Raw genomic sequence first — 55,648 nt, 5'->3', positions numbered from 1 at the left:
TGTCGACCAAGGCGAAGACCGAGATCTGCGAATATCCCGATTCCGGCAAATTCCTCGCCAAGACCAATCGCGACGGCAGCTCCTTCGACCATATCGGCCGGGGAGAAAATGCACTTGATTACTGGGATGGCGAGCCGGGCCTTTGATAAAAAGCACCGTCGTCACCCCTCGCTTGAGAGCATCCTATTCATGATCGATATTCCGACACTGGAAACCGGACGGCTCATTCTGCGCGCGCACCGGCTCGATGATTTCGACGCGCATTTCGAACTCTGGCGCGACGAAGACGTCGTGCGCTTCATCGGCGGCGTGCCTTCTACCCGCGAACAAAGCTGGTCGCGCCTGCTGCGCCTTGCCGGCATGTGGCATCACATGGGCTTCGGTTTTTTCGCGATCGAAGAGAAGGATGGAGGCCGCTTCATCGGTGAAGCGGGTTTCCTCGAAGCAAAACGCGAGATGCAGCCTTCAATCGAAGGCACGATGGAGGTGGGCTGGGCGTTGATCCCTTCAGCCCATGGCAGGGGCTATGCCACGGAGGCGCTGAAGGCGATCATCGGCTGGGGCGAGAAGCAGTTTCCGGGACGGTTGATGACCTGCATCATCAGCCCTGATAATGCGCCGTCGCTCAAGGTCGCGGCCAAGCTCGGTTTCAGGGAAACGGCGCGGACCGACTATAACGGCCCGATCATTCAGTTTTCGCGGTAGGAAACTCGGCAAGACGAGCGGCATAACGCGCCATCGTATCGACCTCGAAATTGACGAAGTCGCCGGCCTTGCGCTCGCCCCAGGTCGTGACCTCCAGCGTGTGGCGGATCAACAGCACGTCGAAATCCGTGCCATCGACAGCATTGACGGTCAGCGACGTGCCATCGAGCGCGATCGAACCCTTGGGCGCCACGAATTTCGCGAGTTGGGTGGGTGCGCGCAGGCGGAAACGCGTGGCGTCGCCCTCTTCCGTCACAGACAAGATCTCGGCCTTGCCGTCGACATGTCCGGAAACGATGTGGCCACCAAGTTCGTCACCGATCTTCAGCGAGCGCTCGAGATTGATATGGCTGCCCGCCTGCCAGGTGGAAATAGTGGTGAGGCGCAGCGCCTCTTCCCATGCTTCAACCTCAAACCAGCGGCCGTTGCTGCCATCCTGCGGCAGGCCGGTCACGGTAAGGCAGATGCCTGAATGAGAGATGGAAGCGCCCATATCGATGGTCGCCGGGTCGTAATTTGTCGCGACGCGAAGCTTGATGCCTTCCTTCAGCGCCGAAACGGATTCGATCGTGCCGACATCAGTGACAATTCCGGTGAACATCAATTCTCTCTTTCGTATTCGTCCAGGCGATCCGCGCCGAATATGTAAGTGCCCCTGTGGGCGAAACCGGATGGTATGTCGGTTGCCTGCAGCGGGGATTCAATACCGCCGTCGCCGATGACGACAGGCGCATGATAAAGCTGGATGCGATCGACGAGTCCGGCTTTGAGGAAAAGCTTCGCAGTCTTCGCGCCGCCTTCGACCAGGAGCGAGGAGATGCCGCGTGTGGCAAGCGCCGGCAGCAGGACTTCGGGGTGATAGGGATTACAGTAGAGGACCTCGACGCCGGCGGCTTCGAGTGCGGCGCGGCGGGAGTCCATCTCGGTGGGGTCGGCGGGTGCGTTACCCCCCTCTGTCCTGCCGGACATCTCCCCCACAAGGGGGGAGATTGGCTGGGGGCTGGCTCCCTGCTCTACATTTTCCGTTGCGGGTGACGAGCTACCATCTTGGGAATTCGGAGCAAGCGCCTTGCCGATCTCCCCCCTTGTGGGGGAGATGTCCGGCAGGACAGAGGGGGGTGTCCCGTCCGCCTCCGATCCCAGCGGTGAAATCTCTTCACTCGCCACCACAATCACCGGCACCTCCCGCGCCGTTTCGACAAGCTTGCTCGTCAGCGGCAGGGCCAGATTGGGGTCGAGCACGATGCGAACGGGTGATTGCGCTTCAAGGCCCGGTGTCCGCACCGTCAGCAACGGATCATCCGATATCGCCGTGCCGATTCCGACAAGAATGGCATCGGTTTCGGCCCGCAGCGCCTGCACCTGGGCACGGGCCTCCGGACCTGTGATCGCCACCTGCCCTACCCCCTCGCGGCCGATCATGCCATCGGCGGAAACCGCAAGCTTGAGAGTCACATAGGGGCGGTTTTTCGTCTGGCGGGTGAGATAGCCTGCCAGCGATTGCCTGCCCTCTTCCTCCAATACGCCCGAGGTCACCTCGATGCCGGCATCGCGCAGCATGGAAATACCGCGGCCGGAAACTCTGACATCGGGATCGGTGACGCTGATGACGACGCGACCGACGCCATAAGCGATCAGGGCCTCGGCGCAGGGTGGCGTCTTGCCATGATGCGAGCAGGGTTCAAGCGTGACATAGGCCGTCGCACCACGGGCAAGTTCACCCGCTTCGGCGAGCGCCTGCGGCTCGGCATGCGGGCGGCCGCCGAGTGCGGTCACGGCACGGCCGACGATCGCGCCATCTCGAACGATGACGCAGCCGACGGATGGGTTCGTGGAAGTCTGGCCCGTATGCCAGCGCGACAGGCGGATCGCGGCTGCCATGAAGCGTTCGTCCTCAGGCCGCGCGATCCCCTCGCTCATGGTCAGACGTCCAGCGGATCGCGGCCGATCTTGGCGTTGATCTCAGCGATCAGTTTTTCGAAATCCTCAGCATGCGAGAAATCGCGATAGACCGAAGCGTAGCGCACGAAGCCGACGTCATCGAGGCTCTTCATGGCTTCCAGAACCTGCAGGCCGATCTGCTCGGAGGAGATTTCCGTTTCGCCCGAGCTTTCCAGCCGGCGCACGATGCCGGAGACAGCGCGCTCGATACGGTCACGATCGACGGGGCGCTTGCGCAGCGCCACATCGAAGGAACGGACAAGCTTGTCGCGATCGAAGGGTACCCTGCGGCCGGTCTTCTTGATGACCATAAGCTCGCGCAACTGCACGCGCTCGAAGGTCGTGAAGCGTCCGCCGCAATCTGGACAGATACGACGCCGGCGGATGGAGGTGTTATCCTCCGCCGGGCGTGAATCCTTGACCTGCGTATCTTCCGAACCGCAATAGGGGCAGCGCATGCCTTCTCCTTCAGCATCGGCCCGAAAATCGTAACCGATTTTCGGAAAGCCTGATGCGTAGATTCAAAGAGTTAGAGCGTCCTTAGTGCGCCCGAACGGGCGCACGGCGCTCTAGCCCATGTATTCATACATGGGGAAGCGATCGGTCAGATTCACCACCTTGCCGCGGACGGCAGCTTCGACGGCGGCATTGCCTTCGTCGGAATTGGCAACCTTCAGGCCATCGAGAACCTCGACGATGAGGTTACCGATCTCGCGGAATTCCGCTTCCTTGAAGCCGCGCGTCGTGCCGGCCGGCGCGCCGAGGCGTACACCAGAGGTGACGAAGGGCTTTTCAGGGTCGAACGGGATGCCGTTCTTGTTGCAGGTGATGTAGGCGCGGCCGAGTGCGGCTTCTGCGCGCTTGCCGGTGGCATTCTTCTTGCGAAGGTCGACCAGCATCAGGTGGTTGTCGGTGCCGCCCGAGACGACGTCGAGTCCACCGGCGACAAGCGTTTCGGCTAGCGCCTTGGCGTTCTTGACGACCTGGGCGGCATATTCCTTGAATTCCGGCTGCAGCGCCTCGCCGAAGGCAACGGCCTTGGCGGCGATGATGTGCATCAGCGGGCCGCCCTGGAGACCAGGGAAGACAGCCGAGTTGAACTTCTTGGCCAGATCCTCGTCATTCGTCAGGATGACGCCGCCGCGCGGGCCTCGGAGCGACTTGTGGGTCGTGGTGGTCGCAACATGGCAGTGCGGGAACGGCGACGGATGCACGCCACCGGCAACGAGACCGGCAATGTGGGCCATGTCGACCATCAGGTAAGCGCCGACACTGTCGGCGATCTCGCGGAAGCGCTTCCAGTCCCAGATGCGGGAATAGGCCGTGCCGCCGGCGATGATCAGCTTCGGCTTGTGTTCTTTAGCCTTGCGCTCGACATCATCCATGTCGAGCAGGTTGTCGCCTTCGCGCACGCCGTAGGACACGACGTTGAACCACTTGCCGGACATGTTGACAGGCGAACCATGCGTCAGGTGACCACCTGAATTCAGGTCGAGACCCATGAAGGTATCGCCCGGCTGCAGCAGCGCCAGGAATACGGCCTGGTTCATCTGCGAACCGGAGTTCGGCTGAACGTTGACGAAGTTGACGCCGAAGAGCTTCTTGGCGCGCTCGATGGCCAGTTCCTCGGCGATATCGACGAACTGGCAGCCACCGTAATAGCGCTTGCCCGGATAACCCTCGGCGTATTTGTTGGTCATGATGGAGCCCTGGGCTTCCAGAACGGCTCGGGAAACGATGTTCTCGGATGCGATCAGTTCGATCTCATGCCGTTGACGACCGAGTTCCTTTTCGATCGCGCCGAAGATTTCCGGATCGACGTCCGCAAGCGAGCGATTGAAGAAGGATTCGGTGGAAGCATTGGTCATGGGCTGGCTCCTTCACTGGAATGCGGCAAGGTATTAGCCTTCCGCCGATGCGAGGGCAATACGAAGAACGACATTTGCTGGGCTAAGCGCGCGGGCCGAACATTTTGCGTCGAATGCTGCCTCGCCGGAATGAAAAAAGCCGCGCACATGGCGCGGCTTTCCGTGAATTCCACAAGCCGGACTTACTGCACCGGCTGTTCCATGCCCGAGGTGGTGTCGAGCGCCAGTTCGGCATTGCCGTCCATCTCGTAAATGTCGTCGCGGAACTGAACGACGCCGTCGGGCATGCCCCAGGCCGAGATATAGACGAAATAGACAGGAACTTCGGTGGCGAGCTTGATCGGCGTATTGGTGCCGCTTGCGATCACCTGCTCCATCTGCTGACGGTTCCAGCCGGGCGTTTCACGCAGCAGCCAGTTCGATAGGTCGCGCACGTTCTGGACGCGCACGCAGCCCGAGGATTCAAAGCGCATGAGCTTGTTGAACAGGCCCTGCTGCGGCGTGTCGTGCATATACTCGCCGTTCTTGTTGTAGAAGTTGATCTTGGTGGACGCCATGGCGTTGATCTTGCCCGGGTCCTGGCGGAACATCAGGTTCGGTGCCTCGCCGTTCCAGTCGACTGTTTCAGGGGCGACTTCGTTGCCCTTGCCGTCGATCAGGCGGATGGCGTTCTTTTCGAGATAGGTCGGATCCTTGCGCATCAGCGGCACGATGTCCTTCTCGACGATCGAGCGGGGTGCCGTCCAGTACGGGTTGAGGATGACTTCGTAAACCTTCGAGTTGACGAGATGCGTCGGGCGGCTCAAGCGGCCGACAACTGCGGTATGACGAGTTGCAACGCTGCCGTCTTCAACGGCTTCCACATAGGCGGCCGGAATGTTGACCATCAGGTGGCGGCGGCCCAGATCTTCCGGGAAGGTCTGCAGGCGGATGAGGTTGGTGTTCAACTGCTGCAGGCGCACATCGGCCGGGATGTTCATCGCCTTCAGCGTGAATTCGCCGAGCACACCATCGGCGGGCAAGCCGTGACGGGCCTGGAAGCGCTTGACGGCGCCGTCGACATAGGAATCGAAAGCGTTGGACAGGCCGGCTTCACGCGGCAGATCGCCGGTGATCGCGAGACGCTGGCGCAGCGCCTGGACGGTGGGGGAGCTAACACCGAGTTGCAGGCGCTGATCTCCCGGATTGACTTCGGGCCAGCCGCCGGCGGAAGCGATCTGCTGATACTGCATGATCGCCTGCTGGGTGCTCGGCACCGACTGCGGGCTGAGGATCGGAGTGTTGGAAAGGACGGCAGTCGCCGTGCGCGAGGCAGCCTTGGCGTCGAACTGGTCGTCCCAGTTGCCGCGTTTCGGGGCATTCAGGAGACCATCGAGCGCCGATTGCGCGAATGCGGGTCCGGCAAGCGCGCCGGCACCAACCGTTGCCGCCGACGCCAGGAAGGCGCGGCGCGAGAGAGCTTCAATTCCGTTCTTCTTAGACATTCGTCCCAACCACTCAATGCCACGGTGGAGGAACCCGCGGCTCTTTGCGATATTCTGCGCTTTAACGCAGATCCCTATCCGTTCGTTCTTCCGGCGCACCTGGAAATTCCGCCAGTCCCATCACAAGATTGCGAGGAGCAACTCAGATGTCCCGATGGCTCATCGAAGCGCCGGCTACCGAATATTCCGCTGTCACATCAATATGGCCAATTCGTGTTGCCGGACCGGAAGACAGACTGCCGGTTGCCGGAGACCGCATGCAACGAACCATATGACGGGTAAACCGTGAGGGTTAATAACGACTAAAAAACGGCTTGAATACCGGGCTTTGCGCTTGGCTGCCCTGCGTTGCAAAGATGCCACGCAGGCGCGAACGGTGAAAGCGAAGGCGTGGAACCGCGACCTTGAGATTTTGACGCCGTATTTAAGTAATCCTTATTCTGCTGCCGGGCGGCTCAAACGAAGGGAGAGGTTTTAATGATCGGCTACACGATGGTGGAACCGCGGATTTGGGTCGAGCGTTGAGATTCTACGACCCCATATTCGACGAGATGGGACTGGATCAATGCTGGCGAGACAGCCAGTCGGCGTCGTGGGGTGTCGTGGCTGATGAAAGCATTCCTCGTTTCTTCACGGGGTATCCGTTTGATGGGGCTCGCTCGACGGTCGGCAATGGGACAATTACAGCGTTTCTTGTCGACAGCGCGGTCAAGATAGATCTGCTCTACGACATTGCCCTACGAAATGGTGGATTCGACGAAGGCCTTCCGGGGTTCCGGCCCCAGTATGGCGATGGGTTTTACGGCGCTTATGTTCGTGATCCAGACGGCAACAAACTGGCGTTTGTCTGCTACAGGGCAGAACGAACCTGACGTCCAGGCCGATGGCCACAAATTCCAGCGTTTTCTGAAAACGGGGATAGAATAGTAGCGGAAACGGGCGCCACCGCGTGCAATCTCGCACACCGTAGCGCCCCGTGGTGCCAGTAAGGAGGTCCCAGAAGCCTGCAGGGAACAGGCTTTCAGGTTACAGGCGATACAGGATCTGATCGTTCCAGAACCGGTCCAGCCGCTGCAGAAGCTTGTTCATCTGCGTAAACTCATCCGTGCCGATGCCGCCGACCTTGTCGATCGAGGCGATGTGGCGTTCGTAGAGCCGGGCCACCGTTTCGGCGATGTCCTGGCCGGTTTCGGTCAAGCTGATGCGGACCGAGCGGCGGTCGATGCGCGAGCGCTGGTGGTTGATGAAGCCGAGGTCGACCAGTTTCTTGACGTTGTAGGAAACGTTCGAGCCGAGATAGTAGCCGCGCGAACGCAGCTCGCCGGCGGTCAGCTCGGAGTTGCCGATATTGAAGAGCAGGAGCGCCTGGATGGCGTTGACATCGCTGCGGCCCTGACGGTCGAACTCGTCCTTGATGACGTCCAGCAGACGACGGTGAAGACGTTCAACAAGATGAAGGGATTCCATGTAAAGATCACGGATGCCCTGTTCGTGTGCATGGAAAGTCGATGCCGCCTGCGGCTTGATTTTCGTGTTCATTTGACTGCCTCACTGTTTTGTTTGGCGGTGTCGTTTTCTTCCCGCCTTGAGTGAGACCCTATCGAATACATATAAAATTCGACTTAAACCGCAGGCTTAACAGAGGCTTACCGGAAACCCCTTGATGTATCAGGGTAAATCAACGCTTACCTGGCGTCGTTGCCGGCGCCGCTCCAGCCACAGGGAAAGCCTGAAAATCCAGTAGATTACGGCCACGATCACGTGGAACAGGATGATCAGCCGATTGGGTCCGAAGATCTGCGGAAGCAGGCCGTACATGAGGATCTGGCCGCCGGCGGCCAGCACCCAGATGACCGGCCCCCAGGAAACGGTGAGCCAGAGGCCGAGCGAGGCGACAGGGAAAAGAACGGCAAGGGAGGTGCTTGCGACCTTCCACGGCAGGCTCAACAGATCGAAGCGGCCGGCGCCGACGAGCGAGTAGCCTACGAGCATCGCCCAATATTGCAGGCCGAACCAGAAGCAGGAAACGGCAACGAGCCGCAGGAAGAAGATAAAGAGGATATCCGTCAGCGTCCGCTTCGGTATCGTCGGAGAATCGGTTTCCATGGCGGGAGATCACACTCGAGTTGCAGCTTCAGTTGTTCGGCTTTCATCCGCCGCGGCCAATCGTCCGGTTTGGATTTTCCGGGGCGCATGATAATGAGCGCTCCGATAAATGGAATGGCCCAGGGACAGATATCATGCAGGACAAGACGCATCTCGTCGATGAAATCACCGGTCACCGCCGTATGCGGCGCAACCGCAAGGCGGACTGGACGCGCCGGCTGGTGCAGGAAAACCGCCTGACGGTTGACGATCTGATCTGGCCGATCTTCGTCGTCCCGGGAACAGGCATTGTCGATCCGATCGCGGCGATGCCGGGCGTGAACCGCATGAGCGTCGACAAGGCGGTCGAAGCGGCGAAGGAAGCTGCCGATCTCGGCATCCCGGCGCTTGCCACTTTCCCCGACATCGAGATGGAATTGCGCGACGAAACGGGCTCCAACAGCCTGGTTGCCAATAACCTCATCAATCAGACGACAGCGGCCATCAAAAAGGCGGTACCCAATATCGGCATTATTACCGATGTGGCGCTCGACCCCTTCACCAGCCACGGGCATGACGGCATCCTGCGCGATGGCGAGATCGTCAATGACGAAACGGTCGATCAGGTCGTTCGGGCGGCGATCCTGCAGGCCGATGCCGGCGCCGATATCATCGCCCCCTCCGAGATGATGGACGGGCGCATCGGCGCGATCCGCCGCGGGCTCGATGCCGCCGGGCACCAGAGCGTCGGCATCATGTCCTATGCGACGAAATTCTCTTCCGGCTTCTACGGTCCCTATCGCGAAGCGATCAACACCAAGGGCCTGCTGAAGGGCGACAAGAATAGCTATTACATCAATCCGGCGAACGGCACCGAAGCGATCCGCGATGCCGCCCTCGATGTCGAGGAAGGCGCAGACATGCTGATGGTCAAGCCGGGGCTTGCCTATCTCGATATCTGCTGGCGCGTTAAGGAGGCTTTCGGCCTGCCGACTTTCGCCTATCAGGTCTCGGGCGAATATTCGCAGATCAAGGCTGCGGCGATGAACGGCTGGATCGATGGCGAGCGGATCATGATGGAGACGCTACTGGCCTTCAAGCGCGCCGGCTGCGACGGCGTCCTCACCTATTTTGCGCCAGAAGTGGCGAAAATCCTCGCAAAAAGGTGATTTTCTGGTGAATTATTGTATTTCCCCCTGACGATACCATATCAGCGGCATCGTCTTTCGAAGGGAGATATGGATGAGCTACAACCCCAATCCGCTTTATGCCGCACCGGAGGACTGGCGCGCCTATAGTGGTGTGCTCAGCCGTCGCGTCTTCGCATTCATTCTCGACTACATCATTATCGCCCTGCTCTGCATTCCGGCAGCGATCGTGGTGTTCTTCCTCGGGATCGTCACGTTCGGGCTCGGCTTTATTCTTTTCCCGGCCCTGTACGTCATCGTCGCGGGCATCTACTTCGGCCTGGGTGTCGGCGGTCCGTTACAGGCCTCGCTCGGCATGCGCGCGATGGGTATCGCGATCGTGCGCGTCGACGGACGTCAGATGGACTTCTTCATGGCGATCGCGCATCTGGCGCTGTTCTGGATCCTGAACTCGGTATTGACGCCGCTGATTCTGCTGGTTGGCCTGTTCACAGAGCGCTCGCGCCTGCTGCACGATTTCCTCGTCGGCACGGCTACGGTCCGCACCAGCTGATTCCTTCCCGGCGGGGGACGAAATAAAGTCTCCGGCCGCCCTTTGCCGGCCACAAAAGGGCGCCATATCCAAGAAATCGAATATTCGATTGCGCGGCACTGAATGCCGCGCTGTTGACGTTTTTTATTCTTGCGTCATGCTGTCTGGAAATGACAGGCGCCCCGAAAGGAAATCTCCGCAAGAGATGAATACGCAGACCACGCCATCCCCTCAGTTTTATCTGACGGCTCCGGCTACCTGTCCGTATCTGCCGCATGAGATGGAGCGTAAGGTCTTCACCCATCTCGTCGGCCCCCGAGCGGCGGAGATGAACGATATACTGACCCAGGGTGGCTTCCGCCGTTCGCAGAACATCGCCTACCGCCCCGCCTGCGAGGCCTGTCGCGCCTGTGTGTCCGTGCGCATCCTGGCGCAGGAGTTCGAACCCACCAAATCGATGAAGCGGGTGCTGGCGAGCAATTCCGATATCATCGCCACGGAATTTCCGGCCCAGCCGTCGAGCGAGCAATATTCCCTCTTCCGCCGTTACCTCGACTATCGCCACCAGCAGGGCGGCATGTCCGATATGACCGTGCTCGATTATGCGATCATGGTGGAAGACACGCATGTGAACACCAAGATCATCGAATACCGCCGGCGCGAGGAAGGCTCCGGGCTGGAAACGCGGCCGAAGGGCGAGTTGCTCGCCGCCGCACTGACCGACACGATGAGCGACGGGCTCTCCATGGTCTATTCCTACTTCAATCCCGATCTCGACCGGCGCTCGCTCGGCACCTTCATGATCCTCGATCATGTGCGCCGCACGAGAGCGCTCGGCCTGCCGCATGTCTATCTCGGCTACTGGGTTCAAGGATCGCGGAAGATGGACTACAAGACACGCTTCCAGCCGCAGGAACATCTGACGCCGCGCGGCTGGGAACGCTTCGATCCCTCTTCCCTCCAGGACGATCCGCAGGACTGATGCCCCTTTCCCACCTTTCCGATCATGGGAAGGGCCTGCTGCTGACGGCAGTCGGCGGGCTGGCGCTTTCCATGGACATTCCGCTCGTTCGCCTCGCCGATGGCGAGATCTGGTCGATCCTCACCGCGCGGAGCGTGGCGACGGTTCTTGCCACGTTCGTCATCCTGATTGCGATGCGCCTTTTCTCCGGCAGATGGCCGCTGCTCGTTCCGGGTCGTCCCGGTCTACTGGCCGGGTTCCTATACGGCCTCTCTTCCGTGACTTTCGTATTGGCAGTCTTCAACACGGCCACCGCCAATGTTGTCTTCATCGTCGCCTTCAACCCGATGTTCGGGGCGTTGCTGTCCTGGCTGTTTCTCAAGGAGAAGCCGCAACCGGTAACTTTGATCACCATGCTGTTCATGATTTTCGGCGTCGGGCTGATCGTGCGCGAGGGACTTTCGAGCGGCCATGTCTTCGGCGACGCGATGGCACTTTTGAGCGCGCTGGTGCTTGCCGCCGCCATCACTGTCGGGCGGGCCTCGCGCCGGGAGATGGGTTTCGTTCCGCTGCTTGCCGCACTCTTGCCAGCTGCACTCGGCCTGGCGCAGATCCTACCTTCGGGACTCTCAATCACGCATCCCGGCTGGATCGTCTTCAACGGCGCCATCATGATGCCGGTCGCCTTCTGGTGCCTGGCGACGGGACCGCGTTTCCTCTCGGCGCCCGAAGTCGGCATGTTCTACCTGCTGGAAACGGTACTCGCGCCGATCTGGGTCTGGCTAATCTTCGCTGAGACACCCGCCACGATGACGCTCGTCGGTGGTGCGATACTCGTTGCGGCGATTGCTGCCCATTCCGTCTGGATGGCGAAAGGCAAGAGCGTTCAGGCCGCTTGATCGGCGAGTGATTATGACCTATTTTCTGTTATAACCTTGTTGCCACAGGAAGCATTTATGAACGTCACCATCCGCAAAATCGGCAATTCGGAAGGGGTCATCATTCCGAAGGAAGTGCTTCAACGTCTTGGGCTCAGCAGTGGCGATAGCCTTGAGCTGCGCGAAACCGACGGCACAATCCATCTGGTTCCGGAATCCGCAGATCTCGCAGAACAGATGCGGGCTGCACGCATCGGCATGGAAAAATATAGGGTTGCCCTTCGCGAACTCGCGAAATGAGCCGTTTGAAGTGGCTCAGCCGTGAGGCGATTGAAAAAATGCATGAAGAGCAGATCGCCGAACATGGCGGTCTGCCAAGGCTTCGCTCTGTCGATGCATTGGAAATGGGCTTGGCACGACCGATTAACAAAGCGGCTTATGGCGAGCCGGATATTTTCGTGTTGGCAGCAGCCTATCTGCATGGGATCGTTCGAAACCATCCCTTTGCGGACGGCAACAAGCGCACCGGCTACCTCGCAGCTTTCACATTTCTCTATATCAACGGCTACCTTATCGACGCTGACAACGCGCAAATCATCACATTCGTGCTGGATGTCGCGGCAGGCGAAATCGACGAGGACGGCGCGACGCGCTTCCTACGCGATCACACGATCCCGCTTAAGCCATAGCGCCGGCGGACTGGCCTGCTTCGGGATTCGATCGTTTCGAACCAGCGGAAAGCTCCAGTTCCCGATCCAGCCCTTCGACGATATGCGTCCAGCCCTGGCGGGTCTTTTCCTCGTATTCCGCCCATTCCGCGCACATTTCATGCGTGACGGTGAGGCGGCTGCCGCTGCCGAGCGGTTCGATATCAATTTCGACGCGATCGCAATTGTGGTCGTGCTCCTCGACCGAAAAGCAGAAGACGATGTGTCTGGGGCGCTTCAACTCCAGGAATACGCCGTGATGAAAGGCGTCACCGGTCGGGCGGCGGTCGACGATGATGAAGCGGCCGCCGACGCGCGGATCGATATCGGCGCGGATGACGTGGCCGTCGTCGGTCGCGAATAAAAAGCGGCGGGCGATTTCGGGATTGAGCCAGGCATCATAAATCGTGGCGGGCGGCGCCCTGTAGCTGTGGGCGATATGCAGTTTGATGGTATTGGCGGCGGGCATCGGCGTTCCTCCGTTGGTGGGCCTCCGTTGTTGGGGCCTCTATTGTTCGCGCGCGCTCCCAAGCGCACGGCTTATGGCCATCCCGCCCGCCCGCGGAACGACACTGCCCTTTTTGTTGGCCCTTCTTTTGGGTGACAGGACAGAGATAGAGGAATTGCTCCGCCCGCCAAGGGCGGAGCCTCAAAATTCCGGGATCAGCCGGCGAATTTACCGCTGCGCGGGAAGCCCTTCGGCACGGTGCGGCCGGCGGTGGCGCGGTCGGCCAGCCATTCGGCAAGCTCGTCCTTGTTCTTCGTGAAGGTGCGGCCGGCGCTGTCTTCCCAGCTCAGGCCATCGGTAATGGCAAAGCAGCGAACGTCGGAAATGCCGCCATCCTTGTAGCGCTGCAGGCGTACGCCCTTGCCACGCGTCATTTCCGGCACTTGGCTCAGCGGGAAGACCAGCATCTTGCGGTTCTCGCCGACGACGGCGACATGATCGCCGGTCACGGGTACGAGAAGCTTTGTCTCGTGCGGCATGGAGACGTTCATGATCTGCTTGCCCTTGCGGGTATTGGCGACCATTTCCGTTTCCGGAACCACGAAAGCATTTCCTTCCGTGGAGACGATCAGCATCTTGCGCGCCGCATCGTGGACGAAAGCGGTCAGCACGTCCTGATCATTTTCCATGTCGATCATGATGCGCAGCGGTTCGCCGTGGCCGCGGCCGCCGGGCAGCTTGTCGCCGCCAAGCGTGAAGACCTTGCCACCGGTCGTGACGATCAGGATCTTGTCCGTCGTCTGCGCAGGGAAGGCCACCTTCAGGCCGTCGCCTTCCTTGAAGGTCAGCGCCGAAGTATCGGAGATGTGGCCCTTCAGAGCGCGGATCCAGCCCTTATCCGAGACGACGACGGTGATCGGTTCCTTCTCGATCATCGCGTGCTGGATGGCTTCCTCGTCGGCGTCAGGAGCTTCGGCAAATTGCGTGCGGCGACGGCCGACCTCGGTGGCCTTGGCGAATTTCTTCTTCACCTCGCCGATTTCCCAGGCAACCGTCTGCCACTGCTTGTCGTCGGACGCGAGCAGCGCTTCGATCTCGCCCTTTTCTTTGGTGAGCTCGTCGTGTTCCTTGCGGATCTCGAATTCTTCGAGCTTGCGCAGAGCGCGCAGCCGCATGTTGAGGATCGCCTCGACCTGATTGTCCGTCAGGTCCCAGCGCGCCATCATGACGGGCTTCGGCTCATCCTCCTCGCGGATGATGCGGATCACCTCATCGATGTTGAGATAGGCAATCAGCAAGCCGCCGAGGATTTCGAGGCGCCTGTCGATGGCGGCAAGACGGAAGCGCGAGCGGCGCTGAAGAACGTCGCGACGGTGCGCCAGCCACTCCTTCAGCACTTCGTTCAGCGCCATGACGCGCGGGATCACGCCCATCGACAGGACGTTCATGTTCAGCGGGAAGCGGCTTTCCAGTTCCGTCAGCTTGAACATGGATTCCATGAGGATGGTCGGATCGACCGTGCGGCTCTTCGGCACTAGGACGACGCGGATATCCTCGGCCGATTCGTCCCTGATGTCTTCCAGCAGCGGCAGCTTGCGGGCGATCAGGAGCTCGGCGATCTTTTCGATCAGCCGCGATTTCTGCACCTGGAAGGGAATTTCGGTGATGATGATCTGGTAGCCGCCGCGGCCGAGATCCTCCGTTTCCCACTTTGCACGCACGCGAAAACCGCCGCGGCCGGTGCGGTAGCTCTCGATGATGCTCTCTTTATTATCGATGATGATGCCGCCCGTCGGAAAATCCGGGCCGGGAATGAATTCGACGAGCTTCTCGATGGTGGCATCGGGATGTTTGATCAGATGCAGCGCGGCGTCGCAGACCTCGTGTACATTGTGCGAGGGAATGGACGTCGCCATGCCGACTGCGATGCCCGAAGAACCGTTCGCCAGGAGGTTCGGGAAGGCGCCGGGAAGAACGATCGGCTCGGAATTGGATTCGTCGTAGGTGTCGCGGAAATCGACGGCATCCTGATCGATGCCTTCGAGCAGCAGCTCGGAGACCGCGGTCATCTTCGATTCGGTGTATCGCATGGCGGCAGGACTGTCGCCGTCGATATTGCCGAAGTTGCCCTGCCCGTTCACCAGCGTGTAACGCTGCGAAAAGTCCTGCGCCAGACGCGCCAGCGCGTCATAGATCGACTGGTCGCCGTGCGGGTGATAGTTACCCATCACTTCGCCGACGATCTTTGCACATTTCCTGAAAGCCGCAGTCGGCCGCAGGCCCATGTCGTGCATCGCATAGACGATGCGGCGATGAACCGGCTTCAGGCCGTCACGCACATCCGGCAGTGCGCGGTGCATGATGGTCGACAGCGCATAGCGAAGGTAGCGCTCTTCGAGCGCCGCCTTCAGGTCGACCGGTTGAATATTGTCGCCGTCTCCGCCAGAAGGCGGTAAAATCTCTTGTCCCATAGAACCCTGACTAACTCAGAAGTACCTGTGGGGCAAGGAATCCAGGCATTCCGGCTGTGGATGACGTCTTCCAGCTGACATGAAAGACGGGAAAAGTATCGCCCGAATTTGGACTTTGTTTGCCGAGCCCTTCAACAGAAATTTAGGGGTCTGCAAAATATAAAGCCGGACCGTTCCGCAGTCGTTTCATTGCAATATTCAACGGCACACACCACCAGGGGACTTTCTCATGACCTTTTACCGCACAACGCAGCTGATGCTGTCGAGCGCAGCCCTTCTTTCGTTCGCCGGTTCTGCGTTCGCGCTGGACGGCCAGGACCTCCTGAAGAAGATCAATGCCGCCTACAGCCAGCAGGGCGGGATGATCGTTGCCTCGGATGGCATCGATATCGACGGCACGACCGTCACCCTCAAGAACCTCAGCATCAAGCCGGCTGGCGGCGAACCGGTCTCCATCGGCGAGGTCACCCTCTCCGGCGTGGAAGAGCAGGATGATGGCAGCTACTATATCGAAGGGGCCGCTTTCCCCGACATCAACTCGTCCAAGGACGGCGTGACCGTGAGCGCCCAGGAGCTGACGCTCGGCGGCATCTCCGTTCCCGCCCAACCCGGCGACACTATTGACTCCATGTTCTTCGCCGAGAGCGCCCATACCGGTGCGATCAAGGTCGTCAAGGATGGTACGGAGGTGTTCTCGGTGCTCCAAAGCGACATGAACGCAACGTTGCGCGAAGATGAATCCGGCTTCGATTTTGACGGCGCGTTCAAGAGCATGAAGGCCGATCTCAGCCAGGCCGGAGACACTCCGGACAGCAAGGAAGCGATCGAGAAGCTGGCGCTTCAGCACCTCCAGGGTGACATCACCATGAAGGGCGCCTGGGATATCGAGCCCGGCACGATCGATCTCTCCGAGATTTCCTTCGACGTCACCAATGTCGGCAAGCTGAACTTCGGCCTCAAGATCTCCGGCTACACGATCGCCTTCATGAAGTCGATGCAGGACGCGATCAAGCAGTCGGAAGCCAATCCGAACAAGGAAGAAGCACAGCAGGCGCTCGGTCTCGCCATGCTCGGCCTTGCCCAGCAGCTGACATTCGATTCCGCCCAGATTCGCTTCGAGGATGCCTCGATTACCAAGCGCGCGCTGGATTATGCCGGTTCGAAGCAGAATGTTTCGGGCCAGCAGATGGCAGATTCGCTGAAGGCCATGACGCCGATCATGCTGGCACAGCTCAATATTCCGGAACTGCAGAATGCGATTTCGGCTGCCGTCAGCACCTTCCTCGACAATCCGAAGAGCCTGACCGTCAAGGCCACGCCGGACAAGCCGGTCGCCTTCCCGATGATTGTCGGCGCTGCCATGGGTGCACCCAACACGGTGCCGCAGATGCTCGGCGTGAAGGTTTCGGCGAACGATTGAGCCTGTTCTGGATCCAACAAAAAAGCCCGGCGATGATCTCGCCGGGCTTTTTTTGTTGAAGAGCTTGCGCCTCAATCCTTCTTCTGCGGCGGAATCGGGCGGATCGCCAGTTCGCGCAGCTGGGTGGGTGTTGCCGGGGTCGGCGCGCCCATCAAGAGGTCCTGAGCCTGCTGGTTCATCGGGAAGAGCGAAATCTCGCGCAGATTCTTGGCGCCGACGAGCAGCATGACGATGCGGTCGATACCGAAGGCAGCGCCACCGTGCGGAGGCGCGCCATACTGGAAGGCACGATAGAGGCCGCCGAAACGATCCTCGACGTCCTGCTGGCTCAAGCCCACCTTTTCGAAGGCGGCTACCATGGTTTCCGGCGACTGGTTACGGATCGAGCCCGAGGCGATTTCGAAGCCGTTGCAGACGGCATCGTATTGGAACGCCTTGATCGTCAACGGATCCTGGTTGGTCAGCGCATCGAGGCCGCCCTGCGGCATCGAGAACGGGTTGTGCGCGAAGTCGACCTTCTTTTCTTCTTCGTTCCATTCGAAGAACGGGAAGTCGACGATCCAGCAGAGTTCGAAACGGTCGCGATCGACAAGGTTCAGTTCCTCACCCGCCTTGGTACGGGCTTCACCGGCGAACTTGTAGAACTTGGCGGGATCGCCGGCAACGAAGAAGCAGGCGTCGCCGTCACCAAGGCCGAGCTGCGTGCGGATCGCGTCGGTGCGCTCCTCGCCAATGTTCTTGGCAAGCGGACCTGCACCCTCGAGCTTTTCGCCTTCCTTGCGCCAGAAGATGTAGCCGAGGCCTGGCTGGCCGGTTGACTGCGCCCAAGCGTTCATGCGGTCGCAGAAGGCTCTGGAGCCGCCGGTCTTGGCCGGGATCGCCCAGACCTGAACCTTCGGATTGGAGGCGATCATGTTGGCGAAGACCTTGAAGCCGGAGCCGGCGAAATGGTCGGTCACGGCTTCCATGACGATCGGGTTGCGCAGGTCCGGCTTGTCGGAGCCATACTTGCGGATTGCTTCGTCATAGGGGATGCGCGGCCATTCCTTGGTGACCGGCTTGCCTTCGGCAAACTCTTCGAAAATGCCGCTCATCAGTGGACCCATCGTGTTCCAGACGTCTTCCTGGGTCACGAAGCTCATTTCGAGGTCGAGCTGGTAGAATTCGCCCGGCAGGCGGTCGGCGCGCGGATCTTCATCCCGGAAGCAGGGCGCGATCTGGAAGTAGCGGTCGAAGCCGGCAACCATCAGCAGCTGCTTGTACTGCTGCGGAGCCTGCGGCAGGGCGTAGAAGGTGCCGGGATGAATGCGGCTCGGCACGAGGAAGTCACGCGCGCCTTCCGGCGAGGAAGCCGTCAGGATCGGCGTCGTATATTCGGTGAAGCCGACATTGCCCATTTCGCGGCGCATGGCGGAGATCACCTGCGTGCGCTTGACAATGTTCTTGTGCAGCGTTTCGCGGCGCAGGTCGAGGAAGCGGTACTTCAGGCGAACGTCTTCCGGATAGTCCGGCTCGCCGAAGACCGGCAGCGGCAGTTCCTTGGCGGCAGAGAGAACTTCGATCTCCTGCGCATAGAGTTCGATCTCGCCGGTCGGCATGTTCTTGTTGACGGTGTCTTCCGTGCGGGCTTTGACGAGACCGTCGACACGGATGACCCATTCGCCGCGAACGGTCTCTGCCTGCTTGAAGGCGGGCGAATCCGGATCGGCAACGATCTGCGTCGTGCCGTAATGGTCGCGAAGGTCGATGAACAGCACGCCGCCGTGATCTCGGACACGATGGACCCAGCCGGAAATACGGACGGTCGAGCCGACGTCCGACTTGCGAAGAGCGGCGCATGTGTGGCTGCGGTAGCGGTGCATGATCTCAAATCCTGGCATTTGGCTTAAGACGGCGGCATGGCCGAAGACCTGCAACGCCGACAAGAAAATCGGGCGGAAAAGCGCATGGACGCTCTGATTTGTCAAGGCTTGGCGCAGCCTACGGGCCGTTTGCCCCCTCGTTTCCGAAGGAGTTGGGGCGCGCTCGCTGCGGCAGTTTGGCCGAAGGCGGCATATTGCTGAAGACGACGGTCAACTTTAAAAGGAGGCATCATTCAAGATGGAACCTACCGATGCCCCTCCTCACACGCCGCAACCTGCTCAAGGCTTCCGCCGTCGCCGGCGCCTATGGCGCGGGCATGGCGATCGCAGGGCGGTTCGGGTTGGCGGAGGCCGCACCAGAGCCGCGCGTGCTGACGGCGCGCAAGACCGAGGCGCAAATCGTCGATGCCGCGCCGACCCGGGACATCATGACATGGGGCGATGACGGCCTGCCGCCGGTGCTGCGCATGCCGCGGGGAAAGCCCTATGCGGCGCGGCTCACCAACAGCCTCGATGAACCGACGACGATCCACTGGCATGGGCTGCGCATCGACAACAAGATGGACGGCGTGCCCTTCATGACGCAGCCCTATGTCTATACGGGCGACAATTTCGACTATCTCTTCACGCCGCCGGACGCCGGCACCTTCTGGTATCATCCGCATTGCAACACGCTGACCCAGATGGGCCACGGCATGACGGGCGTGGTTGTCATAGAAGATCCGTCCGATCCCGCCTTCGACGCTGAGGTCGTGCTCAACCTGCGCGACTGGCGGCTTGGCGGCGACGGTCAGTTCATTGCTCCCTTCCGCCCGCGCGATGCCGCCAAGGCCGGCACATATGGCACGGTGCGCACCGCGAACTGGCAGCAGGAGCCGAAATATGATGCACCGGCCGGCGGGCTGATCCGCCTGCGCATCGCTGTCACCGATGTGACCCGCATCTTCCAGATGAAGATGGAAGGCGCCGATGCGACTGTGATCGCCATCGACGGCAATCCGGTGCCTAAACGCTTCCCGCTGGATCTCGTGCAGATCGGACCGGGACAGAGGCTCGACCTCGCGGTTCGAATGCCTGATAGCGAGGGCGCAGTCGCGACGCTGGAAGACATTCGTGGCACGACGCCGAAGGTGATCGCGAGCTTGCGCGCCACCGGGCAGTCACTGAAGCGCAATATCGGCGATCTCGGCGCGCTCGCAGAAAACCCGGTGCCGAAGGCTGATCTCTCTTCGGCAGAAACAATCCCGCTCGTGCTTTCCGCCACAGCGGAGAATGCGGCTGTCGACAGCATCTGCGGCACGCTCGGCTACAGCTTCTGGGCTATCAACAAGGTGCCGTGGCCGGGCGATACGCCCGATCCGACCGCACCGCTCGCTGAACTGAAACTCGGCAAGAGCTACGTCTTCAATCTGGAGAACGTCACGCCGCATGCGCACCCGATCCATCTGCACGGCATGAGCTTCACCGTCATCTCGTCATCAACACGCGAGGTGATGCCGCTCGTTTCCGACACCTATCTCATCCAGCCGGACGAGAAGGTGCAGCTCGCCTTTGTCGCCGACAATCCCGGCGACTGGATGCTGCATTGCCATATCATCGAGCACCAGAAGACGGGCATGACGAGCTATCTTCGCGTGGTTTGATTTCGCGTGGTTTGATATTGCTTGGCTTTCGATTGTCGTGCGGTGATACAGCGTAACGGACTGCCCTTATGAGCGGCATTGGAATCTTCGCCTTTATTATCCTGCCGGCGATGGTCGCCATCGATGGATGGGTTGCCGTGCTTGCAAACGAATGCAGCACTCGCAGAAAGCACCGGCTGCACCCCGGCGAATAAGGCTTCACGAAGGCGAAGGCCCCGCTCACCGTATTGACATATCTCTTCGAAAGGGGAAGGAAGGTTTAACTGACCTCTTCCTTGCGAATGAATTGATATGATCGAAACCACCGCCGATCTGGCGGCCGCCTGCAAAGAGCTGGCCAAGTCCGATTTCATTACTATCGATACTGAATTCCTGCGTGAGACAACCTTCTGGCCGGAACTGTGCCTGATCCAGATGGCGAGCCCGACGGTGGAAGTGCTGGTCGATCCGCTGGCAAAAAACATCGATCTAGCGCCCTTCTTCGAACTGATGGCCAATCCCGATGTACTGAAGGTGTTTCATGCCGCGCGGCAGGATATCGAAATCATCTTCAATCGCGGCAACCTGATCCCTCACCCGATCTTCGATACGCAGGTCGCCGCGATGGTCTGCGGTTTCGGCGACAGCGTTTCCTACGACCAGCTCATCAGCCGCACCAAGAACGTCCATATCGACAAGTCTTCGCGCTTCACGGACTGGAGCCGCCGGCCGCTTTCCGACAAGCAGCTCGAATATGCGCTGGCCGACGTTACCCATCTGCGCGACGCCTATCTCTACCTCAAGGCGGAACTGGAGCGCGAAGGCCGTGCCTCCTGGCTGCGCGAGGAAATGGACATCCTGGAATCGCGTGAGACTTACGATATCCATCCTGAGGATGCCTGGCAGCGGCTGAAGCTGCGCCTGCGCAAGCCGCAGGAGCTGGCGATCCTGAAATATGTCGCCGCCTGGCGGGAACGCGAAGCACGGTCGCGCAATGTGCCGCGCTCGCGCGTGCTAAAGGACGACGCGATCTATGAGATCGCCCAGCAGCAGCCGAAGGACGCAGAGGCTCTCGGCCGCCTGCGCACGATTCCGAAGGGCTGGGAGCGCTCGGCCACGGGTGCTGCGGTGCTCGAGGCGGTCAACACTGCGCTGGCGCTGCCACGTTCCGAAATGCCGCATGTGCCGCGCCAGGCACAGCCGCCGGAAGGTGCGGCAGCGGCCGTCGAGCTTCTCAAGGTGCTGCTCAAGCTGATTTCCGAAAAGCACGGCGTGGCGCCGAAGGTAATCGCCAATAGCGACGACCTGGACAGAATTGCAGCTGAGGGCGAAACGGCCGAGGTCGCGGCCATGCATGGCTGGCGGCGCGATCTTTTCGGCGAACCGGCGCTGCAGCTCATCCGCGGCGAAATTGCCCTGCGCTTTGCAGGCCGCAAGGTCGAGACCGTCGCTCTGCAGGAGTGAATCTGAAAACTCTTGACCACCGCCCCGCGCCGGAAACAATAGCCGAATGAAGTGCTTCGGCGAAAGGTCGGCATGAGAGAGATATCCCCGGCACAGAATTGGATCCTGATTGCGCTCGTCCTGGCGCTCAGCGGCGTGGTCTATGATCTGTACTTCTTTACCGGCCAGACGCCCGTCATCGGAGCGATCTTCGCGCTTTTCATCGGCATGCCCATCCTGGCCTTCGAGCGCAAGGTGTTTCTACGCCGCCTCTACCGGCGTATTCAGAGGTTGCCGACCCTTCTCTTCATCATCTCCGAGCTCGTGATCTACGAAATCCTGATGAGCATCGGCTTTGCGGCGGCCGGTTTCCTCCTCGCCGTGCTTGGGGCGCTGAAGCCGCCGAAGATGATCGACGTGCTGATTATGCCGTTCGATGTTTTCCTCTACGCACTTGCCGTCTGCGCCACGCTGATCTTCCTGCTCAGGGTGCGCGAATTGCTGGGGCGCGAAGTCTTCATCAGCATGCTGATCAGCCGCTATCGCAGACCGGTAAAGGAAGAACGCGTCTTCCTGTTCATCGATCTCGCAGAGTCCACCGCCTTTGCGGAAAAGCATGGTGACCTACGCGCACAGCAGCTTCTGAGTTCGCTGTTTGCCGCCTTTGCGGAACCGGTGCGGCGTCACAAGGGCCTGATCAACGACTATGTCGGCGATGCGGCGATCATCACCTGGCCCTTAGCGCGCGGCGTCAAAGATGCGCGCTGCGTGCGCTGCCTTTTCGATATCCTCGCCGATATCGAAGCCAATGCCGCAAGCTGGAAGAAGAGTTATGGCCAGGTACCGAAACTGAGGGCCGCCCTTCATGGCGGCAGCGTCATTACGGCCGAAGTCGGAGTCGATCATCACAAGATCAGCTTCTTCGGCGATACGGTGAACACCACCTCGCGGCTGGAGTCGCTTTGCCGGACACTGAACCGGCCGGTGCTGATATCCGCCGAGCTTGCCCAGCGTATGACGCTGCCTGAGGAAATTATCGGCGAAAACCTCGGCAATCACGCCGTGCGCGGCCGCGGCCAGGGGCTCGATGTCGTCGCACTTTCCTCGCGCGCGGTGACCGTCCTCAATCAGCCAGCGACCCTCAGGCGCGGTTAGACGGGGCTTTATCCGGCCGTCACCAAAGCTTCACCCAATCGTCAATGTGCCGACATGAATGCCCTGCTAAGCGGATGGCGCTTTTGCACTCCTTTCTATGGGGACATCATGAAGAACGTTCTTTTCGCTTCCGTATCACTTTTCATGCTCGTCGCAGGCTCCGCCTCCGCCGACCAGCAGCTTTTCCCGGCGAAGCTTACCGGCCAGGCCATCCTGCCTGCCAACACGCTGACCCCGGCTCCGGCCGATGCGCCGGCTTTTCTCAAGACCTCCGGCAAATTCACCACCCCGGACCGCAAGCGCACCGAAAAGCTCGGCACGGTTGACGGCAAGGACGGCGCCCGCGTGACCGACGTCAAGCTGCCGCTCGACGGCCAGCCGATCCAGGGCTTCTCCGGCATCAAGACCATGCCCGACGGCACCTTCTGGACGCTCTCCGACAACGGTTTCGGCTCGAAGTTCACCTCGTCCGACTCCATGCTGTTCCTGCATCAGCTGAAGTTCGACTGGAACGCCAACAAGGTTGACGTCGTCAAGAACGTCTTCCTGTCCGACCCGAACAAGGTCGCTCCGTTCCCGATCGTCACGGAAGCCTCCGACACCCGTTATCTGACTGGCGCCGACTTCGACATCGAATCCGTACAGCCGGTTGCCGACGGCTTCTGGCTCGGCGACGAATTCGGCCCCTACCTCCTGAAGATCGACACCGAAGGCCGCCTGACCGACGTCATCCCGACGACGCTCGACGGCAAGCCGGTCCTGTCCCCGGACAACCCGCTGATCCAGCTGCCGGCCAACCCGGCTGCCAAGATGCCGGCCTTCAACCTGAAGCGCTCCGGCGGCTTCGAGGGCCTGGCCATGTCGAAGGACGGCTCCAAGCTCTACGGCCTGCTCGAAGGCGCCATCTACAATGACGGCCAGATGGAAACGGTTGACGGCCACACCGCCATCCGCGTCATCGAATTCGACGTCGCTTCCAAGAAGTGGACCGGCCGCAGCTGGCTCTATCCGTTCGAAGATAAGGGTGCTTCGATCGGCGACTTCAACATGCTCGACGAGTCCACCGCTCTCGTCATCGAGCGCGACAACGGCGCCGGCACGAAGGACAAGGCTTGCGCCGATCCCAAGCAGCCGAAGCCCGATTGCTTCGAAGCGCCGGCCGAGCTGAAGCGCGTCTACAAGATCGAGTTCAACGATGCCAACGCCGGCAAGGCCGTTCGCAAGATCGGCTATATCGACCTCCTGAACATCCAGGATCCCGACAACAAGAAGAAGGCCGGCGATATCCCTGGCGTCTACAACATGCCCTTCGTGACGATCGAAAACGTCGACCGCGTCGACGCTACGCACATCATCATCGGCAACGACAACAACCTACCGTTCTCGGCCGGCCGTGCCGTCAACAAGGCTGACAACAACGAGTTCAGCATTCTCGAGGTTGGCGAGTTCCTGAACGCGAAGTAATTCGGGTTTGGTGTGAGATTGAGGGGGCGGTGCGAGAGCGCCGCCCTTTTTGTTTGCCAACTGTGTCGGCTGTCTTCGCTGGAGAAGGTCTATTCGAACCGGAACGCCAGCCGCTTGTTAGTCAGCCGCGACAATTGCTGCAGGCGGCCATCCAGCCGCTCGCCGGCGAAGTCGTGATATTCGTGCGGCACCACGAATTCGAGATCGAGATCAGGTGACGAAGCCTTGCGGAAGGTCAGGTTGCGCACGATGCCCGGCATGGAAGCCGAGAACAGGTAGACGACGCGCAGTATGCCGCCCAGGAGTTTGGCGCGATCGACGAATTGCGGACCGGCGATCGAAGAGAGCGGCGCGGTAGAGCCGTCGTCGTGCAGGCCTTCGAAGCGGTAGTAGTTGGTCAGCGCGATAAAGGCGCGGCCGGGATGGCTGATGCCGACGAAGGAGGAGTGGGCAATGACGTTCAGCGCCTGGGCGCCGCGATAGTCGGGATGGGCGCGCCAGCTAATATCGGCCAGCAGGCAGGCTGCCTGACGGTAGCGGCTTTCCTCATCGGTTTCCTGAACGCCGAAGAACGGCATCATGCGGCCGGTCCAATCTGCCAGTTCGCGGGCATGTTCCGGCGAACGGGCACGCAGGATGGCAAGCTCACCGGCCGCGGCAAGCAACGGATCGGCGCGGCGTTCGGATTCGGACAGCAGCGAAAAGAGATAGCCTTCGCGCACACCCTGCGCAGAGAAGGAAATCACTGAAGGCTTCATGGCGTTCAGCACTTCCTTCATGGCGATGGCGCCGAAGGGCAGCAGCGAACGGCGGTGCTTGGAAACCGCCTGCAGAGCCGGCTCCTTGGAATCCTTGGCCGTGACGACCTGATCCAGGAACTGCGTCATACCTTCGAGAGAGACTTCATAGCCCTGCATCATATGCAGTGGATAACGGGTGATCTCCATGTGCAGCTTGGCAATGTTTCGCCAGGTGCCGCCGACGGCATAGAAGGTGCGCCCCTCCCCTCTGGAGAGAAGCTTGGCGGTCTTGACCTGCTTGCGGGCAAAAGCGCGCGCTTTGGCGAGCGACCCGCCGGCATATTCGGACAGGCGCAGACCGCCTAGCGGCAGGGTAATACCGCCACTGACATCCTTGCCCCTGATATCGATCAGCTCCAGAGAACCGCCGCCAAGATCGCCGGCAATGCCATCAGGATTGTAAAAGCCGCTGATGATACCGAGCGATGCGAAGCGCGCCTCTTCCTCACCTGAGAGTATGCGGACATGGCGCTGCAGGATCGTCTCGGCCTGATGGATGAAATCGGGACCGTTGCTTGCCTCACGCGCGGCGGCCGTCGCCAGCACATACATGGTGGCAGCGCGCGCCTGATCGGAGAGAGCCTTGAAACGATGAAGAGCCTGAAGCGCGCGTGCGACACTTTCTTCATCCATCTTGCCGGTCAGGGCTATGCCCTTGCCGAGGCCGCAGAGAACCTTTTCGTTGAAGAGGATGGTGGGCGAACGAGACAGGCCTTCGTAGACGACCAGACGGATGGAATTCGATCCGATATCGACAACGGAGACCGGGGCGATACCCGGAAGTCGCCCCTGGGCTTCAGATTCAACCATTAGGTCCAGTTTACTTGTTGTTTCGGCCTTCGAGCAGACCGGCGATCAGCTTCGGCGCACTCGATTTCAGAGCTTCACCGCGGCCGGACAGGCTGGGATTGGTCATGAAATATTGCTGCGCATTAAACGGTTCTTCGCCCTTACGCACTTCCATGCGCCGTGACGTACCGTCGGGCAATATCTCGTAGCTTTGTTGATTGTCAATCACGTTGCCGAGCATAATCTGTGACAAAACCTGCTCGTGGACGGTCGGATTCGTCAGCGGAACCAGGGTTTCGACGCGTCGATCGAGGTTTCTCGGCATCATGTCCGCCGAGCCGATATAGACGAGAGCCTTGTCGGACGGCAGGCCGTAACCATTGCCGAAGCAGAAGATGCGGCTGTGCTCGAGGAAGCGGCCGACGATCGATTTGACGCGGATCCTGTCGGAGAGGCCCGGCACCAGCGGACGCAGGCAGCAGATGCCGCGCACGACGAGATCGATCTCGACGCCGGCGCGGCTCGCCGTATAGAGCGCGTCGATGATGTCGGGGTCGACAAGCGAGTTCATCTTCATCCAGATCGCCGCCGGGCGGCCGCTGCGGGCATGCTCGATCTCTTCGTTGATGTGGCGAAGGATGCGCGAGCGCAGCGTGTAAGGCGAAACGGCAAGCTGCATCCCCTCTTCCGGCTCACCGTAACCGGTGATGAAGTTGAAGATGTTCGCCATGTCGTGGGCGATCACGGGATTGCAGGTGAAGAAGGAAAGGTCGGTGTAGATCTTCGCCGTGATCGGATGATAGTTGCCGGTGCCGAGGTGGCAGTAGGTGCGCAGCTTGCCTTCTTCACGGCGCACGACCAGCGACATCTTGGCGTGAGTCTTGAGCTCGATGAAGCCGAAGACGACCTGCACGCCGGCACGTTCCAGGTCTCGCGCCCAACGGATATTTGCCTCTTCGTCGAAGCGAGCCTTGAGCTCGACCAGCGCCGTCACCGACTTGCCGGCTTCGGCGGCGTCGACCAGAGCGCGCACGATAGGGCTGTCGTTGGAGGTGCGGTAGAGCGTCTGCTTTATCGCCAGAACATCAGGATCGTGCGCAGCCTGGAGAAGGAACTGGACCACCACATCGAAGGACTCGTAGGGATGGTGGACCACCATGTCCTTTTCTCTGATGGCGGCGAAGCAATCACCGGCGTGTTCACGGACACGTTCTGGAAATCGCGCATTGTAGGGCGGAAAACGCAGGTCGTCGCGCGGCGCCTTGGTGATTTCGGAGAGTGTGTTGAGCGCCAGCAGGCCGGGCAGAACGGCAACGCGGTTATCCGGAATGCTGAGCGCCTGCACCACGAACTGGCGCAGCGAAGCCGGCATTTCGGAATCCGTCTCGATGCGGATGACCTTGCCGCGGCGGCGGCGCTTCAGCGCGGTTTCGAAGAAGCGGACGAGATCTTCGGCTTCTTCCTCGACTTCGATATCGCTGTCTCTGATGACGCGGAACGTACCCGAACCCTGCACCTCATAACCCGGATAGAGCCGGTGGATGAAGATGTTGGCAACATCTTCCAGCGTGATGTAGCGGATCGTGTTGCGGTCATCAGGCAGGCGGACGAACCGATCGAGCGCCGGGGGCAGGCGCAGCAGCGCCGTCATTGGATCGCGGCCGCTGCGGCTGACGAGCTGCAGGCCGATCGAGAAGCCGAGGTTCGGAATGAACGGGAACGGATGGGCAGGATCGATGGACAGCGGCGTCAGGACCGGGAAGATCGATTGCTCGAACTCGTTTGCCAGCCACTGACGGTCGGCATCGCTGAGCGCACCTGGACGCACGATCAGGATGTCTTCCTTGGCGAGATACTGCTGCAGGACGGCGAGCGAGGCCTGCTGCTCCATCTGCAGATGATCGATCTCGCTCAGGATCGAATCGAGCTGTTCGGCGGGAGTGCGGCCATCAGGGCTCTTGACGACGATGCTCTGGCGCACCTGGCCTTCGAGGCCGGCGACGCGCACCATGAAGAATTCGTCGAGGTTGGCGGCCGAGATCGACAGGAAGCGCACGCGCTCCAAGAGCGGATGCTCGGTGTTCAGCGTCTCCTCAAGGACACGGCGGTTGAATTGCAGCCAGGAGAATTCGCGGTTGATAAAGCGCTCGGGGCTGGAGAGAAGCTGCTCCAGCGGCGGTTGGTCCGCGCTGTTGTCCGGAGTGGGTTCCTGATGTTCCTGGTATGCGCTGTCCATGGTCCACTCACCCTGCTTTCAATCGCTTTCGGCGAATATATCAGTTTCACGACGGAACTGTGACAGTCAATCGCCCGAGCCGGAATTTCCCAATTCATTCAATACTTCAGCAGCGAGCGAACGGGTAATCCCCGTGCCTCTGGAAAGCGCCAACCGATCGAGCCTTTCGACAATCGTCTGGGCGGCGTTGAGCGACCGCTCCATACGATTGACGATATAAAGGACGAGTTTGTCATCTATATAAAGCTGCCGGTCGGCGAAGAGCTTGACGATGACCTGCGACAGCAATTCCTCGTCCGGCTCACCTATCTCGACGACCGTCGCGGCCTTCAGGCGCGAGCGCAGATCGGGCAGCGTGACTGGCCAGGACATGGGCCAGAGACGGCTCGTCATCAAGAGGCTGGTGCCGTTTTCCCGCACGCTGTTGATGACATGGAAGAGCGAGGCGTCATCGAAGCCTGTCCGGTCGACGTCCTCGAACAACACGGGGCCGTTGGCGGCCGCGACTGCCGCATCGGAACCGGCCACGGGATGGATGATTTCCGCCCCGCTCAGTTCCTTCCAGATGCCGGCGAGATGCGATTTTCCGGAGCCGACGGGACCGGCAAGGATGACGACCGGCGACGGCCAGTTCGGCCAGGCATCGACGATCGAAACCGCAGCAGCGAGACGTTCCGACATCAGGAGGTCGTCGCGGCCGGTTGCAGCGTCGTGCGAAAAGGCCAAGGGAAGCTGTTCTCCGGCCTTGCGCTTCGGATCAGCGTTCTTCACGTCATTCATCGGAAACAGATTTCGTCTTCCCGGCCCGGTCGCTCGGCAACCTGCCATAGTAGAGATCGCTTTGAAGGTAGCGCGAAAGCGCAAAGCGGACAAGCACGCCGACAGCAGCAGCGGCCGGCACCGCGATCAACAGGCCGACGAAACCAAAGAGCGCGCCGAAGGCAAAGAGCGCGAACATCAGCCAGACGGGATGCAGGCCGACGCTGGAGCCAACGAGCTTCGGCTGGAGGATGTTACCTTCGAGAAACTGGCCGCTGAAGAAGACAGCGAGAACAGCGACGATCCAGACATAATCCGGCCAGAACTGGACGATCGCTACGCCGATTGCGAGCACAAGCCCGACCATCGAGCCGACATAGGGGATGAAGCTGATCATGCCGGCGAAAAGCCCGATGAGCAGGCCGAAATTCAGGCCTACGATCGAGAGGCCAACAGCATAATAAATGCCGAGGATGAGGCAGAGCGAACCCTGCCCTCTGATAAAGCCGGCAATCGCCTGATCCATCTCCCTGGCGATCTGGCGCACGTCGTTCACGTAATCGCGCGGCACCCACTGATCGACCTTAGCGACCATGCGGTCCCAGTCGAGCAGGATATAGAAGGCGACAACCGGTGTGATGACGAGCAGCGAGATGACGTCGACGATCGCCTTGCCGGAATTCCAGATCTGGGCAAAGAGCCCCGTCAGGAAACCCATGCCTTCCGACAGGATGGTGGAGAAATTATTCTTGATGGTGCCGAGCTGGCTTTTGATCCAGCCGGGCAGCACGGAATCCTGGTAGTCGGTGATGAATTGCTGCAGCAAGGTGATATAGCCCGGCAGGCGCTGGGCGAAATCGTTGAACTGGGTAATGAGCACGGGAATGAGGATCATCAGCGCCAGCGCAAAGACGATGACGAAGGCCACCAGAATGACGATGGTTGCCATCAGGCGGCTCAGGCCCAGCCGCTCCAGCCTGTCGGCCACCGGATCGAGAAAATAAGCGATCGTCATGCCGGCGATGAAGGGCAGCAGGATCGAGCTGAAGATGTAAAGGAAAGCGACGAAGACGAGCAGAACCGTCGCCCAGAATATGACTTGGCGCTTTAATATCGTTCCGCTGACCTGTTGTGGCATCGCTTCCCCGCTGATCGCTCGCCCCTGCCCATGCCGCTTCAGAACGACCCTGGCCGCTTCAGCACATAGGATGGACGCGCAAAGATGGTCAACCCTGTTGCACCGAATCCGGAAAGCGCACAGGGATTAGCTGGAAAATGGGGGCTTTTCCCTTGCAACGCTTGCATAAAGCGCACTCTCATGCAATTGCGACCGGCATGTGACGCGGTCCTTTATCCGCAGCTTTAAATCCTCCGGAGATCAGCATGAGCCAGTCTGGAAAAAACGGTCTGACCTATAGCGATGCAGGCGTCGACATCGATGCCGGAAACCTGATGGTGGAGAAGATCAAGCCAGTCGTGCGCTCCACGCGCCGTCCGGGCGCCGATGGCGAGATCGGCGGCTTCGGCGGGCTCTTCGATCTCAAGGCCGCGGGCTTTACCGACCCGGTTCTGGTTGCCGCCAATGACGGCGTCGGCACCAAGCTGAAGATCGCCATCGATGCCGACTATCATGACACGGTCGGCATCGACCTCGTCGCCATGTGCGTCAACGACCTGGTGGTCCAGGGCGCAGAGCCGCTGTTCTTCCTCGACTATTTCGCGACCGGCAAGCTCGATCCGGATCAGGGTGCAGCGATCGTCGGCGGCATCGCTGCCGGCTGCCGCGAGGCGGGCTGTGCGCTGATCGGCGGAGAAACGGCGGAAATGCCGGGCATGTATTCCTCGGGCGATTATGATCTCGCCGGCTTTGCGGTGGGTGCGGCCGAACGCGGGAAGCTGCTGCCGTCGGGCGATATTGCGGAAGGCGACGTCATTCTCGGCCTCTCCTCCTCCGGCGTCCATTCCAACGGCTTCTCGCTGGTGCGCAAGATCGTTTCGCTTTCCGGCCTCGGCTGGGATGCGCCGGCGCCGTTTGCCGAGGGCAAGAAGCTCGGCGAAGCGCTGCTGACGCCGACCCGCATCTATGTGAAGCCGCTCTTGAAGGCGATCCGCGAGACGGGCGCGCTGAAGGCGCTCGCCCACATCACCGGCGGCGGTTTCCCCGAAAATATTCCGCGCGTGCTGCCGAAGCATCTCGCCGCCGAGATCGACCTTGCCGCCGTCGAGGCGCCGGCCGTTTTCTCGTGGCTTGCCAAGACAGGCGGCGTCGAAGCCAAGGAAATGCTGCGCACCTTCAACTGCGGCATCGGCATGATTGTCGTCGTCGCCGCAGAGAATGTTGCAGCAGTCTCCCAGGCGCTTGAAGCGGAAGGTGAAAAGGTGGTGACGCTCGGCCGCATGGTCGCCCGCACCGAGGGCGAAGCCGGCGTTATCTACAAGGGCACGCTCGCTCTATGAACTCGCCGCGCAAACGCACCGTCGTCTTCATTTCCGGCGGCGGCTCCAACATGATGGCGCTGCTGCAGGCGGCGAAGGCTGAGGATTATCCGGCCGAGATCGTCGGCGTGATTTCCGACAAGGCGGATGCAGGCGGTCTCGCCAAGGCAGCGGCCGAGGGCATTGCGACCTTCGCTTTCGTGCGCAAGGACTATGCCAGCAAGGACGCGCACGAGGCGGCGATCCTTGCCGCGCTTGACGAGCTTTCACCCGATATCATCTGCCTCGCCGGCTATATGCGGCTGCTCTCGGGCGCCTTCATCCAGCGCCATGAAGGCCGGATCATCAATATCCACCCTTCCCTGCTGCCGCTCTTCCCCGGGCTTCATACGCATCAGCGGGCAATCGACGCCGGAATGCGGATTGCCGGCTGCACCGTGCATTTCGTTACCGAAGGCATGGATGAAGGCCCTGTTATCGGCCAGGCGGCCGTGCCTGTGCTTGCGGGTGATACCGCCGATGCGCTGGCGGGACGCGTACTGACGATCGAACACCAGCTCTATCCACAGGCGCTGCGGCTCTTTGCTGAAGGCAGGGTGAAGATGGAAGGCGGGAAAGCGGTTGGAGCGACCGCTTCCGCCACCGCGCCGAAATCCCAGCTTATTTCGCTGATCGGCGACTAGCTTCAGGCCGCAAGAGCCTGAAGCGGATGCAATGTGCCGTCGCTATAGATGAACTGGCCGCCACGGAAGGTGGCGCGGATGCGATGGCCGTCGCCCGGCTCGACCGCCACCAGATCGGCGCGCTGGCCGATGGCGATCTCGCCACGATTCAGGCGACCGGCGGGCACGGCCCGCGTTGCCGGTCGCCATGGCAACGGCTGCCGGCGGGGCGCCCTCCACGATATCAGCGAGCTTGAAGATACAGGCGCGAAGGCGGCCAGATGATAATCGGCGGCGATGACGCCGAGCAGTCCGGCTCTCGCGGTATCGAGCGCGCTCAGATTTCCCGACATTGACTGGCCACGCGGCGGGTTCGGCGCGCCCATCACCAGGAACCAACAATCCCGAGCCATCGCATTGACTAGTTATAAACTAACTAGTAAGATTATGACTATGACATCAATCAAACGTTCTCCAATAGCGCTCGCTGTCCTTGCAATGCTCATGGAAGAGCCGCTGCATCCTTACCGAATGCAGCGGCTCATCAAGGAGCGCGGCAAGGACGAGGTGATCAATGTCTCGCAGAGGGCGAGCCTTTATCAAACAATCCAGCGGCTCGAACGCGAGGGTTTGATCACTCCGCAGAAAACTGTCCGGGACGACAAGCGTCCCGAGCGGACGGTGTATGAGATAACCGAGAAGGGCCGCGACGTCGCGCTGGACTGGATGCGGGCGATATTGTCGACCTTAACGCGGGAATATCCGGAATTCCCGGCAGCCATATCATTTCTTCCTCTGCTTACGCCTGATGATGTGGCGAGCCAGCTTGAGCTCAGAGCAAAAGCCATCGAGTCGGAGCTTCGCCGGATCGACGACGCCCTGCAGGAAGCGCGGGCCGTTCCAAGGCTCTTCCTTCTCGAGATGGAGTATCTCCGGGCGCTTCACGCAACCGAATTGTCCTGGGTCAACAGCATTGTCGGAGACCTGCGCGCCCAGCGCATCACCTGGACAGAAGAGTGGCTGAGGCAGATCGCCGCGAAATTCTCCATCGATCCTAAACTCGATCAGGACTAGCACCATGAAGGTTTTGATTATCGGCGCCGGGACCGGCGGCTTGGCGCTTGCTCATCTGCTCAAGCAGGCTGGCGTTTGCATTGCGGTGTATGAGCGCGACCTCGCGCCGAACGCCGATACCGGTGGTTATCGCGTCGGCATCAGCCCGGCTGGAAGCCGAGCGCTGAAAGCCTGTATCCCCAGCGAGCTCTACGATCTCTATGTCGCCACCTGCTCCAGGTCGCCGCGCTATTTCAACATGCTCACTGAACAGCTGGGCGAAGTGCTGAGCTTCGATATCGATGATCAAAGCCCGAAAGCTCTCGACGGTGAAAGGAACGTCATTCGAAAGACACTGAGGCGGGTTCTGCTCAGAGGGCTTGAAGACGACGTCTTCTTCGAGAAGGCGCTTGAAGGTTACTCAAGTAACGTCGACGGGTCGGTCACCGCTTGCTTTCAGGATGGAAGCCTCGCGACAGGCGATGTCCTTGTGGGGGCCGATGGCACGAGCTCGACCGTACGCAAACAACGTCTGCCGGAAGCGCGTCTGGAAGACACGGGGATCGTATCGCTCGGGGGAAAAATTCCTATGACGGCCGAGGCGAAAGCTCTGCTGTCGGACAAAATGTTCAAAGGCATGTCGCTGATTATGGCACCGATGGGCTTCGGTGCAATCGTCCACTCGCTCGAGTTCGCCAACATCAGAAGCGGTTCTGGTTTTGCTGCTCGTTGGCCGGATTTCGTCGAAGCACTCGACGAGGACAGCATCGGCTGGGGCATATGGGGCGCTCGGCAGAACTTCCCGCGGGACCCGACCGGCCTGAGCGGCGAACAGTTGCAAAAGCTGGGCTTGGAGATCACTCGGGACTGGCACCCGCACCTGCGTGCACTCATCCGTATGACCGAGCCCTCAACGATCCACGATGTCAAGATGAGGACCTCCGTTCCGCTGACGCCTTGGACGAGTTCGAATGTCACCCTTCTCGGTGACGCCATCCATACGATGACACCCGGACGAGGCGCGGGCGCCAATACAGCGCTTCGCGATGCCGCTCTGCTTGGACGCATGCTGGTCGAAGCGGACCAAGGACAAAAGCCGCTCCTCGAAGCCATACATGCCTACGAAGTCGAGATGCTTCGCTATAGTACCGAAGCAGTCCAGGAATCGAAAAAACAGATGGATGCCAGCGACCTGGCCCATCGGCCAATTGTCGGCAGACTTCAGCTGGCTGCGACGCGTGGCGCCATGCGCACCATCAACGCAATACCTGCACTAAAGCGGCGCGCCTTTCGGCAGATGATGCGAGTTCGCGGGGAAAACTAAGGCCGTCGAGGATAGTGTCGATCCGCCTCGGATGTAACTCGACGAATCAGGCGTCGATCGTCTCACCCGCTATCGAAGTTTGCCCTTATTCAGCAGCGCCCATTGAAGCAGCGTGATCGTCTTGAGATCGATGATCTCGCCCTTTTCGACCATCGCAAGGGCTTCCGGGAGCGGGATTTCCAGCACCTCGATATCCTCATGCTCTTCCTCAAGGCCGCCGCCGTCGGATGTGCGGTCGGCGGTATCGATCCTTGCTGCGAAGAAATGTACGACTTCGGTAATGGAGCCCGGAGCCGGATAGGACTTGAAAAGGAAACGGATGTCGCGGACCGTATAGCCGGTCTCCTCCATCGCCTCGCGACGGATCGCGGCCTCGGGTTCATCGCCGTCGAGCAGGCCGGCCGGGACTTCGATCATCCAGGCGGGATCGTCGTTTACATAGGCAGGCAGACGGAACTGCTTCACCAGCACGACGACATCGCGCTTGGGATCGTAAAGCAGAATGCAGGCGGCGGGCGTGCGGTGATAGACCTCGCGCGGCAAGCGATGCGTCACACCATTCCGGTCGGTGTAATCGATCCGGTAACTGGTCAGCTTCGTCCAGCCGTCGGACAGTATCTCCTTGCCGACGATTTCCACTTTTGCCTTAGATTGCGTCATATGACGTCCTTGCGAAGCCAGACCTTGTTGTCATGGACGGCAGCGCCGCCATAGGGCGCCACGGGATCGGCGCCGGTGAGTACGTTGATGCCTTCGCCGTCGACATGCGCCTTGTTGGGCCAGAGGCCTTCGGCAATCAGCACGCCGGGCTTGACCTCTGTCGTCACGCGGGCGTGGAGGCGCAGGTCGCCTCTGATATTGCCGATGCGGACGAGATCGCCGTTATCGACGCCATTGGCCTCAGCATCGGCGGGATTGATCATCACTTCCGGGCGGCCTTCCTTCTGACGTGAGGTCTTGGTTTCCGAGAAGCTCGAATTCAGGAAGTTGCGCGCCGGCGAGGTCGCCAGGCGGAAGGGATGCGCGGGATCGGCGAGCTCGATGACATCGACCTGATCCGGGAACGGCGGCAGCTCTGCATAAGGGCCGAGCGTACCGACGGAAGCCGGCGGCTTGTTCGGTGCGGGATCGTTCACCCAGTCCGGTCGGAAATGGAACTTGCCGTCGGGATGGGCGAAACCATCAAGATAATGTGCTTCCTCGAAGGCTGGCTGGCGGTCGAACCATTTATGCTCGAGGAAATAGTCGTAGTCCGGCAGGTTGCTCGCCGCCAGAACGCGATCGACCATCTCGCGCGCCGTGAAGCCGAAGCCGGGGCGATCGGCGACGCCGAGACGTTTGGCCAGTTCTTCGATGACGAAAAGATTGGTGCGCACGGTCAGTGGCGGCTCGACGAGCTTCGGCCCAAGCAGGATATGGTTCTGACCGCCAGCGCGGTAGATGTCGTCATGCTCGACGAACATGGTGGCGGGAATGACGATATCGGCCATATCGGCCGTCTCGGTCATGAACTGCTCGTGCACGGCGACGAAGAGATCGTCGCGGGCAAAGCCGCGCTTCACTAGCCGCTGTTCCGGAGCGATATTCACCGGATTGGTGTTCTGGATCAGCATGGCCGTCACTGGTCCGCGATGGCGGAGTGCGACGGCATCGCCGGTCAGCGCACGGCCGATCTGCGACTGGTCGATCATTCTGATGTCGGCATCCTTCATCGACTTGCCGGTCAGCTCCGCATTGTTCATGCGGAAGATATCGCTGTTGGAATGGAAGGCGCCGCCGCCCTCATATTGCCAGGAGCCGAGCACGGTGGCGATCGAGGCGGCCGCATGCATGGCGACCGCGCCATTGCGCTGACGGGTGAAGCCGTAACCGAGGCGGAAGAAAGTCTTTTTCGTCGTGCCGACGAGCTTGGCGAAGGCTTCGATCTCATCGACCGAAAGGCCGGTGATGGCGGCGGCCCATTCCGGTGTCTTTTTCTCCAGATGCGCTTCGAGGCCGGCGGGATCGTCGGCATATTTCGCCATGTAGTCGCGGTCGGCATAACCGTCGCGGAAGGCGATGTGCATGACGGCGCAGGCAAGTGCCGCATCGGTGCCGGGCTTGACGATGAGCGCCATGTCGGCCTGCTTCATCGTCGGATTGTCGTAGATATCGATGACGACGATCTTGGCGCCGCGCTCCTTGCGCGACCTGATCGCGTGGGTCATCACATTGACCTGCGTGGCAACCGCATTGGTGCCCCAGATGACGACGCAGTCGGTGCGCGCCATCTCGCGTGGATCCGGGCCGCGCAGCATGCCTGTCGCCATGGTGAAGCCGGTCCAGGCGGGGTTGGTGCAGATCGAGGAGAAGAAGCCGGAATAGCGCTTTGCATGGCGCAGGCGCTCGATCGAGTCGCGCTGCACCCAGCCCATGGTGCCGGCGTAGAAATACGGCCAGATGGCTTCGCTGCCATCCTTTGCCTCGGCCTTCACGAAGGCTTCGGCAATCTCGTCCAGCGCGTCATCCCAGGAGATCTGCTGCCACTGGCCCGCCCCCTTAGCGCCGGTGCGGCGCAACGGATGCATGAGACGATCGGGATGGTAGAGACGCTCGGCATAGCGGGCGACCTTGGCACAGATGACGCCCGACGTGTAGGAATGGTCATTGGCGCCCCGGACCCGGCCGATGCGGCCGTCTTCCGTCAGGTCTATCTCCAGTGCGCATGTGGAGGGACAGTCGTGCGGACAGGCCGTGTGACCGATCCGGGATTTGGCGTGGATGGGGGTCGCAATGTTCATGCGATTTCTATATGCCAAGGCTCGACCGCCCAAAAGGCACAAAAACTCCCAATGGTCCGAATTCATAACAGGCATCAGCGAAAATGAACTATCGCCACATCTACCATGCAGGCAATTTTGCCGATGTGCTGAAGCATGCGGTGCTGGCGCGGCTGGTCCGCTACATGCAGAAGAAGGACGCGGGCTTCCGCGTGCTCGACACACATGCCGGTATCGGCCTCTACGATCTCTCCTCCGAGGAAGCGCAGAAGACCGGCGAATGGCATGATGGTATCGGCAAGCTCCTGGAGACCGATCTTGGGCCGCAGGTCTCCGAGCTTCTGGAGCCCTATCTCTCTGCCGTGCGCGAACTGAACCCGCAGGGCGGCCTGCGCTTCTATCCCGGCTCGCCGAAGCTTGCCCGCATGCTCTTCCGCCCGCAGGACCGGCTTTCGGCGATGGAACTGCACCCGGAAGATTTTGTCCGGCTGCACCGCGTCTTCGAAGGCGATCACCATGCGCGCATCACCGAGCTTGACGGCTGGCTGGCGCTCGGCGCGCATCTGCCGCCGAAGGAAAAGCGCGGAATCGTGCTCGTCGATCCGCCTTTCGAGGAGGACGGCGAATATGAACGACTGGTGGATGGCCTCGCCAGGGCCTATCGGCGCTTTCCTGGCGGCACCTATTGCCTCTGGTATCCGTTGAAAAAGGGTGCGCCGATCAAGGAATTCCACGAAGCGCTGCAGGCGACGGACATTCCGAAGATACTCTGCGCCGAACTTGCCGTGCGCAGCGACCGAGAGACGACAGGGCTGACAGGCTCGGGCCTTATCATCGTCAATCCGCCCTTCACGCTGAAGGACGAGCTGCACCAGTTGCTGCCGGCCCTGAAGGACCATCTGGCGCAGGACCGTTTCGCCTCGCAACGGGCCTTCTGGCTGCGCGCAGAGACGAAGCCTGTCAAGGCCGATTGACCGACTCGGCGCCTAGGAATAGTCCGGCGCCATCCGTATACCAAAAAGGTGCCCCATGAAGCTTCTCTGCTCTCCGACCTCGCCTTTTTCCAGCAAGGTGCGCTTAGCTGCCCGCCATCTCGGCCTGGAGATCACGGAAATACGGGTCGATACGAATGCGGGACCGGCGATCCTCGTGGACAACAATCCGCTCGGCAAGATCCCGACGCTGCTGACGGATGACGGTGTTTCCATCTTCGACAGCATCGCCATCATGCATTATTTCGACCGGATGACGAAGGGCGCGCTCTACCCTTCCAAGAAGGGCAAACGCACCGATGCCGAAGTGCTGGAAGCGCTTTGCGACGGCCTCTGCGACTGCCTGCTGGCGATCGTCTATGAGCGCCGCTTCCGCGATGAAGAAAAGGTGCATCAGCCCTGGATCGACCGTCAATGGAAGAAGGTCGCCACTGCGCTGAACTATCTGGCGGCCAATACGCCGAAGCTCGGCAAGAGGCTGCATGGCGGGCATTTCGCACTCGCCGCCACGATCGGCTACCTCGACCTGCGCTTCAAGGGCCAGTGGGAAGAAGACCATGCCGAGCTGATCGGCTGGCTGGGAGAATTCGAGAAGAAGTTCGACGGCTATGAACGGCTGAAGCCTCAAGCCTGAAAGATTTGAAGGGCCTGAGAGATCTGCAGGATCTGAGAGACCTGGGATCGACGAAGACAACAAAAAAGCCGGGCACAAAGCCCGGCTTTTCTCGTATTCAGTGTGATCCGAATTAGAACTTGACGCCGATACCGACCTTGACGCTGTTTTCGTCGAAGCCGCGCGAAACGCTGCCGGAGTTCAGGTTGTAGTCCTTGTCCTGATAGTCGGTGTAGCGGTATTCGAGACGCGTCGTGATGTTGTTGGTCACGAAAGCTTCAACACCGGCGCCGACCGTATACCCATAGGCGGTCTTGCTGTCGGAAGACGTACCGTCGGAAACCTTGGTGTTGGCGAGCGCCAGACCTGCAGTACCATAGAGCAGGAAGGGGTTCAGGTCGTAACCGACGCGGCCGCGGACGGAGCCGTTCCAGTCGGTCTTGTTCTTGATGCCACCCTGGGTGACGTCTGCATTGCCATAACCGAGATCGGCTTCAGCGCCGTAAACGATCTGGCCCTGCTGGAAATTGTAGCCGGTAAAGAGTTGACCACCCCAATCATAGGTGTTGCGGTCGGAACCGAAGCTGCCCGCATTATAGGTCGCGGCGCCACCAAGGTAGAAGCCCTGCCAGTTGTTGACCGGAGCCGGGGTGTCCTCAGCGACCGGTGCCTGCGGGACCTGGTCCACGGCATCGGCTGCCTGGGCTACCGAGAAACCGCCAACGGCGAGAGCGGAAGCCATGAGACCAGCAAAAAGTATACGCATAATTATCTCCTTTCAGTCCCGCGCGCTCGTCAACTCAAACTTCGGCGAAGCATTCACGGGGGATTACTAAATGTCCCTTCCGGTTCGAGAGAGAAATTGGAATGCAAATGCGGATTTGAAAGAGCCAAATTGTGATATCATTGTGGCTCCGCGGCGGCAGAAATTCGATGTTGCTTGGCTGCAACATACCGTTTATTAAGGATAATAAACAGTTAAACTTACAATACTTATTTTAATAAATCGCGATCGCAAATAATACATAGAATATCCGGACCGAACAGGCAATGTTTTCGGCCTATTTATATAATCAGAGCCTGCCCTTATATAGTCAGCAAACGAACTCGCTGGACCAGAAGGCAGCATCTTGACCAAGAAAAGACTTCGCGCGGCGCTTGTGACGGGTGCTGCCAAAAGAATAGGCCGGGCAATCGCCGAAGACCTTGTTGCTGATGGATTTTCGGTCGCAATCCATGCCAACGGCTCGCTCGCCGAGGCTGAGGATTTTGTGGCGGAATTGCGGCAAAGGGGCCATCAAGCGGTTGCGATCAAGGCCGATCTCGCCAAAATCGATGAGACCGGAGGACTTGTCGGGAAGGCTTGCGAGGCGCTCGGCCCGATCGATCTTCTCGTCAACAACGCGTCGATTTTTCTCGAGGATTCGCTCCGCAAATTCGATGCGCAGGTGTGGGACGAGCATTTCGCCGTCCATGTTCGCGCGCCTTCGATACTCGCCGCTAAATTCGCCGAACAGCTGCCGGAAACGGCCGAAGGGCTGATCGTCAACATTATCGACCAGCGCGTCTGGGCGCTGCGGCCGAGCTTCTACTCCTATACCCTGTCGAAATCGGCGCTGTGGACGGCGACACAGACCATGGCACAGGCGCTGGCGCCGCGCATCCGCGTCAACGCGATCGGCCCCGGCCCTACAATGCCGAGCGAACGGCAATTGCAGGAAGACTTCCAAGCGCAGGTTTCAGCCCTTATCTTGAAGCGGGGACCTGAGCTCAAGGAATTCGGCCGAACGATTCGTTTTCTGTTCGAGACCCCTTCGATCACGGGTCAGATGATTGCACTCGACGGCGGCCAGCATCTCGCATGGCAGACGCCGGACGTGCTGGAGATCAAGGAATGAATGCCAAGAAGCTGCCCGATGGCGGTGTTCTTTACGACGAGACTGACGAGAACGACGACGACATCATCGAGGTGGAAGGCGAAGCCTCTGCCGCGCCGATTTCTGCGTCGGTCGACTGGAATGCCGGCAGCATCAATGAAACCGGCCTTGTCGGTGCGGATCTGATCGCCGAATTCGTCAAGCGCCTGCCGAACAGTCCCGGCGTCTACCGCATGTTCAACGAGGCGGGTGACGTTCTCTATGTCGGCAAGGCCCGCAGCCTGAAGAAGCGCGTCGGTAACTATGCGATGGGTCGCGTACACTCCAACCGCATCGCCCAGATGGTGCGCCAGACCGCCAATATGGAATTCGTCACGACGCGGACGGAGACAGAGGCGCTGCTGCTGGAAGCGAATCTCATCAAGCGCTTACGGCCGCGCTTTAACGTGCTGCTGCGCGACGACAAGTCGTTTCCCTATATCCTGATTACCGGCGATCATCGGGCACCGGCCATCTTCAAGCATCGCGGCGCCCGCGCCCGCAAGGGCGATTATTTCGGCCCCTTTGCTTCGGCAGGCGCGGTCGGTCGCACGATCAATTCGCTGCAGCGCGCCTTCCTGATCCGCACCTGTACCGATAGCGTCTTCGAGACGCGCACCCGGCCCTGCCTGCTCTACCAGATCAAGCGCTGTTCCGGGCCCTGCACCCGTGAGGTCAGCGACGAGGGCTATGCGGAGCTGGTTCAGGAAGCCAAGGACTTCCTGTCCGGCAAGAGCCAGAAGGTGAAGGAGCATATCGCGGAGGCGATGAACGCCGCCGCCGAGGACCTCGATTTCGAGCGCGCCGCGATCTATCGCGACCGTCTTGCCGCGCTCTCGCATGTGCAGAGCCACCAGGGCATCAATCCTGCCGGCGTCGAGGAGGCGGATGTCTTCGCCATCCATCACGAAGGCGGGATTTCCTGTATCCAGGTCTTCTTCTTCCGCACTGGCCAGAACTGGGGCAACCGCGCCTACTTCCCGAAGGCCGATCCGCAGCTTTCCGGCGCCGAGGTGCTGAACGCTTTCCTCGCGCAGTTCTACGACGACAAGCCGGTGCCGCGGCAGATCATGCTGTCGGAAACGGTGGAGGAGCTGGAGCTGCTTGCCGCCGCACTCAGCGAAAAGGCCGGGCACAAGGTTTCCATCCTCATTCCGCAGCGCGGTGAAAAGCGCGACCTTGTCGAACATGTCGTCGCCAACGCGCGCGAGGCGCATGGCCGCAAGCTTGCCGAAACGGCCTCGCAGTCGCGGCTGCTGGAAGGTTTCAAGGACACATTCGGCCTGCCCTATGTGCCGCAGCGCGTCGAGATCTACGACAACTCGCATATCATGGGCACGAATGCGGTCGGCGGCATGGTGGTCGCAGGGCCGGAAGGCTTCGTGAAGAACCAGTATCGCAAGTTCAACATCAAATCGACGGAGATCACGCCCGGCGACGACTTCGGCATGATGCGCGAAGTGATGACGCGGCGCTTCGCGCGCCTGCTCAAGGAAGAGGGCATCCCGGATCGTAGCACGCAGGTTTCCGCTGCCGATGCGGCCGATATGCCCTTCCCGGCCTGGCCCGACGTGATCCTCATCGACGGCGGCCAGGGGCAGATGACGGCGGTGCGGGCAATCCTCGAAGAGCTCGGCATTACCGACAACGTCATCGCCATCGGCGTCGCCAAGGGTGTGGACCGTGAGGCCGGCCGTGAACGTTTCTTCGCTCCCGGCAAGGGAAGCTTCACACTGCCGCCGCGCGATCCGGTTCTCTACTTCATCCAGCGTATGCGCGACGAGGCGCATCGTTTCGCGATCGGCTCTCATCGGGCGCGGCGCAAGAAGGAGATGGTCAAGAACCCGCTCGACGAGATCGGCGGCATCGGCCCATCCCGCAAGCGGGCGCTGCTGCAGCACTTCGGAACGGCGAAGGCGGTGTCGCGCGCTGCCCTTTCCGATCTCATGGCGGTGGAAGGGATTTCCGAGACCGTCGCAAAGCAGGTCTATAATCATTTTCACGACGACGCCGCGAAATAAGCGGTGCCGGTCGCAAATTCCACGCAAAGGCAGCGAAAAAACAGAAAGAATGTTGACGGTCGAGGGGCAAAGCCGTCATCTACCGCCGCATCAATACAGAGAACCGCATCATGGCATCGCGTGCGTATAACATCCCCAATCTCCTGACCTACGGCCGCATCCTGGCGGTGCCGCTGATCGTTGTCTGCTTCTTCATCGAAGGACGGCTGAGCAGCAGCGATACGGCGCGCTGGGTGGCGCTGTGGATCTTCGTCATCGCCTCGCTCACCGATTTCCTCGATGGCTACCTCGCGCGCATCTGGAACCAGACGTCGAATATCGGCCGCATGCTGGACCCGATCGCCGATAAGCTGCTGGTTTCCGCCATCCTGCTTTTGGTCGCTGCCGACGGCACGATTGCCGGCTGGTCGCTCTGGGCGGCGATCATCATCCTGTGCCGCGAAATCCTGGTTTCGGGGCTGCGCGAATATCTTGCGGGGCTGAAAGTCAGCGTGCCGGTGACGCGCATTGCCAAATGGAAGACGACGCTGCAGCTTGTCGCCATTGCCTTCCTGCTTGCCGGCCCGGCGGGCGACGCCATTTTCCCCTATACGACCTGGACGGGGATCGCGCTCCTCTGGATCGCCGCACTTCTGACGATCTATACCGGCTATGATTATTTCCGCGCCGGGCTGAAACACGTGGTGGACGACGAAGAATGACACGGCTTGTCTATTTCGCGTGGGTGCGCGAACGCATCGGCAAGGGAGAAGAGGAAATCGACCTCCCCGCTTCCGTCGTCAGCGTTGCCGATCTTCTGAACCATTTGAAGGGCCTGGGCGAAGAATATGAGATGGCTCTTCAATATCCCGATGTGATCCGGGTCGCGATCGATCAGGAGCATGTGGAGCATGACGAGCCGATAACAGGCGCGAAGGAAATCGGCATTTTCCCGCCGATGACGGGTGGCTGAGAACAGCCAATCCCGCCGGGAGGAGGAGCCTGCTGTGACCATTACCCCTACCATCCGCGTCCAGCGCGAGGACTTCGATCTGCAGGCGGAAGTTGACCGGCTTTCCAAAGGCAAGCCCGGCATCGGCGCAATCGTCACATTCTCCGGTCTCTGCCGCGATGAGGGCGGGACACTGTCGGCGCTTGAGCTCGAACATTATCCCGTCATGGCCGAAGCGGAGATGAGCCGCATCGGCGAGCTCGCCATCGAACGGTTCGGGCTCGATGGCCTGACCGCCATCCATCGTTTCGGAAAGATCGCGGCCGGCGAAAATATCGTGCTAGTCGTCGCCGCAGCTCCGCACCGGCAGGCGGCCTTCGACGGTGCAAACTTCGTCATGGATTTCCTGAAAACTTCGGCTCCCTTCTGGAAGAAGGAACACGGCAAGGACGGTGGCACCGGCGACTGGATCGCGGCTAAGGATGCCGACAACACCGCGCGCGACCGCTGGAAATAGTCAGAGCACGACGCGCTCGCGCCTGCTCAGCACCAGCAGGAACACTAGCAGCGAGAAGATGGCGAGATCGCGCCAGATGAAGGACCCGTAGGCGCCCCAGAGCGTCTCGACAAGCGCCAGACCGGCGGCACCACCCGCCGAGCGCAGCGGATCGGAATAGCCGCCGACGGCCGCGATCAGCAGCACCTTGAGGCCGAACATCAGCCCAGCGCCGAAATCCATCGACCCGTAATAGAAGGTTGCAAGGATGCCACAGCAGGTGGCGACGAGCGCCGCCGCCCCATAAGACACCAGGAAGACACGGCTGGCGCTGGTGCCACAGAGTTCGGCGGCGAGCGGATCGTCGATGACCGCGCGCCATAGGCGGCCCCAGGAGGTACGCTTCAGGATCCATGCGCCGATCGCAATGATCGCGCACATCAGGACGGTATCCAGAAGCTGGATATAGGTGAGCGTGACCTTGAAGGTGCCGTCGCTCCAGAAGGTCACGTTGTCGCTCAACAGCGGCGGCAACCAGATGGCGCGGGTATTGGCGGCAAGGCGCGCCGTCTCCATCAGCACGATCATCATGCCGAGTGCGGCGACGATGACCGTGTTCGGCGATTTGCTGGCGAGCGGCTGCATGACGAAGCGGCCGATCCAGACCCCTGCCCCCACCGAATAGATCAGTGAGGCGCAGATGCCGATCGCGATCGCCGCCGGCAGCACCAGCCAGAGGCGGTTATAGGCCATATCCGTGAAGAGCAGCAGGATCTGGCCGGCAAAGGCGATAATCGCCCCATAGGTAATGTCGGGGCGCTTGGTGACACCGAAGGCGATCGAATAACCGAAGGCAAGCGTGGCGTAGAGCGCTGCGAGCGGTACCGCATTCGCCAGTTGCTGCAGAAGATAGGCCATTCGGTCACTCCAGATCGGCCTAAAATAATAACTGGCAAAATGTGTTTTACCAGTTATATTTTTCCCATGAGCTTCTCCTGGACCCCTCACCGTTTTTCCGGCGGCGCATTGGCGCTCGATGTCGCCAACAGCGTCATCCTGCGTCACGATACTGCGCGCCGCATCGACCGCTTCGAGGCCGAAGGGCAGATGGAGCGTTTCCCCGAGGCGGCGCAGGAATTCTGCGCCGAACGGGCACTTTTTGGCGACATAGTGCCGGTTGGAGCGCAGAATAGAGCCAACTTCATCGAACTGCGCGAAGCGACGGACCGCTACTTCCGCCAACGCGTGCTCGAAGGCAATGACGACCGGCTTCTTGCCGAACTGCTGGAAGCGCTGGCGCGCACGCTGCGGGGTGCTGAGGAAAAGGGTCTCGATGCGGCGACGGCCCATTCGGTTCTACGGCTGATCGCCATGCCCGATCCGGAGCGGATGAAGATTTGCGGCAATTGCGGCTGGCTGTTCATCGACCGCAGCAAGAACAAAAGCCGGGCCTGGTGCGACATGGCCGTCTGTGGCAACCGCGCCAAGGCCAACAGGCATTACCGGAGGAAAAAGAAGGAGGAGACGCCATGAAGCGGCGCTCGATCATCACGGCCCTAGCGGCAGCGGGGCTTGTGCTCTCCGCCTGCCAGCGCGAGGCCGAAAGCATGCTGGAAGTGACGGGCCATCTCTTCGTCTTCAACTACCGCGTCGCAAGCGCCACCTATCTGCTGACGCTGAAGAAGACGGCGCCGATTCCCGATGGCTCGACCATCGTCGCCGAATTCGAAAACCCGCAGGGCGGAGCGCCGCTGGTGCTGAACCAGAAGGTGTTTCCGATGGAGGACAAGATTTCAGTCCAGAGCGAGAACCTGCATTGCGTGCGCAAGGACCGGCCCTATGCCGTCACCGTCAGGCTGGTCGACAAGGACGGCAAGCTCTTGCAGGAGCTGAAGACGCAGTTCAAATCCGATCTCGACCAGAGTGTCTTGCCGAGCAAGCCGCTGGTTCTCGGTGCCGGATACGAGAAGAACCCGGAGGTTTTCAAATCTGAAGGATCGACGGATTTTTCCAATACTGACAAATGCCCCGCCTGAACCCGGGACATAAAAAAGCCGGGACGAACCCGGCTTTCATGAGTCAATTCAATGCATTCCGAGGGAATGCTCTGGGGCTGAATCAGCCGACGATTTCGGTGTCGGAGAACCAGTACTTGATTTCCTGGGCAGCGGTTTCCGGAGCGTCGGAACCGTGAACCGAGTTTTCGCCGATCGACAGAGCGTGAACCTTGCGGATCGTGCCTTCGGCAGCGTTTGCCGGGTTGGTCGCGCCCATGATTTCGCGGTTCTTCAGGATGGCGCCTTCGCCTTCCAGAACCTGAACGATGGTCGGGCCGGAGGTCATGCCTTCAACGAGTTCGCCGAAGAACGGACGTTCCTTGTGAACGGCGTAGAAGCCTTCTGCTTCGCGCTTGCTCATCCAGACGCGCTTGGAGGCGACGACGCGCAGGCCGGCATCTTCGAGCATCTTGGTGATAGCGCCCGTCAGGTTGCGCTTCGTTGCATCCGGCTTGATCATCGAGAAGGTGCGTTCAATCGCCATAATTCGGATCCTCATACTCAGGGAAAAGTGGGCGGTCTTTACCCGCCTCACCGCCCGAAAACAAGGGGGCTCCGGCAATTTCACGCCGCTGTCACAGTCCGGCCCCGGCTTTCATGAAGATCGAGGCAGCGTTCGAACCAGGCCATGACGGGGTCGTCAGGGGCCAGCATGGCGAGGCCTGCGGCGATGCGCAGCCATTGCAGCGCACCAAAGACGATGTAGTCGGCAAAGAGCGGGCTGTCGCCGCCGATGAAGGGCTGGAAGCGCAACATGTGGCGCATCGGTTCCAGCTTGGCGGCAAAGGCCTCTCTCTCCGCGTCGCGGCCGGCGGCGAAATCCTCCAGCGGCTTGCCCAGGCGGCCTTCGCGACTGACGCGGAAATAGGCCTTGTCGCCCTCATCGAGAATAGAATGAATATCGAGAAGCGCGATCCGCATGATCGCCGGATGGATGATCATCTGCGAATAACCCTCGACCATGCGCGACAGAGCCTTGCCGCCCTCGCCACCGAAAAGCGACGGACGGTCCGGATAGGCATCTTCCAGGTAATGGGCGATATCGAAACTGTCTGATATCAGCCGGCCATTGTCATCCAGGACCGGCACGGTCTTGGAGAAGCCGCCGCCGATCGCGGCGATGCGGCTATAAGTCGTCGGCACCTCCTCGAAATCGAGGCCCTTGTGGGCAAGCGCCATCACCGCCTTCCAGCAATGCGGCGAGAAGAAATGACGCGCGTCGGCGCCGCACAGGGAATAGAGAGCTCTGGTCATGGCCATCCTTTCGCAATCGCAACGGGTTCATTCCACGCCAGAAAGCCGGCGCGATCAAATCAGGAATTTTCATGGCGCCCATCGCGTCTGTTGCTGAAACGGACACGGCCATTCCCGATCGGGACGCAGCAAGGGTGCATTAACCGGTTTTGCGGCTTCCGCCCCACAACCTTTGAAAATTCAATGTCTCTTAAAAGCTTGCCTGCATAGCGGAAGCAGAAGAGCCGATGGCCCAAGAGAACCAACGGCAATGAGGGGATCGTCATGCAGAGTGCCGTTGCAAATGCATTGAATGCGCACGAGGCGACCCGGCCGGCGCCGGCGGCCGACGTGCAGAAAGTTGCTCAGCACATGATGCGGCTGAACGTGGCGGGCCTGCCGCGCAACTATGAACTGTTCCACGAGGCACTGATCGGCCTGAATGCCGGGTTGGCGCAGGATATCGCAGCCCTCGGTTCGCATCCGCAGCAGGAAGCCTTGGACGAACTCGGCCTGCGCTACCGGCTTGTCGGCCATTACGGGCTGGCGGGCGACCGCTCGCGCAACGAGGCGAGCCGAATGCTTAAGGAAACGGCGGAGCGACTGGCCGAGGGGCGCCTGCATCACCAGGCCTTTGCGCGCGCCTGCGAGACCATCCTCAAATCCGTCTCGGGTCAGCAGGAGCACCAGAGCCTTGCCGATTTCATGGCCGAGGTCGAATATCTCGCCGCCTCGCTTTCGGCCGTCCTTGCAGCAGAACGAACGATCGGCACAAAGCTGGAAGAGGATATTGAGCGGCTGACGGCGCTGGAGCGTGGCATTTCCGCCGTGCAGACGGCTGCTATCACGGACAAGATCACCGGCCTGCCCAACCGTATCGGACTCAACCGTGCGCTCGACGATCTCTACGGTCAGGAAGAGGGTGCGGCCGGCAGCGCGCTGATCATGATCGACATCGACGATTTCAAGGAGCTTACCGCCCGCTACGGCGCGCAGACCGGCAACAAGCTCCTGAAGAAGCTTGCCGGCCTCTTCCGCAAGACGGTGAAGAAGAACGATTTCATTGCGCGCCTGGAGGCCGACGAATTCGCCTTCCTCTTTGCCAATGTCGGCAAGCAGGATGCATTGGCGATCGCCGAGCGGCTGCGCAGTTCCGTCGAGGACAATCTTGTTTTCGCAGCGTCGGACACTTCGGATGCAAGCGGTTTGACGATTTCGGTCGGCGTGGCGTTGAGCGGCGATGCGGCCACACCCGGGCAGCTTCAGGCCAATGCACGCGTGGCGCTGCTTGCCGCCCAGTCCAATCCGCGCCTGCCGGTGCAAGCCTTCGGCCGGTAAGGCGTTCCGCTGTGCGCTATTGATGGCAAACAGTGGCAAACACGCCGCTGATCCATCTTGCCTTGGCGGCGGCTTTCGGCCAAAACCGCGCGCATGATCACGATTTCAGACATTTCCGCCCGCATTGCCGGCCGCCTGCTCCTCGACCATGCCAGCGTCTCGCTGCCGTCAGGCACGAAGGCCGGGCTCGTGGGGCGCAACGGCGCCGGCAAATCCACCCTCTTCCGCGTCATAACGGGTGACCTCGGCGCCGAAAGCGGGACAATATCGATTCCCAAGAATGCGCGCATGGGACAGGTGAAGCAGGAAGCGCCGGGAATCGAGGATTCGCTGATCACGATCGTGCTTTCTGCTGACAAGGAGCGCGCCGCGCTGCTTGCCGAGGCGGAAACCGCAACCGATCCGCATCGTATCGCCGAAATCCAAATGCGCCTCGTCGATATCGACGCCCATTCGGCGGAAGCACGCGCCGCCAGCATCCTCTCGGGCCTTGGCTTCGATCAGGAAGCGCAGGCCCGGCCCGCATCCTCCTTCTCGGGCGGCTGGCGCATGCGCGTGGCGCTCGCCTCCGTGCTCTTTACCGAGCCGGACCTGCTGCTGCTCGACGAGCCGACCAACTATCTCGACCTCGAAGGCACGATGTGGCTGGAGGATTACATCCGCCGCTATCCGCACACGGTCATCATCATCAGCCACGATCGCGATCTGCTGAACAACGCGGTCAATTCGATCGTGCATCTCGATCAGAAGAAGCTCACGTTCTACCGCGGCAACTACGACCAGTTCGAGCGGCAGAAGGCGGAAGCCGACGAACTGCAGATAAAGGCCAAGGCGAAGAACGATGCGGCGCGCAAGCATCTGCAGAGCTTCATCGACCGCTTCAAGGCCAAGGCCTCCAAGGCGAAGCAGGCCCAATCGCGTGTCAAGGCGCTGGAGCGCATGGGCACGGTCGCGGCCGTGATCGAGGATCACGTTCAGCCGATCACCTTCCCCGAACCCGAAAAGCAGCCGGCCTCGCCGATCGTCGCGGTCAGCGGCGGCGCAGTCGGCTACGAACCCGGCAAGCCGATCCTCAAGGGGCTCAACCTGCGCATCGACAATGACGACCGCATCGCCCTGCTTGGCTCGAACGGCAACGGCAAATCGACCTTTGCGAAATTCATCTCGGGACGGCTGGCGGCCGAGAGCGGTGAAGTGCGTCTGGCGCCGGGGCTGAAGATTGGTTTCTTCGCGCAGCATCAGCTCGACGATCTCGTACCAAATGAGACGCCTGTCGAACATGTGCGGCGGCTGATGCCGACGGAGCCCGAAGCGAAGGTGCGTTCCCGCGTGGCGCAGATGGGCCTTGCGACCGAGAAGATGGCGACGGCCGCGAAAGATCTTTCGGGTGGCGAAAAGGCACGCCTGCTGATGGGGCTCGCCGCCTTTTATGCGCCGAACCTTTTGATCCTTGACGAGCCGACGAACCATCTCGACATCGACAGCCGCCGCGCTCTGATCGAGGCGCTGAACGACTACGACGGGGCCGTCATCCTGATCTCGCACGACCGGCACCTGATCGAAGCGACCGTCGACCGCCTCTGGCTGGTCAACAACGGCACGGTGACGAGTTTCGAAGGCGATATGGAAGAATATCGCGACCTGATCGTCGCTTCCGGCAAAAAAAAAGACGACGAAAAACAGAAGCAGTCTGAAGACCAGTCCTCGAAGGCCGACCAGCGCAAGCTGAATGCCGACAGGCGTGCTTCGCTCGCCCCCCTCAAGAAAAAGATCAACGAAATCGAATCCTTGACGGGCAAGCTGGAGAAACTGATTCAGGCACTTGATGCGGAACTTGCGGATCCGGCGCTCTATGAAAAGGCGCCCGCCAAGGCCGCCGACAAAGCTAGGCAGCGTGGCGAAGCAGCCGCCAGGCTCGCTGCCGCCGAGGAGCAATGGCTGGAGCTCTCCGCTGAATATGAAGGAGCCATGGCGAGCTGAGACTCCGCCAGCGCAGGTAACTGTCTCTAGATACTTTGCTGCGGCGCAAGAACCATCGCGCTCTTCAAGAGCTAGACAATTACCCAAAAATCGCGTCGTCTGTTCTTAAAGACCAGACTTGCCCGCAGACCGCTTTCTGATAAAACGGCGCGCAATAAGTCATACTTTTAGCGAAACACCGAACGCGAGCTTTACAATGTCAGCCATCAACCTCGCCATCGTTGGCGTCGGCAAGATCGTCCGCGACCAGCACCTCCCCTCCATCGCTGCCAATGCCGATTTCAAGCTGGTGGCGACGGCAAGCCGCAACGGTACGGTCGACGGCGTTACCGCCTATACGTCGATCGACGACATGCTCGACGCCGAACCATCGATCGATGCCGTTTCGCTCTGCATGCCGCCGCAGTATCGCTATGAAGCGGCTTACAAGGCGCTGGCCGCCGGCAAACACGTTTTCCTTGAAAAGCCGCCGGGCGCGACGCTGAGTGAAGTGGCGGATCTGGAGGACCTCGCGAACAAGCAGGGTGCGACGCTGTTTGCAAGCTGGCATTCGCGTTATGCAGCGGCCGTCGAAGCTGCCAAATCGTTCCTCGCCTCGACCGAGATCAAGAGCATGCACGTCATCTGGAAGGAAGACGTGCGCCATTGGCATCCGAACCAGGAATGGATCTGGCAGGCCGGCGGTCTCGGCGTTTTCGATCCGGGCATCAACGCGCTTTCGATCGTCACGCATATCCTGCCGAAGGCGATGTTCCTTAGCGCCGGCACGCTGGAATTCCCTGAAAACCGCGACTCGCCGATTGCTGCCGATCTGCATTTCCGCAATGTCGATCACGTTCCTGTTCACGCCGAATTCGACTGGCGCCAGACGGGCAAGCAGAGCTGGGACATCATCGCGGAGACGGCAGCCGGACAGATGGTTCTTTCCGAAGGCGGCTCGAAGCTCTCGGTCAATGGCGCGCTGACATTCTCTGCACCGGAAGCCGAATATCCGTCGCTCTATCGCCGTTTCGCCGAGCTCATCAAGGCCGGCAAGTCGGATGTCGATCTGGCGCCGCTGCGCCATGTCGCCGATGCCTTCATGCTCGGCAAGCGCAAATTCGTCGAGGCGTTCTACGACTGATCGGCCTCACGGGCAGATGCCATTGTGCCTGCAGAATGCTAGAATAGGAAAACGAAACGTGAGGGACGTTTTCCATGCAGCAGGAGCAGGATGAATCGTTTGGATTGGGCGTCCCACATCTGGCAGTGAGACTCGCCGACCCCAACGCCAAGTGGCAGGAGGCCTATCTGCTGGAAGAGGCCAGGATCCGCGACGCGCTTGGCCCTCTGGCAATCGATATACAGCACTTCGGCAGCACTGCCATTCCAGGCATCAAGGCGAAACCGATCATCGATATCCTGATCGGCGTTCGCCGCCTTGATGACGGACTTGCCTGCATCAAGCCTATGGAGGCGATCGGCTATGACTATGCCGGTGCCGACATCGTACCCGACGACCATCTCTTCGGCCGCGGTGTCATGGGCGAGACGCGCACGCATCTCGCCCATGTCGTCGAATATCAGGGCTTCAACTGGAGGCGGGACATCTTCTTCCGCGACAGGCTGCAGGGCGATCCAGCCCTTGCGCTGGCCTATGAGGAGCTGAAGATCGGACTTGCGCAAAAATATGCCGAGAGCCGAGCCGCCTATACCGGAGCGAAGAAGGATTTCATCGACAGGGTTCTGGCGGAAGCGGGCCTTGCCTGACGATCGGGGTCAGGCCTTCTTCTCCCACCGCCCTTCCGGCGTCTGCTGCCAATAGGTGAGGCTATGCCCCTCGCCTTTCAGCTTTTTCCACTGGGCGCGCGCGCCTTCAAGCTGCTCCTGGTCATACCCGTCGAACATGAAGACGATCCGCTCATAATCCGCGACCGCCGGCGGCTCGGCGCCATCGACGATGAAGCGGACGGTAGCAGCATTCGGATTGTCAGCCGAAACCGTCAGGAGAACCGGCTGATCCCCGGCGAAATCGGCCTCATCCGTGCCATGCGGCAGGAAGCTGTCTTCCCGATAGGTCCATAGATGCTGATCCAGCGCATCGCGCCGCGCGGCCTCCTTCATCTGGACGGCGACGCGCCAGCCGCGCTCGACACTCTTGTCGAGCAACGGCGGAAGCGCGTCTTCCAGCTTCGATTCCGTCAGATGGTAGAAGAGGATTTCCGTCATCGTGTTTCGTAGTTCGAGCGGACCAGTTCATCAAGCAGGCGCACGCCGAAACCGGAGCCCCAGGACTGGTTGATCTCGTCCTGCACCGAGCCCATGGCCGTGCCGGCGATATCGAGATGCGCCCAGGGCGTATCCTGCACGAAGCGCTTGAGGAAATGCGCTGCGGTGATGGAACCGGCGAGACGACCGCCGGTATTCTTCATATCGGCGAACTTGCTGTCGATCATCTTGTCATATTCCTTGCCGAGCGGCATGCGCCACAGCTTCTCGTTCGTGACGAGGCCAGCGGTCGTCAGCTGCGCCGACAGCGGATCGTCATTCGAGAAGAGACCCGCATGGCTGTTGCCGAGCGCGACCATGATGGCGCCTGTCAGCGTCGCGAGATTGATCATAAACTGTGGCTTGAAGCGGTCGTTGCAATACCAGAGCGCATCGCAGAGCACGAGGCGGCCTTCCGCATCCGTGTTGATGATCTCGATCGTCTGGCCGGACATGGAGGTGACGATGTCGCCCGGACGCTGGGCGTTGCCATCAGGCATGTTTTCCACAAGGCCGATGATGCCCACGACATTGACCGGCGCCTTGCGGGCGGCAAGCGTGTGCATAAGGCCGGTGACGGCAGCCGCACCGCCCATATCGCCCTTCATGTCTTCCATATTGGCAGCCGGCTTGATGGAGATGCCGCCGGTATCGAAGACGACGCCTTTGCCGATGAAGGCAATCGGCCGATCCTTGCCCTTTCCGCCCTTCCATTGCATGACAGCCAGGCGCGGCGGGCGCACGGAGCCCTGGGCGACGCCGAGCAGCGCGCCCATGCCGAGACGGCGCATTTCGCGCTCGGTGAGGATTTCCACCTCGACGCCAAGCTTCTCGAGCTCCTTTGCCTTGGCCGCAAATTCGATGGGGCCGAGGACGTTCGGCGGCTCGTTGACCAGGTCACGAGCGAGATTGACGCCGTCGGCAACCGCTTCGGCATCGGCGAAGGCCTTCTTGGCGGCAGCCGCATCGGCCGTGACGATCGTCACCTTGACCGACTTCGCCTGTTTCTCCTCGTCGTCATTCTTCTTCGTCTTATAGGTATCGAAGCTGTAGGCGCGCATCAGCATGCCGAGAGCGAAATCGGCCGCAGCCTTGGCGCTGACATCTGCGCCCGGCGCATCGATGAAGATCGTCGCTTTCTCAGTATTCTTGATCCGCGAGGCAGCGCTGCCGCCGGCCTTCAGCCAATCGTGGACGGTCAGGTCTGCCGGCTTGCCGAGGCCAAGGACGATGATACGCTCGACAGGCGCACCCTCTGGCGCCACTAGGTCGAGGGCAGCCAACGACTTTGCCGAGAAGCGCGCAATCTTCGACGCCTTGGCAATCACTCCCGCCGGATCGGCAATATCGGCCCCAGCCGCGGTGTCGGCTTCGGACGTCTTCAGAAGAATCGCGAGGCCGCTGCTGAGCTTTGCCGATTTTGAGAATGAAATTTCGAATTTTGCAGACATGTCTTCTCCGATGGGATTCATGAAATCCGTTCCAGGGGATAATTTCGCGTTTGACGGGTCTGTCAATGGCCGGCGACAGTTGTTATGTTCCGCGCGGCCGCCCGGCCAAAAGGTTTTCGTCAGTTTCGTAGATGTTTGCGTTGACAGTTTTTTCGAAAAATCGATGGCGGGGTCCGGCAGTTCGCCTGCCGCAAACGGCATTCGGCGTCTTTGTCCTGCTTTTCTGGGTATGGTGGCTGCTGCTTGCCCTGTTCCGCGCGTTTCCCGGGATAGACATTTATTTTTCCCAGCTTTTTTTCGTGCAGGCGGCCTGCGACGCGTCGGCCCCAGCAACCGAGATCTGTGGCTCCTTCCCCTATCGGAGCGAGGCGATCCTCGGTCTCTTACGCACGCTCTTCTTCTACGTTCCCTATGTCGTGACCGCGGTCATGCTATGGAAACTGGTCGAGTGCTATCAGCAGCATGGCGCTACATTCAACGCACCGCGCGCCCGCGATCTGAAGGTTGCGCTCGGCACGCTGCTGATCGGTCCCGTTCTTCTCGTCAATGTGATCCTCAAGGAACATTGGGGTCGGCCGCGGCCTGTGCAGACGGATTTCTTCGGCGGTACGCTGCATTTCGCCGAAGCCGGTTCATTGGCCGGCAAGTGCGTCTCGAACTGCTCCTTCATTTCCGGCGAGGCGGCAAGCGCGGGCTGGCTGTTCTGCCTGCTGATCTTCGTTCCGAAGTCGATACGTTATGCGCTTGTGGCACCCGTCGCCGCCGTTTCCATCCTGACACCCGCGATGCGGCTCTCCTTCGGCGCACATTATCTATCCGACGTCGTGCTGGGATGGCTTTCTTCGGTCGTCATATTCACCGCGCTGATGGCACTTGCTGAGTCGCCACGGCAACAAAAAAATTCTGAAAATTGAATGAATTTTTGACACTGACTTGTCGCAAAACCGAGACAAACAGCGTAGAGGGAATCTCCTGCTGATCATATCGACCTGCAGGCGCGTTCAAGGGCGAGCATGAAACTACTCGAGACATATATATTGCGGCGTGTCGGCCAGATGTTTCTCGTGGCCCTGCTCCCGGTGCTCGCGATCATCTGGACCACCCAGGTCCTGCAGCGCATCAATCTGGTGACCGACAGCGGCCAGTCGATCGGCTCCTTCGCCACGCTTGCGACGCTGATCCTGCCGTCGATCATTCCCATCGTGCTGCCCTTTGCACTCGTCATCGGCATTACCCAGACGCTGACGACGATGAACAACGATTCCGAACTGACCGTGATCGATGCCGCCGGCGCCCGCCGCACTATCCTGGCGCGGCCGATCCTGCTGCTCGCGATCCTCATCAGCGTCTTCTCGTTCTTC

The 55,648-nt window shown here is 60.5% G+C and carries 56 protein-coding genes and 1 pseudogene (2 of these 57 running past the window's edge); 34 read left to right on the top strand and 23 right to left on the bottom strand.

Going from position 1 to position 55,648, the window contains the following annotated elements:
• On the top strand, window positions 1–146 hold the final stretch of the coding sequence (locus AB8B33_RS05055; protein ID WP_113324271.1) for a cupin domain-containing protein. 349 nt of this gene lie to the left of the window's left edge; the window shows 146 of its 495 coding nt (coding positions 350–495); its start codon lies beyond the left edge, outside the window; the stop codon is at window positions 144–146.
• Window positions 147–189: 43 nt separating this feature from the next.
• Window positions 190–705, top strand: a complete 516-nt coding sequence (locus AB8B33_RS05050; RefSeq protein WP_439014563.1) for a GNAT family N-acetyltransferase — start codon at window positions 190–192, stop codon at window positions 703–705.
• Here AB8B33_RS05050 and AB8B33_RS05045 read toward each other — a convergent pair.
• The 5 genes from AB8B33_RS05045 to AB8B33_RS05025 all read right to left on the bottom strand — a co-directional run bounded on the left by AB8B33_RS05045 (window position 686) and on the right by AB8B33_RS05025 (window position 5,998).
• A complete protein-coding gene (locus AB8B33_RS05045) occupies window positions 686–1,306 on the bottom strand; it encodes a riboflavin synthase (protein ID WP_113324272.1) in 621 nt (206 codons plus the stop codon). The two genes, AB8B33_RS05050 and AB8B33_RS05045, sit on opposite strands and share 20 nt — an antisense overlap.
• Window positions 1,306–2,625, bottom strand: a complete 1,320-nt coding sequence (gene ribD, locus AB8B33_RS05040; protein ID WP_439014562.1) for a bifunctional diaminohydroxyphosphoribosylaminopyrimidine deaminase/5-amino-6-(5-phosphoribosylamino)uracil reductase RibD — start codon at window positions 2,623–2,625, stop codon at window positions 1,306–1,308. Before ribD ends, AB8B33_RS05045 begins: the two co-directional genes overlap by 1 nt.
• A gap of 2 nt (window positions 2,626–2,627) precedes the next feature.
• Window positions 2,628–3,104, bottom strand: coding sequence for a transcriptional regulator NrdR (gene nrdR, locus AB8B33_RS05035; RefSeq protein WP_113324274.1), 477 nt, complete (start codon window positions 3,102–3,104; stop codon window positions 2,628–2,630).
• Window positions 3,105–3,215: 111 nt separating this feature from the next.
• Window positions 3,216–4,514: a serine hydroxymethyltransferase gene (gene glyA / locus AB8B33_RS05030; protein ID WP_439014561.1), complete on the bottom strand. Its 1,299-nt coding sequence runs from the start codon at window positions 4,512–4,514 to the stop codon at window positions 3,216–3,218.
• A 182-nt stretch (window positions 4,515–4,696) separates the two neighbouring features.
• Complete coding sequence (locus AB8B33_RS05025; protein ID WP_310382902.1) at window positions 4,697–5,998, bottom strand: L,D-transpeptidase family protein; 1,302 nt, start codon at window positions 5,996–5,998, stop codon at window positions 4,697–4,699.
• Window positions 5,999–6,519: 521 nt separating this feature from the next.
• Here AB8B33_RS05025 and AB8B33_RS05020 point away from each other — a divergent pair.
• Entirely contained in the window at window positions 6,520–6,870 is a 351-nt protein-coding gene (locus tag AB8B33_RS05020; RefSeq protein ID WP_439014560.1) for a VOC family protein, read from the top strand.
• Window positions 6,871–7,024: 154 nt separating this feature from the next.
• Here AB8B33_RS05020 and ldtR read toward each other — a convergent pair whose 3' ends face one another.
• Together ldtR and AB8B33_RS05010 are read right to left on the bottom strand one after the other, a co-directional pair.
• Window positions 7,025–7,537, bottom strand: a complete 513-nt coding sequence (gene ldtR, locus AB8B33_RS05015) for a transcriptional regulator LdtR (protein WP_112544669.1) — start codon at window positions 7,535–7,537, stop codon at window positions 7,025–7,027.
• 129 nt (window positions 7,538–7,666) lie between these two features.
• On the bottom strand, window positions 7,667–8,104 hold the full coding sequence (locus AB8B33_RS05010) for a DUF6163 family protein (RefSeq protein ID WP_113324281.1): 438 nt from the start codon (window positions 8,102–8,104) through the stop codon (window positions 7,667–7,669).
• 134 nt (window positions 8,105–8,238) lie between these two features.
• Here AB8B33_RS05010 and hemB point away from each other — a divergent pair, with 134 nt between their 5' ends.
• The 6 genes from hemB (at window position 8,239) to AB8B33_RS04980 (ending at window position 12,291) form a co-directional block, all read left to right on the top strand.
• Window positions 8,239–9,252, top strand: a complete 1,014-nt coding sequence (hemB, locus tag AB8B33_RS05005; protein WP_439014559.1) for a porphobilinogen synthase — start codon at window positions 8,239–8,241, stop codon at window positions 9,250–9,252.
• A gap of 73 nt (window positions 9,253–9,325) precedes the next feature.
• Window positions 9,326–9,784 carry an RDD family protein gene (locus AB8B33_RS05000; protein WP_113324282.1) on the top strand — a complete coding sequence of 153 codons (459 nt, stop codon included), beginning with the start codon at window positions 9,326–9,328 and terminating at the stop codon, window positions 9,782–9,784.
• 184 nt (window positions 9,785–9,968) lie between these two features.
• Window positions 9,969–10,745 (top strand): arginyltransferase, encoded by a 777-nt coding sequence (locus AB8B33_RS04995; protein ID WP_113324283.1) that lies wholly within the window; start codon window positions 9,969–9,971, stop codon window positions 10,743–10,745.
• Complete coding sequence (locus tag AB8B33_RS04990; protein WP_439014558.1) at window positions 10,745–11,623, top strand: DMT family transporter; 879 nt, start codon at window positions 10,745–10,747, stop codon at window positions 11,621–11,623. The genes AB8B33_RS04995 and AB8B33_RS04990 overlap by 1 nt, the downstream gene beginning before the upstream one ends.
• A gap of 57 nt (window positions 11,624–11,680) precedes the next feature.
• On the top strand, window positions 11,681–11,902 hold the full coding sequence (locus AB8B33_RS04985) for an AbrB/MazE/SpoVT family DNA-binding domain-containing protein (RefSeq protein ID WP_183822254.1): 222 nt from the start codon (window positions 11,681–11,683) through the stop codon (window positions 11,900–11,902).
• A complete protein-coding gene (locus tag AB8B33_RS04980; protein WP_439014557.1) occupies window positions 11,899–12,291 on the top strand; it encodes a type II toxin-antitoxin system death-on-curing family toxin in 393 nt (130 codons plus the stop codon). The genes AB8B33_RS04985 and AB8B33_RS04980 overlap by 4 nt, the downstream gene beginning before the upstream one ends.
• Here the strand turns inward: AB8B33_RS04980 and AB8B33_RS04975 are convergent.
• Both AB8B33_RS04975 and parC read right to left on the bottom strand, forming a co-directional pair.
• A complete protein-coding gene (locus AB8B33_RS04975; protein ID WP_310382896.1) occupies window positions 12,281–12,778 on the bottom strand; it encodes an SRPBCC family protein in 498 nt (165 codons plus the stop codon). The genes AB8B33_RS04980 and AB8B33_RS04975 overlap by 11 nt on opposite strands.
• 194 nt (window positions 12,779–12,972) lie before the next feature.
• On the bottom strand, window positions 12,973–15,228 hold the full coding sequence (gene parC / locus AB8B33_RS04970; RefSeq protein ID WP_439014556.1) for a DNA topoisomerase IV subunit A: 2,256 nt from the start codon (window positions 15,226–15,228) through the stop codon (window positions 12,973–12,975).
• Between the two features lie 229 nt (window positions 15,229–15,457).
• On the opposite strand from parC, the gene AB8B33_RS04965 reads away from it, so the two are divergent.
• On the top strand, window positions 15,458–16,648 hold the full coding sequence (locus tag AB8B33_RS04965) for a hypothetical protein (RefSeq protein ID WP_113324289.1): 1,191 nt from the start codon (window positions 15,458–15,460) through the stop codon (window positions 16,646–16,648).
• A gap of 71 nt (window positions 16,649–16,719) precedes the next feature.
• Here the strand turns inward: AB8B33_RS04965 and aspS are convergent, their stop codons facing one another.
• Window positions 16,720–18,510: an aspartate--tRNA ligase gene (aspS, locus tag AB8B33_RS04960; RefSeq protein ID WP_037096518.1), complete on the bottom strand. Its 1,791-nt coding sequence runs from the start codon at window positions 18,508–18,510 to the stop codon at window positions 16,720–16,722.
• 251 nt (window positions 18,511–18,761) lie between these two features.
• Between aspS and AB8B33_RS04955 the strand changes: the two genes are divergently transcribed.
• The 5 genes from AB8B33_RS04955 (at window position 18,762) to AB8B33_RS04935 (ending at window position 24,194) form a co-directional block, all read left to right on the top strand.
• Window positions 18,762–20,153: a multicopper oxidase family protein gene (locus AB8B33_RS04955; RefSeq protein WP_439014555.1), complete on the top strand. Its 1,392-nt coding sequence runs from the start codon at window positions 18,762–18,764 to the stop codon at window positions 20,151–20,153.
• Window positions 20,154–20,221: 68 nt separating this feature from the next.
• Complete coding sequence (locus AB8B33_RS04950) at window positions 20,222–20,347, top strand: hypothetical protein (protein WP_439014554.1); 126 nt, start codon at window positions 20,222–20,224, stop codon at window positions 20,345–20,347.
• A gap of 97 nt (window positions 20,348–20,444) precedes the next feature.
• Window positions 20,445–21,596, top strand: a complete 1,152-nt coding sequence (rnd, locus tag AB8B33_RS04945; protein ID WP_439014553.1) for a ribonuclease D — start codon at window positions 20,445–20,447, stop codon at window positions 21,594–21,596.
• A gap of 72 nt (window positions 21,597–21,668) precedes the next feature.
• Window positions 21,669–22,730 (top strand): adenylate/guanylate cyclase domain-containing protein, encoded by a 1,062-nt coding sequence (locus AB8B33_RS04940; protein WP_113324294.1) that lies wholly within the window; start codon window positions 21,669–21,671, stop codon window positions 22,728–22,730.
• Window positions 22,731–22,838: 108 nt separating this feature from the next.
• Entirely contained in the window at window positions 22,839–24,194 is a 1,356-nt protein-coding gene (locus AB8B33_RS04935; protein WP_439014552.1) for an esterase-like activity of phytase family protein, read from the top strand.
• A gap of 89 nt (window positions 24,195–24,283) precedes the next feature.
• Here AB8B33_RS04935 and ppx read toward each other — a convergent pair whose 3' ends face one another.
• From ppx to AB8B33_RS04915, 4 genes are all read right to left on the bottom strand, one after another.
• Window positions 24,284–25,804 carry an exopolyphosphatase gene (gene ppx / locus AB8B33_RS04930; protein ID WP_439014551.1) on the bottom strand — a complete coding sequence of 507 codons (1,521 nt, stop codon included), beginning with the start codon at window positions 25,802–25,804 and terminating at the stop codon, window positions 24,284–24,286.
• Window positions 25,805–25,814: 10 nt separating this feature from the next.
• Window positions 25,815–28,019: an RNA degradosome polyphosphate kinase gene (locus AB8B33_RS04925; RefSeq protein WP_113324297.1), complete on the bottom strand. Its 2,205-nt coding sequence runs from the start codon at window positions 28,017–28,019 to the stop codon at window positions 25,815–25,817.
• Window positions 28,020–28,085: 66 nt separating this feature from the next.
• Window positions 28,086–28,799 carry a DnaA regulatory inactivator HdaA gene (hdaA, locus tag AB8B33_RS04920; RefSeq protein ID WP_439014550.1) on the bottom strand — a complete coding sequence of 238 codons (714 nt, stop codon included), beginning with the start codon at window positions 28,797–28,799 and terminating at the stop codon, window positions 28,086–28,088.
• Window positions 28,792–29,916 (bottom strand): AI-2E family transporter, encoded by a 1,125-nt coding sequence (locus AB8B33_RS04915; RefSeq protein ID WP_439014549.1) that lies wholly within the window; start codon window positions 29,914–29,916, stop codon window positions 28,792–28,794. Before AB8B33_RS04915 ends, hdaA begins: the two co-directional genes overlap by 8 nt.
• A gap of 245 nt (window positions 29,917–30,161) precedes the next feature.
• On the opposite strand from AB8B33_RS04915, the gene purM reads away from it, so the two are divergent.
• Complete coding sequence (gene purM, locus AB8B33_RS04910; RefSeq protein WP_439014548.1) at window positions 30,162–31,235, top strand: phosphoribosylformylglycinamidine cyclo-ligase; 1,074 nt, start codon at window positions 30,162–30,164, stop codon at window positions 31,233–31,235.
• Complete coding sequence (gene purN / locus AB8B33_RS04905; protein ID WP_439014547.1) at window positions 31,232–31,897, top strand: phosphoribosylglycinamide formyltransferase; 666 nt, start codon at window positions 31,232–31,234, stop codon at window positions 31,895–31,897. The genes purM and purN overlap by 4 nt, the downstream gene beginning before the upstream one ends.
• A 2-nt stretch (window positions 31,898–31,899) precedes the next feature.
• On the opposite strand, the pseudogene AB8B33_RS04900 reads toward purN, so the two are convergent.
• A pseudogene (locus tag AB8B33_RS04900) lies at window positions 31,900–32,277 on the bottom strand (alpha-D-ribose 1-methylphosphonate 5-triphosphate diphosphatase); the annotation flags it as partial.
• 52 nt (window positions 32,278–32,329) lie between these two features.
• Between AB8B33_RS04900 and AB8B33_RS04895 the strand changes: the two are divergent.
• Both AB8B33_RS04895 and AB8B33_RS04890 read left to right on the top strand, forming a co-directional pair.
• Entirely contained in the window at window positions 32,330–32,950 is a 621-nt protein-coding gene (locus AB8B33_RS04895; protein ID WP_439017190.1) for a PadR family transcriptional regulator, read from the top strand.
• A 4-nt stretch (window positions 32,951–32,954) separates the two neighbouring features.
• Window positions 32,955–34,253, top strand: coding sequence for an FAD-dependent oxidoreductase (locus tag AB8B33_RS04890; protein ID WP_439014546.1), 1,299 nt, complete (start codon window positions 32,955–32,957; stop codon window positions 34,251–34,253).
• 69 nt (window positions 34,254–34,322) lie between these two features.
• Here AB8B33_RS04890 and AB8B33_RS04885 read toward each other — a convergent pair whose 3' ends face one another.
• Window positions 34,323–34,913, bottom strand: coding sequence for an NUDIX domain-containing protein (locus tag AB8B33_RS04885; RefSeq protein WP_439014545.1), 591 nt, complete (start codon window positions 34,911–34,913; stop codon window positions 34,323–34,325).
• Window positions 34,910–37,099, bottom strand: coding sequence for a molybdopterin-containing oxidoreductase family protein (locus AB8B33_RS04880; RefSeq protein WP_439014544.1), 2,190 nt, complete (start codon window positions 37,097–37,099; stop codon window positions 34,910–34,912). Before AB8B33_RS04880 ends, AB8B33_RS04885 begins: the two co-directional genes overlap by 4 nt.
• Before the next feature lie 17 nt (window positions 37,100–37,116).
• On the opposite strand from AB8B33_RS04880, the gene AB8B33_RS04875 reads away from it, so the two are divergent.
• Together AB8B33_RS04875 and AB8B33_RS04870 are read left to right on the top strand one after the other, a co-directional pair.
• Window positions 37,117–37,986 carry a 23S rRNA (adenine(2030)-N(6))-methyltransferase RlmJ gene (locus AB8B33_RS04875; RefSeq protein WP_439014543.1) on the top strand — a complete coding sequence of 290 codons (870 nt, stop codon included), beginning with the start codon at window positions 37,117–37,119 and terminating at the stop codon, window positions 37,984–37,986.
• 55 nt (window positions 37,987–38,041) lie between these two features.
• Window positions 38,042–38,638 carry a glutathione S-transferase gene (locus AB8B33_RS04870; protein ID WP_439014542.1) on the top strand — a complete coding sequence of 199 codons (597 nt, stop codon included), beginning with the start codon at window positions 38,042–38,044 and terminating at the stop codon, window positions 38,636–38,638.
• 112 nt (window positions 38,639–38,750) lie between these two features.
• Here the strand turns inward: AB8B33_RS04870 and AB8B33_RS04865 are convergent, their stop codons facing one another.
• On the bottom strand, window positions 38,751–39,383 hold the full coding sequence (locus AB8B33_RS04865) for an outer membrane protein (protein WP_439014541.1): 633 nt from the start codon (window positions 39,381–39,383) through the stop codon (window positions 38,751–38,753).
• A gap of 364 nt (window positions 39,384–39,747) precedes the next feature.
• Between AB8B33_RS04865 and AB8B33_RS04860 the strand changes: the two genes are divergently transcribed.
• From AB8B33_RS04860 to AB8B33_RS04840, 5 genes are all read left to right on the top strand, one after another.
• Window positions 39,748–40,515 (top strand): SDR family oxidoreductase, encoded by a 768-nt coding sequence (locus AB8B33_RS04860; RefSeq protein WP_439014540.1) that lies wholly within the window; start codon window positions 39,748–39,750, stop codon window positions 40,513–40,515.
• Window positions 40,512–42,554 (top strand): excinuclease ABC subunit UvrC, encoded by a 2,043-nt coding sequence (gene uvrC, locus AB8B33_RS04855; RefSeq protein ID WP_439014539.1) that lies wholly within the window; start codon window positions 40,512–40,514, stop codon window positions 42,552–42,554. Before AB8B33_RS04860 ends, uvrC begins: the two co-directional genes overlap by 4 nt.
• Window positions 42,555–42,664: 110 nt before the next feature.
• On the top strand, window positions 42,665–43,255 hold the full coding sequence (gene pgsA / locus AB8B33_RS04850; RefSeq protein ID WP_113323400.1) for a CDP-diacylglycerol--glycerol-3-phosphate 3-phosphatidyltransferase: 591 nt from the start codon (window positions 42,665–42,667) through the stop codon (window positions 43,253–43,255).
• Complete coding sequence (gene moaD / locus AB8B33_RS04845) at window positions 43,252–43,506, top strand: molybdopterin converting factor subunit 1 (RefSeq protein WP_007820055.1); 255 nt, start codon at window positions 43,252–43,254, stop codon at window positions 43,504–43,506. Before pgsA ends, moaD begins: the two co-directional genes overlap by 4 nt.
• 34 nt (window positions 43,507–43,540) lie before the next feature.
• Window positions 43,541–44,002 (top strand): molybdenum cofactor biosynthesis protein MoaE, encoded by a 462-nt coding sequence (locus AB8B33_RS04840; protein WP_439014538.1) that lies wholly within the window; start codon window positions 43,541–43,543, stop codon window positions 44,000–44,002.
• Here the strand turns inward: AB8B33_RS04840 and AB8B33_RS04835 are convergent, their stop codons facing one another.
• Window positions 44,003–44,899, bottom strand: coding sequence for a branched-chain amino acid ABC transporter permease (locus tag AB8B33_RS04835; protein WP_439014537.1), 897 nt, complete (start codon window positions 44,897–44,899; stop codon window positions 44,003–44,005). It abuts the gene before it with no gap.
• A gap of 66 nt (window positions 44,900–44,965) precedes the next feature.
• Between AB8B33_RS04835 and AB8B33_RS04830 the strand changes: the two genes are divergently transcribed.
• Both AB8B33_RS04830 and AB8B33_RS04825 read left to right on the top strand, forming a co-directional pair.
• Window positions 44,966–45,514 (top strand): CGNR zinc finger domain-containing protein, encoded by a 549-nt coding sequence (locus tag AB8B33_RS04830; protein ID WP_113323398.1) that lies wholly within the window; start codon window positions 44,966–44,968, stop codon window positions 45,512–45,514.
• On the top strand, window positions 45,511–46,017 hold the full coding sequence (locus tag AB8B33_RS04825) for a hypothetical protein (RefSeq protein WP_439014536.1): 507 nt from the start codon (window positions 45,511–45,513) through the stop codon (window positions 46,015–46,017). Before AB8B33_RS04830 ends, AB8B33_RS04825 begins: the two co-directional genes overlap by 4 nt.
• A gap of 82 nt (window positions 46,018–46,099) precedes the next feature.
• On the opposite strand, the gene ndk is transcribed toward AB8B33_RS04825, so the two are convergent.
• Both ndk and AB8B33_RS04815 read right to left on the bottom strand, forming a co-directional pair.
• Window positions 46,100–46,522, bottom strand: a complete 423-nt coding sequence (gene ndk, locus AB8B33_RS04820) for a nucleoside-diphosphate kinase (RefSeq protein WP_007820064.1) — start codon at window positions 46,520–46,522, stop codon at window positions 46,100–46,102.
• Window positions 46,523–46,602: 80 nt separating this feature from the next.
• Entirely contained in the window at window positions 46,603–47,292 is a 690-nt protein-coding gene (locus tag AB8B33_RS04815; protein ID WP_439014535.1) for a glutathione S-transferase family protein, read from the bottom strand.
• Between the two features lie 264 nt (window positions 47,293–47,556).
• On the opposite strand from AB8B33_RS04815, the gene AB8B33_RS04810 reads away from it, so the two are divergent.
• From AB8B33_RS04810 to AB8B33_RS04795, 4 genes are all read left to right on the top strand, one after another.
• Window positions 47,557–48,609 (top strand): diguanylate cyclase domain-containing protein, encoded by a 1,053-nt coding sequence (locus tag AB8B33_RS04810; RefSeq protein ID WP_439014534.1) that lies wholly within the window; start codon window positions 47,557–47,559, stop codon window positions 48,607–48,609.
• Between the two features lie 93 nt (window positions 48,610–48,702).
• Window positions 48,703–50,589, top strand: a complete 1,887-nt coding sequence (locus AB8B33_RS04805; RefSeq protein ID WP_439014533.1) for an ABC-F family ATP-binding cassette domain-containing protein — start codon at window positions 48,703–48,705, stop codon at window positions 50,587–50,589.
• Window positions 50,590–50,785: 196 nt separating this feature from the next.
• Entirely contained in the window at window positions 50,786–51,712 is a 927-nt protein-coding gene (locus AB8B33_RS04800; RefSeq protein WP_439014532.1) for a Gfo/Idh/MocA family protein, read from the top strand.
• 74 nt (window positions 51,713–51,786) lie between these two features.
• Window positions 51,787–52,338, top strand: coding sequence for a GrpB family protein (locus tag AB8B33_RS04795; RefSeq protein ID WP_439014531.1), 552 nt, complete (start codon window positions 51,787–51,789; stop codon window positions 52,336–52,338).
• Window positions 52,339–52,347: 9 nt separating this feature from the next.
• Here AB8B33_RS04795 and AB8B33_RS04790 read toward each other — a convergent pair whose 3' ends face one another.
• Window positions 52,348–52,797 carry a DNA polymerase III subunit chi gene (locus AB8B33_RS04790; RefSeq protein ID WP_439014530.1) on the bottom strand — a complete coding sequence of 150 codons (450 nt, stop codon included), beginning with the start codon at window positions 52,795–52,797 and terminating at the stop codon, window positions 52,348–52,350.
• Window positions 52,794–54,287 (bottom strand): leucyl aminopeptidase, encoded by a 1,494-nt coding sequence (locus AB8B33_RS04785; protein WP_439014529.1) that lies wholly within the window; start codon window positions 54,285–54,287, stop codon window positions 52,794–52,796. Before AB8B33_RS04785 ends, AB8B33_RS04790 begins: the two co-directional genes overlap by 4 nt.
• Window positions 54,288–54,427: 140 nt before the next feature.
• On the opposite strand from AB8B33_RS04785, the gene AB8B33_RS04780 reads away from it, so the two are divergent.
• Window positions 54,428–55,201, top strand: coding sequence for a phosphatase PAP2 family protein (locus AB8B33_RS04780; RefSeq protein WP_439014528.1), 774 nt, complete (start codon window positions 54,428–54,430; stop codon window positions 55,199–55,201).
• A gap of 99 nt (window positions 55,202–55,300) precedes the next feature.
• Window positions 55,301–55,648 carry the 5' end (the start) of an LptF/LptG family permease gene (locus tag AB8B33_RS04775; RefSeq protein WP_439014527.1) on the top strand. Its footprint extends 834 nt past the window's final position, so the window shows 348 of its 1,182 coding nt (coding positions 1–348); its start codon is at window positions 55,301–55,303; its stop codon lies off the right edge, out of view.

It is taken from the genome of Rhizobium sp. 768_B6_N1_8 (genome assembly GCF_051811225.1).
Classification (GTDB): domain Bacteria; phylum Pseudomonadota; class Alphaproteobacteria; order Rhizobiales; family Rhizobiaceae; genus Rhizobium.
The sequence above is the reverse complement of the archived record's forward strand: the minus strand, read 5'-3'. Positions and strand labels throughout refer to the sequence as shown.

Bases quoted from the DNA above. Each gene is read 5' to 3' on its own strand.
- purM (WP_439014548.1), top strand. From the start codon at position 30,162: ATGAGCCAGTCTGGAAAAAACGGTCTGACCTATAGCGATGCAGGCGTC.
- parC (WP_439014556.1), bottom strand. From the start codon at position 15,228: ATGGGACAAGAGATTTTACCGCCTTCTGGCGGAGACGGCGACAATATT.
- glyA (WP_439014561.1), bottom strand. From the start codon at position 4,514: ATGACCAATGCTTCCACCGAATCCTTCTTCAATCGCTCGCTTGCGGAC.
- pgsA (WP_113323400.1), top strand. From the start codon at position 42,665: ATGGCATCGCGTGCGTATAACATCCCCAATCTCCTGACCTACGGCCGC.
- ribD (WP_439014562.1), bottom strand. From the start codon at position 2,625: ATGAGCGAGGGGATCGCGCGGCCTGAGGACGAACGCTTCATGGCAGCC.
- ldtR (WP_112544669.1), bottom strand. From the start codon at position 7,537: ATGAACACGAAAATCAAGCCGCAGGCGGCATCGACTTTCCATGCACAC.
- AB8B33_RS04980 (WP_439014557.1), top strand. From the start codon at position 11,899: ATGAGCCGTTTGAAGTGGCTCAGCCGTGAGGCGATTGAAAAAATGCAT.
- AB8B33_RS04810 (WP_439014534.1), top strand. From the start codon at position 47,557: ATGCAGAGTGCCGTTGCAAATGCATTGAATGCGCACGAGGCGACCCGG.
- moaD (WP_007820055.1), top strand. From the start codon at position 43,252: ATGACACGGCTTGTCTATTTCGCGTGGGTGCGCGAACGCATCGGCAAG.
- hdaA (WP_439014550.1), bottom strand. From the start codon at position 28,799: ATGAATGACGTGAAGAACGCTGATCCGAAGCGCAAGGCCGGAGAACAG.
- AB8B33_RS04965 (WP_113324289.1), top strand. From the start codon at position 15,458: ATGACCTTTTACCGCACAACGCAGCTGATGCTGTCGAGCGCAGCCCTT.
- ppx (WP_439014551.1), bottom strand. From the start codon at position 25,804: ATGGTTGAATCTGAAGCCCAGGGGCGACTTCCGGGTATCGCCCCGGTC.
- AB8B33_RS04895 (WP_439017190.1), top strand. From the start codon at position 32,330: ATGACATCAATCAAACGTTCTCCAATAGCGCTCGCTGTCCTTGCAATG.
- rnd (WP_439014553.1), top strand. From the start codon at position 20,445: ATGATCGAAACCACCGCCGATCTGGCGGCCGCCTGCAAAGAGCTGGCC.
- AB8B33_RS05000 (WP_113324282.1), top strand. From the start codon at position 9,326: ATGAGCTACAACCCCAATCCGCTTTATGCCGCACCGGAGGACTGGCGC.
- AB8B33_RS05050 (WP_439014563.1), top strand. From the start codon at position 190: ATGATCGATATTCCGACACTGGAAACCGGACGGCTCATTCTGCGCGCG.
- aspS (WP_037096518.1), bottom strand. From the start codon at position 18,510: ATGCACCGCTACCGCAGCCACACATGCGCCGCTCTTCGCAAGTCGGAC.
- AB8B33_RS04825 (WP_439014536.1), top strand. From the start codon at position 45,511: ATGAAGCGGCGCTCGATCATCACGGCCCTAGCGGCAGCGGGGCTTGTG.
- AB8B33_RS04975 (WP_310382896.1), bottom strand. From the start codon at position 12,778: ATGCCCGCCGCCAATACCATCAAACTGCATATCGCCCACAGCTACAGG.
- AB8B33_RS04815 (WP_439014535.1), bottom strand. From the start codon at position 47,292: ATGACCAGAGCTCTCTATTCCCTGTGCGGCGCCGACGCGCGTCATTTC.
- AB8B33_RS04865 (WP_439014541.1), bottom strand. From the start codon at position 39,383: ATGCGTATACTTTTTGCTGGTCTCATGGCTTCCGCTCTCGCCGTTGGC.
- AB8B33_RS04835 (WP_439014537.1), bottom strand. From the start codon at position 44,899: ATGGCCTATCTTCTGCAGCAACTGGCGAATGCGGTACCGCTCGCAGCG.
- AB8B33_RS04890 (WP_439014546.1), top strand. From the start codon at position 32,955: ATGAAGGTTTTGATTATCGGCGCCGGGACCGGCGGCTTGGCGCTTGCT.
- AB8B33_RS04925 (WP_113324297.1), bottom strand. From the start codon at position 28,019: ATGGACAGCGCATACCAGGAACATCAGGAACCCACTCCGGACAACAGC.
- hemB (WP_439014559.1), top strand. From the start codon at position 8,239: ATGCAGGACAAGACGCATCTCGTCGATGAAATCACCGGTCACCGCCGT.
- AB8B33_RS04990 (WP_439014558.1), top strand. From the start codon at position 10,745: ATGCCCCTTTCCCACCTTTCCGATCATGGGAAGGGCCTGCTGCTGACG.
- AB8B33_RS04915 (WP_439014549.1), bottom strand. From the start codon at position 29,916: ATGCCACAACAGGTCAGCGGAACGATATTAAAGCGCCAAGTCATATTC.
- AB8B33_RS05025 (WP_310382902.1), bottom strand. From the start codon at position 5,998: ATGTCTAAGAAGAACGGAATTGAAGCTCTCTCGCGCCGCGCCTTCCTG.
- AB8B33_RS04795 (WP_439014531.1), top strand. From the start codon at position 51,787: ATGCAGCAGGAGCAGGATGAATCGTTTGGATTGGGCGTCCCACATCTG.
- AB8B33_RS04805 (WP_439014533.1), top strand. From the start codon at position 48,703: ATGATCACGATTTCAGACATTTCCGCCCGCATTGCCGGCCGCCTGCTC.
- AB8B33_RS04940 (WP_113324294.1), top strand. From the start codon at position 21,669: ATGAGAGAGATATCCCCGGCACAGAATTGGATCCTGATTGCGCTCGTC.
- purN (WP_439014547.1), top strand. From the start codon at position 31,232: ATGAACTCGCCGCGCAAACGCACCGTCGTCTTCATTTCCGGCGGCGGC.
- AB8B33_RS04790 (WP_439014530.1), bottom strand. From the start codon at position 52,797: ATGACGGAAATCCTCTTCTACCATCTGACGGAATCGAAGCTGGAAGAC.
- AB8B33_RS04935 (WP_439014552.1), top strand. From the start codon at position 22,839: ATGAAGAACGTTCTTTTCGCTTCCGTATCACTTTTCATGCTCGTCGCA.
- AB8B33_RS05010 (WP_113324281.1), bottom strand. From the start codon at position 8,104: ATGGAAACCGATTCTCCGACGATACCGAAGCGGACGCTGACGGATATC.
- AB8B33_RS05045 (WP_113324272.1), bottom strand. From the start codon at position 1,306: ATGTTCACCGGAATTGTCACTGATGTCGGCACGATCGAATCCGTTTCG.
- AB8B33_RS04955 (WP_439014555.1), top strand. From the start codon at position 18,762: ATGCCCCTCCTCACACGCCGCAACCTGCTCAAGGCTTCCGCCGTCGCC.
- AB8B33_RS04830 (WP_113323398.1), top strand. From the start codon at position 44,966: ATGAGCTTCTCCTGGACCCCTCACCGTTTTTCCGGCGGCGCATTGGCG.
- nrdR (WP_113324274.1), bottom strand. From the start codon at position 3,104: ATGCGCTGCCCCTATTGCGGTTCGGAAGATACGCAGGTCAAGGATTCA.
- AB8B33_RS04995 (WP_113324283.1), top strand. From the start codon at position 9,969: ATGAATACGCAGACCACGCCATCCCCTCAGTTTTATCTGACGGCTCCG.
- AB8B33_RS04880 (WP_439014544.1), bottom strand. From the start codon at position 37,099: ATGAATTCGGACCATTGGGAGTTTTTGTGCCTTTTGGGCGGTCGAGCC.
- AB8B33_RS04885 (WP_439014545.1), bottom strand. From the start codon at position 34,913: ATGACGCAATCTAAGGCAAAAGTGGAAATCGTCGGCAAGGAGATACTG.
- AB8B33_RS04785 (WP_439014529.1), bottom strand. From the start codon at position 54,287: ATGTCTGCAAAATTCGAAATTTCATTCTCAAAATCGGCAAAGCTCAGC.
- AB8B33_RS04950 (WP_439014554.1), top strand. From the start codon at position 20,222: ATGAGCGGCATTGGAATCTTCGCCTTTATTATCCTGCCGGCGATGGTC.
- ndk (WP_007820064.1), bottom strand. From the start codon at position 46,522: ATGGCGATTGAACGCACCTTCTCGATGATCAAGCCGGATGCAACGAAG.
- AB8B33_RS04875 (WP_439014543.1), top strand. From the start codon at position 37,117: ATGAACTATCGCCACATCTACCATGCAGGCAATTTTGCCGATGTGCTG.
- AB8B33_RS04985 (WP_183822254.1), top strand. From the start codon at position 11,681: ATGAACGTCACCATCCGCAAAATCGGCAATTCGGAAGGGGTCATCATT.
- AB8B33_RS04870 (WP_439014542.1), top strand. From the start codon at position 38,042: ATGAAGCTTCTCTGCTCTCCGACCTCGCCTTTTTCCAGCAAGGTGCGC.
- uvrC (WP_439014539.1), top strand. From the start codon at position 40,512: ATGAATGCCAAGAAGCTGCCCGATGGCGGTGTTCTTTACGACGAGACT.
- AB8B33_RS04800 (WP_439014532.1), top strand. From the start codon at position 50,786: ATGTCAGCCATCAACCTCGCCATCGTTGGCGTCGGCAAGATCGTCCGC.